This is a genomic window from Bacillus sp. MYb78, assembly GCF_002975115.1.
Lineage (GTDB): Bacteria > Bacillota > Bacilli > Bacillales > Bacillaceae_G > Bacillus_A > Bacillus_A cereus.
The window spans coordinates 1-52,065 of record NZ_PCOB01000028.1 but is presented as its reverse complement, the minus strand read 5'-3'; the positions used below and the strand labels follow the sequence as shown (position 1 = coordinate 52,065).

Sequence of the window (52,065 nt, the reverse complement as noted above, 5' to 3'; positions counted from 1 at the left end):
AGTTGCTTTGAACGAAAGTTCATTTTATTTTTGTTCTTAAGTTGATGGGCATGTGTTTTCACCCTCAACATGAAAATCTAGTGCCGTACCTTCGACAATCCCTAAAGTTCTGCGTAACTCTACTGGAATTACTACACGACCTAGCTCGTCCACTTTTCTTGCAACGCCTGTGTTTTTCATATTTTTATCACCCTTATTATTTTTTTCAGACAACCTCATTGCTAAATTCATGTAAAATAAACATATAATTGGAAAGGAGGTAAAACTATGGCTTATGAATCTACCAAAGAACTAATTCTTCAAATCATTAATGAAAATAGGGATTTATTACATCCAGATTCTCAAAAACACTTGAATATGAAATTTTTATTGTCAGACGAAAGACTCCAACATCTTTCATCTGACACCATGCTTAAAGTTGTGGACCAATTGGTTGAATCCGGTGAAATTCGTTGTGTAGTAAAGAGAAACCCTGAAGATCCAACTGAAATTATTAACTTTGCAGTTAAAGAAATTTATTGATCATAACTCTCCATAGTGGGCGCTACGGAGAGTTATTTTTTCCATCTCTCCACAAACTCACCTAAATGAAGCATCGCTTTTCCCATTGCATCAATATAATTATTAATCGTCATTTTTATTAGTTCGCAATCTCCTTTCACTAATTCTTCATATTCTTCAAACGTATTTGCACACTGATAATTAAAAACTCTCAATTCATTTAAACAATCTGTAATTGCTGGAAGCGCCCGGATATGAATGGTTTCCGTACTAAATTCTTCTTTGTTAAGATGTACCAAATTTACCACTCTTTTATTTTCTACTTTGACCTTCAACAAAGTATTGAATGCTGGTTCATTTATCTTCTTTAAACCTAGTTCTTCTCTTAAGTCATTTAATGATTTCTTACCTTCTAACAAATCATCATGGAACTGTTCAGCTTTTAAAATTGTTTTGTTTTTCATATATTACTCCCCCTTGTTAACTAGCTTTTTGTTGTTTGCTTCTTTCTAATTCTTGTTTCATTGATTCAAATTTTATTAACCATGCTTGCCAACGCTTATCGTTTTCCGCTTGCTGTCGCTTTGCCACTTCACAATTACAACCGTTCGTTTCAATTACACCCGGATAAGTTTCTTTACGAATAATTCCTGTATCATGACATAATGCGCACATATTTTTCCCTCCTTTTATGCTTCTATAAATCTTTGTAAACGTTGCTTCGCTATCTCTCTTCTATAACTAGCGGCTTCATTTTTTACAGTTAGACTTGTTTCAACCATTCGGTCATATGAACGTTTTCCAACTTGATTTTTCAACTCTTTTGGTTCCAAATTACTCGTATATAAAGTAGGAAGTTCTTTTCTATACCGACCATCAATAATATTGAACAATTTTTCTTCTACCCATTCCGTAGTTTTTTCCGCTCCAATATCATCTAATATAAGTAAGTCGCATTCTAAAAGTGCTCTCATAATTTGTGTTTCATTTTCTTTGTTTTCGCTGTTAAATGTCCTGCGAATGCGTTGCAATAATTCTGGAACACTTTGAAATACTACGATGTATCCTTTTTTAGAAAGTTCATTTACAATTGCGGCTGCTAGGTGTGTTTTTCCATTACCAGGATCTCCCCAAAGCATTAACGATTCCCCGTCCCATTCTTTAAACGTCTTTACGTATTTCACTGCAACTTTATAAGCCGTCTCTGATCCATTTCTATCTAGAAATGATTCAAATGTACTTTTTGAGAACCTTTCTCCTAAATTACTGATACTGAACAACTTTTCTATTTCTCGTTTCTTAGCAAAGTTTTGAGCTTCACGTATTTTTGCTTCTTCACGTTCTACAACACACTCACATGTAGGAAGTATTTTGTTTTTAATACGTAACTGCGGAACTTCTACAGTGATTGCGGCTATATATTTATTACAGTGTTCACATGTATACCCTTCTGTTTCTTCACTACAAGCCGATGTATTCACTATCCGAGTCATTACTCTTCCAATTGATTCCGACACGTTTTTTCACTCCTTTAGTTCGTTGATATTCCGTTTCTAAAGCATCAACATCTTTTAAAGTCTTCACGTTATTGTTAATCCACTGTTTTAAAATGCCCTCAGCATAATTCCATTTTTTTTGTTGCTTCAATGCACGTTCCATAGCTGCTTGCACAAGTTCTTCGTTCATATTGTTTATCCATTGCGAAATATTTTCGGCTATGAATGAATTTAAAATACCGAAATTATTTTCGTAGAAAGAGAAGATACTTATACTACTTTTTATATTAGTATTTTGTTTATTAGTACTTAGTTCTTTAGTACTTAGTAGCGTTGGATTTTCCATAAATGGAACTTCCATTTGTGATTTTTCCACTTGTGGATTTTCCATATGTGGATTCTCCACTTGTGGAACTTCATAAATAATTGTCTCCCAGTTAGTTATCTTTCCCTTTTCGTTTTTTACAGGAAACCTTCTAACATAACCGAATTTTTTTAGTTCTTTCATTCCTACTCTTAAACTATCAATTCCATCTTTCGCATGAGTAGATATTTCCTCCATGTAAAACACCCAATCATCTGGTAACGATAAAATGTAAGCCAATATCCCTTTTGCTTTCCAACTTAAACGTTCATCTCGAAGACCTGTATTATTAATGGTTGTGTAATTTTTACTTTTACTAACTCGAAATGTTGCCATTTATTTACCTCCTTGTACAAACCGCCACATATGCTTGTCCACTTTTGATAATTCGTTGAATTTCATAATGCGGATAACCAGCCTTGAAATACTGTTCAATCATTTGCTTTAATTCATCCCTGCTCTTTGCTAAGTTCCAAAACTTATTAGGTAATAGCACTTGATATTCAGTTAGACGCATCTACTATTTCCCTACTTTTCGTGATATACTTATAACAACTGTTTTTTCTTAAAGGACCCACTGCCATGGGTCTTTTTATTTTGTTTTACGTCACTCCAAGCCCACTGTTTTATTGGTTCATAAGTAATGTAAAGTAACAATGCGCTGCACGCGATAAACATTGCGAATATAACTAACGATGTTGTATCTTCCACTAAATCTCCTCCTTTTGTGTTTCAAGCCAAGCTTCTAAATCCTTTTGTAGGAAAAGTAATTTGCGCCCTTCCCTAATCACTGGAAACTGTGGATGACTTGCTAATTCATACATTCTACAAACAGCGATATTGAGATATTCTGCTGCTTCTTTCACCCTCATTACTTTGTTTGGTTGTGATTGTTGTTGGAACTGCGCTAAAGCAGCTTGTATCTCCTCTCGAACAACTTCGCGGATTGATTCTTTAATGATTTGATCTAATCCCATTTCTTTTTTCTCCTTCCAAAATCATATTAACGATGGATAATCATACTAACCTTGGTCGTCATGCTTTTATGTATGATATCTCTTCATTGAAATCTTTCTGTAAAATGTTGCAATAACTGTTTACTGCAAACGCTGATTTTACGTCTCTCCAAGCTGCTGCGAAAAGTTTCTTTCCACCATCATGAACAACTTAATTCCCTTCCATAAAAACAAACTCATTTACTGGATGTTGCAAAACTTGTAATTGGCTCATTTTTTTCACCCCCTTTAGTTTCATCCAATGAAACCTCATGTTCAAAATTTTTTTCCTGTTCATTAAATAGAATGTCGGTTTCTTTACCTAAAACATTTGATATTTTTACAGCTACATCATAATAAACTCTTAGATTATAATTTATAATTTTATAGCAGTAAGACTTTGATATACCAATCATATTAGCTAATTCATGATATTTAAGACCAGAATCTTCAAAAGCTTTTTGAAGTGCCGTTAGTTGTTTTTGATTTTGCATCTGATCACTCCCTTCTGATGCTTACAAACTCATTATAAGTTTCATAACGTGAAACTTCAAGTATTTTTAACAAAAAAATTTCAGAGAAGGAAACTTTTTTTATTCTTTACGTTTCTTGCTAGGAAACTTTATAATGTAATTAACGTAATTTACGATATATCGTAAAAAGGGGAGTATTTAAATATGGAAATGAAGGATAGAATTAAACAAATTCGAATAGATAACAAAATGAATCAAGAACAATTCGGGAAAGAAGTGGATTTAACTAAAGGGACTGTTTCAAAGTTTGAAAATGGAAAAGCATTCCCAAGTCGTGAAACTATAGAAAAGATAGCGAAGAGATTTAATGTACCTGTAAATTATTTGTACGGAGAAAATAAAGATGACCACTCTAGTGATGATAAATATAAAAAATTCAAAGAAATCATGGAATGGCTAGAACCGCTGCCAAAGGATAAAGAAGATATGGCGTTAGAACAAATGTTAGCTATCGCTCAAGCTCTTAGCAAACACCATAATAAAACAGAAAAATAGCCCCTTAATTAGGAATGGCTATTTTTTTAATTTCTGCTATATATTCTTCTAATTGATCTGGTGCATATTCTTTCACAGTATCTAAAAATAGGATTACAATTTCCTCTTTCGTCATCCTTAATTCTCCCCTTACATCCTGTTATATATATTAACCGTCTTAAAGTGGAAAGTTTTTGTCGTTTCAGTCAAAATGTTTCCATTCCCTATAAAGCAGAAATGACACTATCAATTTGATAGTGTCATTTCTAATATTATATTAATTACCCGCCTCCTGGGCCTGGATCAATCATATATAAAGTTGTTTTTTGTTCTTTAGCACTTTGCACCTTATCTTTTTCTGTCACCTGAAAAGCTGTGATAGAAAGACAAGCTACAGTAGCAATAGTGAAAACTATTTTCAAAAGCTTATTTTTCAAGCGTTTCACCACCCTTTTTGTATAATTCAATTATAACATTTCAATGTTGTCTTTGGTAGGAATATATAGAAATAATCACCTGATTTAGAAAAACTTTCTATAGACATTTCTAGGTATTTCTTCCCTTCTTCTCCTCCGACCGCAAGCCCCATATAGTACAATTGAAAACTACTAAGATATCCATTTGTATTTTGTAAAGCTTGTAAAATTTTAATCGCTTTTTGATTTTCACCTAGCTTTACATATAAGAATGCTTTTTCAGCATCATCTAGATTTTCTGGGTTAATGGTATGTAAATCTTTTTCATGATATATTCTTAAAAATAATAGTGTATTAAGTACTTTTTCTCTTCTTACTTCTAATTTTTTATTCACTGGAACACCAATTATATTTAATGATTTCTCCATGTACTCTTTAGCATTTTGATAATCAGAGAAAACATAACTTTCTCCAATTTTGCAATATGCTACTGCCTTTGTGCTGACATAGCAATTACTTTGATCATTTATAATTTCAAAACATAATTCACGTGATTCGTCTAAATTATTTTCGTGAAGTGCAACGAAAACTTCCATCTCTTTTATTCTTAATAAAAGAGAATCTCTTAATGTATGACATTTAATTCCCAAGATGTCCGGTAATAATTGCTGAATATGTTCATTAACCATCTTATAATTACCTAAATCAAAAAAAGAGTAAATTGTATTTAAAACAGATATTATTACCAGCTCGTTATCTGAGTATTTTTGATTTTTTCTCATTTTATCAACTTTCTCAAAGAAGCTCTTAGGAGTAGTTGTATTTTCACTTCTTTCTCTTAATGTTTTATATAATGGAACCAAATTTAAATTTATCCTTACAGTTTTTGAATTACCTTTTTTCTTTTCTTCTTCGCTTTTATTTTTATTAGTTTTAAAACTCATTATTCGTTGAATTACTAGGTCTTGAAGATCATATTCTCCAAACATATCTAACACTTCTAATGCTAATTTCAAATTTTTATGTGATAGTGTAGGTATACACTCTTTGATGCATTCCCTTCTAAAATCAACATTTTTAGGCTTATATAGCTTCAGCGCATCAACCAAGTGCATAAAATCAAATTTACCTTGCTTCTTAAAATAACTATTTACTGTTGTATGCGTTACTTTAAAACGTGTTGCCAATTTACGATTTGTATAACCATTTGATTTTAGACACTCCTGCATGTCATTTAAATCCAATAAAACTTGCACAATCCTTGTCCTCCTTATGGACAAAAAAGACAACTTTACCCTAGATGTCTTATATTTACAGGAAAACGTGCCATTATATCTAGGTTATGTGTTATAATTATGTTTGAGACTTATGACAAGTGTTTTCCCTAGCGCGTTTAGGGAGGACGGTGTAAGGGTGTTGCGAGCACCACTTGCACAGTCGTAGGTCTTTTTCACGTCCGTTTATTTTATTATTTTCATAATATCACATTTTTCCCAAAATTCAGTCGTGTAGTTATCTGATTCTTATTGAGAAAGTTTTAAAATCGTTATATATCAACGTTTCTCAAGGGAGCCTAACGGCTCTTTTTTCTACAATAAAAAAAGAGCCGTTAAGCTCCACCTATGTACTATATGCCTGTTCCTGGGTCTAATTCTTCCTTCCAGCCACCAGAATCACTTACTTTGTGCCCGCCTGGGTCATTTGTGAATTCTTTCATAATCTTTCTTCCTCCTTTATCTAATCCTATAAATATTTTACTATTTTTTCACAATGGATGACAATCATATCCTATAACTGAATTTGCTCATATATGGTAAAAAGTATCCATCGCTGATATGTACAACTATGTAATTTTTATAGCAGAAAAATTACAACTAGACTTATATATACAAAAAAGCACTCATAATGAGCGCTTTTTTACAAATTATAACCTATCCATTTTTGTCCTAATGATGTATTAATTAAATACCATGCTTGTTTTACTGTAACGTTTTGATTAGCAACATAACCTACTGGTTGAGAGCCCGGATCATTGCGTATAGCCACTTTTCCTGATACATATAAACGTCCCGCGCCTGCATCAAAATCACGCCATAGTGAAGATTCCCATTGATTGAATCCCATCCATTTTTCCCCTAAAGATGTATTAACAATAAACCATGGTTGCTTTATTGTTACATATTGATTAGCTACATATCCTACTATTGTTGGATCACTTGGACTATTGAATAGTGGCTTTTTACCATAAATATAGTTTTGTAGTACTCCGACATAAGATATAATTCTTGCATCAGAATTCCCTGCTGCCATAGCTGGTGTAGAACCAATAGCCGTAAATGCTAATGCTATTGCGAAAAATACTGCTAATAACTTTTTCATCTTTCTTCCTCCCCTTGAATCGCTTTATAATTCCATTAATTACATTACAGAATTTTCCGTATATTGTAAAGATAAAATTAGTATTATCTTACAATCTTATCCTATAACTGAATTTGTTCATATATGGTAAAATATATCCATCGCTGATATGTCCAACTATGTAATTTTTATAGCAGCAAAATTACAACTAGACTTATATATACAAATAAAAAAGCACTCATAATGAGCGCCTTTTACATGTTATAACCAATCCATTTTTGTCCTAATGATGTATTAATTAAATACCATGCTTGTTTTACTGTGACATGTTGATTTGCTACATAACCTACTACACGAGGGTCACTTGGTTCATTATGTAATCCCACTCTATGTTCACTAATAAAAAGCTTCGCATGAGCCGCATCGAATCTACTCCACAGCAAGACTCCATTATCTTCATTATATCCTACCCACTTAGGCCCTAAAGATGTATCAATTAAAAACCATGCTTGTTTTACTGTAACATATTGCCAAGCAACATAACCTACTGGGTTTGGATCACTTGGACTATTTAATAAAGGTTTTTTTGAAAACACATAATTAGTTATATTGAATTCATTATTATAATAAACTTGTGCATTCCCGTCTCCCGCTGCCATAGCTGGTGTAGTACCAATAACTGTAAATGCCAATACTAGTGCAAAAAATACTGTAAATAACTTTTTCATCTTTCTTCCCCCTTGAATTGATTTATAATTCCATCAAGTATATTACCGAATTTTCCGTATATTGTAAAGATAAAATTAGTATTATCTTACAATCATATCCTATAACTGAATTTGCTTATATATGGTAAAATGTATCCATCGCTGATATGTCCAACTATGTAATTTTCATAGCAGCAAAATTACAACTAGACTTATACAACATGATTCAAAACAAATGAAGGAGTGTTTTAAGTGAAAGGACATATTCGAAAAAGAGGAAATAAATACTGTATCGTTATTGATATCGGTCCTGATCCAGAGACAGGAAAAAGAAGACAGAAATGGTTTTCTGGATATAAGACAAAAAAAGAAGCACAGGCTGATGTGGCAAAGAAAATTACAGAGTTGAATGAAGGAACTTTTATAGAACCATCTAAAGTTACGTTAAAGGATTATCTAAATCATTGGCTAGAAATTAAAAGTATGAGCATTGAAAAGAGTACCTTTGCTGTCTATAAGGCAGTTATCAACCAACATGTTATACCTAGTATAGGAATGGTTGCGCTCCATAAATTAAATGTTATACACATTCAAAAATGTTATAAGACTGCGATAGATAAAGGGATTGCAAACAATTCTATTCTGCTTATGCATAGAATTTTAAAGAGCGCTTTAAACCTAGCCGTAAAACAAAATATTATTTCTCGAAATCCAGCAGAGTTTGCTGAGATACCTAAAAAAGAAAAAACCCCTATCCAAACTTGGACAGAGGAAGAAGTAAAAAAGTTTTTAGCTCATTCACAAGAATCACGATATCACATTGGGTATCTACTTGCAATAACTACAGGTATGCGTCTGGGAGAAGTTCTAGGTTTACGATGGCAGGACATTGATTTTGAAAAACATACTGTTACAATAAATCAAACATCTGGTCATGATAATAAAATCAAAAAAACTGCAAAAACAAATTCATCAAAACGCACAATTCCTGTACCTAATGAAACAATAGCAGCCTTAAAAAAACATAAAATTTTAATCAATAAAGAGAAATTAAGGTTTGGTTCTGCTTATCTAGATCAAGATTTAATAAATTGTAATGAGTTTGGAAGAATAATAAAAAGAGCACATTTCAGAAAAAGTTTCATTAGGATGACACACAAAGTAGGTATAAAAGAAATTAAATTCCATGATTTAAGACATACACACGCAACTCTACTATTGAAACAAGGAGTTAACCCTAAAATCATCAGTGAGCGATTAGGTCATACAGATATTTCAATGACATTAAGTGTCTATTCTCATGTTTTACCGAATATGCAGGAAGAAGCAGTTAAAAACTTCGGTAAAAGTATCTTTGGATAACCTATGTTTGCAAAATGTTTGCATTTTATCAAAAAAAGTCAAACAAACGTTGTCATATCAAGGTTTGTTTGACCTATCATCTTATATTCTTGATAAAATCTCCGAATTCCTATTGAAATATTTAATAATGGAGCGTTCTCACCACCGCGGGTTATGCATTCGAATCGATATACATAGGAGAAAAAATCTTGTGTTTTTTCATCTTTTATCGGCCCAGACATCGCCTCACAAATATTTTGTGATCTAAGAGGGGAAAAATAGATTTCTTCTTCATTTGTATTTTCTAAATATATAGGACGCTCACAAAAAATATGTGAGATTAAAGCGGGCACCCACTTAGAATACGTTTCATTATCATGTAGTACTGGCAAATTAGAAATCAAATCGGATTGCCATTCATATTTTGGTGGTTCTACTAATCTATTTGGTTTCCAATCATGAATAATCTCATACCAACTTTGAAAAATATAATCGAGCTGCTCTTGTCTAATAGGTTCTTTCGATACAATCCATGGTGTATTTTCATTTAATACGTACGGGTTATGCTGAATAAACAATATATCCGAAAACATATCATACAATCTTTCATTCAAACGTTTCAACTTACTCGTTAATAAAAATGTCTTATAATGTATCTCTACGATGTCCAGCCATTCAATAGGAAAGTATATAAATGATACCTTTTCATTTAAAAGGGGTTCTACTATATTTTCAAATGTTAGCAGCCTTAATTTTTTCATAAAATGATTCCTTCCTTTCTTCAGTTGTCTTGATTATTAAAAAGCTAGAACAATAGTTACTTAATCTAATCCATTTAAACCAAGTATTTAAAAGAAACGTAAAAACTGTTTATTTACATAAATTATTATCAAACCGACTCTTTTAAAAATTCAAAGTAATTATCATGTATAACACCTCTATTATATTTGTATTTCAATACATTCGAATTATACATTACATCTAATGCATTGTACTTATCATTTACAATAACTTTACAAAAAAACCAAAAAAGAACACCTTAATTCGGTGCCCTTTTTACAAATATCAACCTTTATGTAATTGAACATATAGATAACAGTAATCCCCCAAATGAAATTGCTCCTAGTAAACCTACTACAACTCCTGTTAAACAAATACAATCAGCAAGACAAATAGAAGACTGCGATAATGGAACAAATGACCTACTTGTACTCGAACCATATTGTTTTATTTTCTCATAATTCTCATCTAACATTAGATGTAAACATGTTACACCATCCTCAATAGTATGTAGAGGTTCTTTTTCTAATCGCTCCAATAATTTACTATCAAAAGCAACTGATAGAGGATACTGCTTATCTAATTTCATATTTTGATAAATTAGTTGCAAACGAGATAATATATTGTTTTTCTTCTTTTCAGATGTTACTGTACATTTCATTTTATTAAATTCATTTAATAACAGTGTCAATTCATCTCTTTTTCCGTATAAATCTTTAGCTATTTTTCTCTTTAGTTTATACGAATGGATAATAGATTTTAGTTCAATCATATTCATACACTTCCTAATTACATATTATTTACCCGATTATTTTATAGATAAACAGTACTTTTTAATCTTATTTAAATTACACTCAAGCATCTTCATTTACTATCGATTAACATTACATTAACCTTACAAAGTTGTAATAAATTCATTAGCTAGAAGAAATCAATCCCTAAACTAGACAGATATTTGATGATAAAACCATAAGAAAAGAGCAATGATTAGATTTTAAATCTAGTCATTGCTTTATCCATCACCTCTTGATTACATCTATATATCTTATTGTTACTCTTTCACTTGAATGATTGAATATATCCATTAATAATGGCTATATTCTTTGTCGGCAAGTACATATATAAAACTAATGTTTTTTAATTGATAAAGTGAAGCTTTAATTAGCCTTCACCAATCGGGCTTTTATGGGTAGTCCGCCACTTTGCTCTCGCTGAATTTTTTTAGGGTCTTACTGCCCGGCAAATAGCAGGATAAATGCAATCAATATTCATACGTTATAATAGTACCAGTAGTATCAGTAGTACCACTAAAACCATCAAAACAGTTAGAGCAACCACCACAGCCGCCACAACCTCCACAACCTCCGCAACCAAAACAACCGAAGCAACCAATACAACGGAATCCACCACAACGAAATCCGCCACAACGACCTCCACCACAACCACCACAACGACCACAACCGCCACAGCGACGAGCAGCATCTTCAATATAGTAATATGGATATTGATTTTGCTGGTCCCAATAGACAATATTTCCAGATTGGTAATCATTAAGACTTAACGCTTGTAGTTCTTGTTGAAACTGATTCATTTTCATAACCTCCGTTTATAAAATACAACCTCATTGATGCTTCCCTATATTTCTGTTCGTTACATCTAAGTAAAAATAGCGCTATAAACTAAGTTCAATACGTACACCAACAAAGTATGACTTATCACTAAATGATGCACCTTGTTCATATACCTATTTTTGCTATGGGCTCATTTTTATAAAGTGAAACTTTAATCAGTGGGGGGGAGTTCTTCCCCCGCTGATTATTAGCCCTCACCAATCAGGCTTTTACGAACAGCCCGTTAATGCGGGATAAATAAAAATTAAAAAATATGAATTCTAGCGTCATATCTTCATACCTACTAAATTCAATTAATTTCTCAATAATTATGTTGCCATATCCTATATATTTGCGTCTGCCGCTTAGATTTTTCTGTAATGTAAATGCGTTTCGCTATAACATCTCCTAGTGACCGGTTTATATGACGGATAAGAAATTCCTACAAAGAAAAAAGCCCTTATTAGGGCTTTTCATTCTATTTCTCCAGCAAAACTCTCTATGAAATTCCTAATAGAAAAAGACACACTTAGATTGATGCGTCTTTTTGTGATGCCTCTTTTGTGAAATCATATAAAGCAATTGCGCCTAAAAGAACAAGTATACCTTGAGGAACATCTAGTAAAATAGTTTTCCAAATTTCCGGAATTACCCATTTAATATCTGCTGCTGTTTCAAGATATGTTTGGAAATAGCTGATTGTAAAATTAATTATCCCTAAAAATACAAACAACGATAAACCAAATCGAATTAATTTCTTATTTGTAAACATATAACACCTCTCAAAATTCATTGGATATTCCTGCTTTTACTTCTTTATATTTCCATATCCCTATATTTGATTTTAACACAAAAAGAACTCAAAAAAACACAATATGCAAATATGCATATTGTGTTAACAGCACTTCATGGTAATTTAGAAATTCCTGCAAAGAAAAAACAACTCCGTTCAGCTAACAGTGCGGGTTTCTTTTCTTATCTAACTTCATACCTCCAAGCTTTACGTTCAAGGTAAAATTTCATCTCATTACGTTGTGTATCTGAAGTTAGCTTAGTAACATATCCGTTTTATTGTAAAATAAATGTGACAGTAGTTTATCCATTTAATGCGTAGACAACTAAACTAACTTATCGATATGTCATTTCGCTATAACTGCAGTACTATCAACTTTGTACAAATTTGACAAAAAAAATATATAGATAGATATTATCCATACCTATCTATAACATTACTTCTATTCCTTATCCAATTACGTCTTTTACGTCTTTATCCACTGGCCACTTTTCTAATGTATAAGCCATTTCCCAAAATGAATATTCATATTGACTGCTAATAATAAAATGCTGTTTCATACGTTTGCGGTCTGCCTCTGTTACATTTTCAGCGATAGTATCTAAACGTGTAATTTGTTCTTCAACTAGCGTACGGAACCAATCAGATCCATAAGCAGAAATCCATTCGTTATAAATTGGCTCTTCCGGCTGGCACTCTTTTAAGTGTTCGCCAATTTCATAATACAACCAATAGCAAGGTAAAATTGCTGCAATGATATCTCCTAAATGCCCTTCATACGCAGCACGATACATATGTGAAGTATACGCATATGCAGTTGGCGCAGGAATAAAATTATCTTTTTCTTCTTTTGTTATCCCTAGCTTTTTAGCAAAATTCTCATGTAAAGATAACTCGGCCTCATATGTATTTTGAGCATGATGTGCCATACGAGCTGTCGTCTCTAATTCAAGAGCTTTTGCAGCTCCTAAAGTTTGTACTCTAGCAAAATGACTCAAATAATATGAATCTTGAAGCACATAATAGCGAAAACTAGCTAAATCTAATGTTCCTTCACCAAGTTTTTTTACAAAAGGATGGTTAAAACTCGCTTCCCAAATTGAATCTACTTCTTTACGTAATGATTGTGAAAAAGTCATTTAAATCCCTCCAATAATGTATAAAATATAAGTATTTATCCACAATTATTAAAGCTGTAAAATAAAAAAACTTTCTTTACAGGCGTAAAGAAAGTGAAATTGACAGTATTTATTTACTCATTAAATAGCAACGTCGTTCCCACTTCCCTACGCTGGCATTAACCAGATCAGGTACTAAGAGTCTCAAAATCACATTTGATCTCAGCCTATAAAAGGCCCCCCTAGTGGATAAATATTTTGTTTTTATAATGTATTCATCATAGCATACTTCGTGAAACTGTCAAAAGAATTAGTTATATAATCTCCTTAAAACCCTTCTTCATTTCTAACTTTTAATGATGTTTCAATAATCATATCTAATAGTTTGCTATAACTAATTCCCGCTGCTTCTGCACTTTTGGGCAATAGGCTTGATTGTGTCATCCCTGGTAATGTATTAATTTCCATTACATATGGAATTCCGTCCTTCACCATCATATCAACTCTTGCATAAACACTACATTTTAATGCTTTATAACAAGCCAGTGAAGCTTTATTTACACGTTCATTAATTTCTGCTGGAAGTTCGATAACTTCCTCAACTGTACTAGTATCATCATATTTTGCATTGTAATCAAAAAACTCGGCTGCATGTCGAATTGAAACTATAGGTAACTGTTTTCCATCCAGAATAGAACATGTAATTTCATCACCTTTTATATACTTCTCAATTACTACTTCAGAATCCCATTCGAATACAGTTTCTAGCATTGAGATCAATTCATTTTTATTGTAAACGATTTTCACCCCGACACTCGATCCGCCGGAGTTTGGTTTTACCACTAATGGAAATCCTAACTTATCTAACTCATCAAGATTTAGATCCTCCATTTTTGTAAGTTCAATCCAATCTGGTGTTTCTACACCTTCATAACGTAAAATCTTTTTCGAAATATTTTTATCCATACATATACTACTAGATAACATATTACTTCCGCTATAAGGAATCCCTAAACTCTCCAGTGTTCCTTGAACTGTCCCATCTTCTCCGTATTTTCCGTGTAATGCGAGCAATGCAAAGTCAATGTCTTTCGCTTTTTCAATTAAATCCATTTTTTCATTTAATGTAATTGGGACTATTTCATACTTATTTTTATCTAAATGAGCAATCATTTCATTCCCGGTCATAATTGAAACTTGTTTTTCAGACGATACCCCGCCCATAATAACACCGATTTTCATTTTCTCAACTCCAATTTTCATTTTTTAATGTATCACCAATTATTTTAATTCCCCGAACTATTTCTTCTTCTTTCAAGCGCGAAAACCCTAATCGGAAAGTGTTCGCTCCTTCTCCATCAGAGTAAAAAACATCTCCAGGTGAAAACGTAACGCCTTTCTCATAACACTTTTGTAAAAGTGTGCGGGCGTTCATATGCTCTTCTAGCTCTATAAATAAATGCAGTCCACCATCTCCAGTCATTCTTTTGAAAGGAATGTACTGGTTACATGCCCCGACAGCTAACTCATATTTTTTCTTATAAACAGATCTTGCCTTTTTTAAATATTTTTCAAAATATCCCTCATGTAAATATTGAAACAGAACAGCTTGATCTAGCGTAGATGTGTGAATCGTTCTTGCTCTTTTTACGCTTTCTAAATAATGAATCAGCTCTTTATCTGCAATAATCCACCCTACACGTAAACCAGGGAAAAGTACCTTTGAAAAGCTACTAATATAAATCACATTATTGCCAGCACCAGCAAAAGTTAATAATGGAGCTAAATGTGAACCTGAATAACGTAATTCTTCATTAAATCCGTCCTCTATAATAGGAACGTTGTATTTTGAGAATAACCTCATCAATTCCGTTCTTTTCTCTGAACTCGTAACAATACCGGTTGGATTATGATAAGAAGGAATTAAATAAGCAAAATCAAAATCTTTTTCACGCAAACTTTTTTCAACTTCATTCGTATCAATACCATCCTCATGCATATCAATCCCATGAACTTCAAGTCCATGTAAACGGAAAAGCTTAAGTGCAGCATGGTGAGTTGGATTCTCACAAATGACACGACCGGATTTTTTTGATAAAGAAGAGAGTACAATATCCAATCCTTCTGTAAATCCATTTGTAATTAGAATATCTTTATTCGAAATGTCTACACCTTTCATTTCCATGTAATGAAGTAAATAATTCATTAACGGTCTATATCCCTTTGCATATCCGTAGTTCAATACGATGTCCCCTTCAATGGACATACGAGTAAGAAAAGCTCTTTTGAAATTTTCAACATCAAATAGCTTCTCATCCGGGGCTATACTATTAAAAACAATCATTCCCTTTTCCCAACGAACACCATGTTTCATTAAATCTAATTCGTCCGCTAATGCGGTCACTGTATTAAGTTTATTTTTCCAATCTATTTCAACAGACGAAGTGTTAGATATATCCACCTTCGCAACAAAGTTCCCTTTTCCTTTAACTGCATAAATGAGTCCTTCTTGCTCTAAATCTGCATAAGCAGCGAGTACAGTGTTTCTACTCACACTTAGTAATTCACTTAGTTCCCTTGTTGATGGGATTTTTTGATCCCCGAGCAAATGCCCTTTCATAATCATCTTTTTCAAATAGTCTTTTAATTGAATATAAACGGGACGATCTTTAACAACTTTAAAATCCTTAAACAATTCCTTACCCCCTGCAATCATTTTTGCATATTTATTTCATTCTCAAAAGGTCCACGACATATGTATTTTTTATAAAGGGCGGTACGGTCTTACAAATCTTTTCGATATAAGTTAATTACATCTTTTAAAGCTGCAGCTGCAGCGCCTCGTGGATTAGAAGCCCCACCAATTGTAGTAACTTGTCCCATCGTATCTGTAAAGAACGTAATTCCTTTTTCGCTCCCATTTACTTTTGCTAACGGATGATCTTTTTCTATTTCGCACGGTTCAACATTTAAATTCACATTGCCACCTTCATCCTTATATATTGATGCTATTAATTTAATAATTTTATGTTGTTCCTTAGCGTTTTGTATTTGCTGTTTTGTAACGTGCTCGATTCCTTTTATATGTATATCAGTAAGTGTTTTCTCTGTTTCCATTAAGCTGTTTGTCAAAAGTAACAATTTACACGCACTATCTGAACCACTTATATCTAATATAGGGTTTGTCTCAGCAATTCCTTTATCTTGTGCTTCTTTCAGTGCTTCTTCAAATGTCATATCTTCCTCATACATTTTCGTAAGAATATAATTAGTTGTTCCATTTAATATTCCTTCTATTTTTTCAATACTGCAACCGGCTAAACTAAATTGTCCGATATCTAGTGTCGGTAGTGCAGCGGCTGTTGCACCGCTATATCGAATTCGGACATTTGCGCCTCTTGCTGCTTCATTTATTTCTCTCCAGTTTGTAACGAGCGCACCTTTAGAAATTGCTACTATATCCATCTGTCTCTCAATGGCTTGTTTCATATATTGTTTCCCTGGATTTCCATCTTTAAGATTTGTAACTGTTGATTCTACCAATACAGTACCACTTATGCTAGTTGTTGCACGTTCCTTCGGATGATACTCTAAATATTTTTCAATTGCAGCGGTACCGCCACCATACATCAATAAATGATGAAGTGATAATCCGGCTTCATTATGTATTGCAATATTTCTCCCTAATACGCCACTTACAACTAATTGAATCCCATATGTTTCATATATATATGAATATTTTTCATTTAATAATTTTATAAACTCTCTGCCTACTGTTCCGTATCCTGATAATACAACTTGAATTTTCATAATATCCCCCCATATTTTTCTACCAAATCCCTCTTTCAATATAATATAAAGCGCTCTCGAATTCCATCGAGAGCGCTTTATTATTACCTATTTCGGTAAACGTGATAGCTTTTCAGCAATTGTTCTATAAAACTCTTGAATGCTAGAAAAACCTAACGAGTCTGAAACACTTAACCCTACCATGTCGAGATGGTCCCAATTCGCTTTCGTTTCGATATGATTCCATTTTCCAACCTGTAATGACTCATTATTATTTACAGTAACATTAGAAGATGGTGCAATCATAGAATTTGTATTTACTACACCATCATTTTGCCACCAAGAAGTATCAACTAGCGGACGGTTTTCTTCATATCTCGCATAAGAACCTAAGAAAAATGCATTTCCCATTAACACTTTATTCATCGTTATATGAGGCAAATGTAAACCTGTTATAGGTGCTGCTTGTGATGCATGTCCACTATAGGATAAATAATACACATCTGGTTGCGTCTTTACCCAATTATTTAACTCCTTTGCACCATCTGTACTTAAATCCCATTGACTTATATCTTTTGTATTTTTCCAAAGTGAACTATTTAGAATACGATTACAATATTGGAAAAAGGACTCTCCAGCATTCTTCTTTATACCCCATTGATCCAATTTAAAATCATATAATGATAAATTATTGTTTCCCCCAAAACTTGCAGCTGTAATGAGTAAATCTTTAACGAACGGCAGTAGAAGACTACCATCCGCAAGTGTTGTACCGTTGTGAGGGGTTGCTAATGTTGTAACACTATGAACATATGATTTTCCGCCTTCAAATAGTGGTGATATTTTGGTGTTTGGGTGATTTTTCACATAATTCTTTTCTTCAAAACTACCTTCTTTTAATAGCTGTACTAATGTTCTAATCGTTTGTCCACCCATGCTATGTCCAACTAAATGAACTTTATTTGTTTCAGTCCAATTCGGTGCAAAACCACTATAAGTTCTGCCAAAACGATTATGTCCATGTTTCTCAGCATGTACGGCACCATAGTCTACTGTCCCACCGTTAATTTGTGCATACAATTCACATGCACGATCCCAGTTACTAGAAACAGGTCCAACAGCAGCGGTATGTACCGTATAACCATTTCGTTTCAAATCTTCCTGTATATCATGAACACCACCCCAATATTTTACGCCCAGCATTTCTTCCCTACCCCATCCAGCAAATCCATTCACCAATATGATAGGATAATTATTTTGTTGCCTTTCTTCAGCGTATGATATTTTCGCTGCGAATGAACATACGGTCACTAATGCGAAAAAACATATTTTTAAAAATAACTTCCCCATACTTTCTCCCCCTAATAAAACGTTTACATTTTTCTTTCCGAAAAATTAACAGAATAATTTAATAACTTAAACATAATGTAAAGTATTTTATATACGTTGTATATATAGAAAACATATACAAATGTTGATAAATATTAATTCAAGTAAATATTTACTTTTTACAATATAACTTGTAAATCTATTTATTTAGATTTATAATTAGATATAGTTTCCTCATGTTAAAAAGATTTAAAAACCATAAGAAAACTAATCTCATTGCTTCAAAAAGGAGGAAAAAACATGCAAATCGGATCAAATATTCATACATTATCTCAACCTACTAAAATAACTCCATCTACTCTTGAGCATAATACTATCTCTTCTACTAAACTTGAAAGTAAGAAAGTAAATGATCCTATCAAGTTTGATATTCGTTCATCTGAAAAAGAAATGAAACAGCCTGAGCATAAATTTAATGAATTAGATTTATGGAAGATGTTAAAGGATAAAGGTGTTCCTTTATGGATCATCCTTGAAATGCTACAAAAGGCTCGTAAAGAAAAAGAAGCCCAAAATAATTCAGTTCAAAATTCAAATGCGATTGAGGAAACAAACGAGACTCGATTAAATGAAGTAATGTAAAGCATAATAATTGATTTGTCTATAAACTAAAAAGAGTTCGAAGCTGATAAACTTTCTATCAACCTCGAACTCTTTTTTAAGATTTTTCGCCAATCGTTACAAATTGAAAAGATACTTCTCCTTCCAAACCTTTAATTAGCTTTTTTACTTTGACATTTTCATTAACCATTGTATTCTCTGTCGACATTTTAGGTCTTTCGTCACCTAGAGATTTCTTTAATTGAAGAAGGTGCATTTTCGTTTCATTTGCTTTTATTTCCTTATATACGCTATTTTTTGCTACAATCACATACGATTGCGTTGGATATTTACGAGTGTTTCCTATCCAAGTGTCACTATCGTATGTAACAGGAATCTCATTTCCTTCTATTTTAATACTTTTCATAGTCTTTTCGTCTTCATTTGTAAACAATAGTGATCCTTCTTTTGGGAATTTTGGTAACGTATCTAAAATATAATTGGAGCCATTACCTCGTTTATGAAAAATTTTTTCTTTAATCAGTGCTAGTGCTGTAGATTCATTTAAAATTAATACATGTCCATTTCCAACTTCACCTTTTTTCACAGAAAACACTTCATTTTCTTTCGTAATTTCCTGATAACGATTAATAATTGGTGAAATATTATTTTCATCTCCAATAATTAATACACCGTTTGCAGGAAATGAGTTATCCTTTTTAGAGCATGAACTAAAGCTTATTAAAAGTATTATAGTTAACATAAAAATAGTTAAAGTTCTTTTCATCACGGTTCCTTTCATAATTCATATCATTTTTTACATGCTTTTCTGTAATTTTATTAGTTGATATCCTTTATTGCTCCATAGTCTTATAAAGCTTTTGTAGGTAACGCCAACGAGTAATAAAGAAATATAAAACTTGTATACATATAAATGAAATTAAAATAAAAATCGAGCTATTTAAAATAGAAAAACTAACTAATTGTTGCAGTGCCGTATACGCTACTACAGTATGAATCACCGCAACAGCAATCGGTAAGAAGAACATTAATAATAACTGTCTCGTTACAACTTTTTTTAACTCTTGTTTACTTAATCCCATTTTCGAAATCATTTTATATTGTTGTTGATCACGGTCCAAATCAGTGTATAATCGGAAATAAATAAAACTAGCAGCAAATGTAAAGAAAACGATTCCGACTAAAACACTTGCCATAAGTAATAAACCATTCTTTTGCTTTGCCTCCAACAAGTTTAATGTTAAAGCTTCAAAGTAGAAATCACTGTCCCTAAGATCTTTATCGAATATACTTTTTAATTGATTTGAGATCTCTTTCGTTCTTATCCAATCATCTACAACAAATCCGTAAGTACGATGTTGAATATCTTCATCCTCTGGATTACTCGTCAGAGGAATTTCATCATACACATGATCTTGAACAGCAATATAAATACTACTAGAATCATGTGGTAAAACTAAATTCTCTACAGTTTTCTTCACACGAAATGTCTTTGTCCAATCTCCTTGAATGACTTCAATATTTTTTTTATAGTCACCATTTTTAAATTCTTGCTTTTGTGACACCCTCCCAGGGATTAGTAAAATTTCATCTTCTTTTTCAATCGTTTCATGTTGGTACCCGAGTGCTCTCGTAAGTTCGTTATATTCACTTAATTTCAATACATTTACGTTACTTTCTGTAAATTTACTTGAAGATGAAGCCATTCGATACGGAATATTTGCATCCAAGAGATGTTTTTTTATAATAGAGAGATGTTTATCTACCAATTTGTTATTTTCAGAGCTTTCATACAGAAATGTATATGGGTTTGTCATCCACACTAAATTTCTATTACCAATAGCAGCTGTTGTACCAATAGCTGTAAATGCAACTGCTGAAATAATAGATACAATAAAAAACATCGTTGCATTATCTTTCATACGGTAAATTAATTCAGAAAACGTTAATATATTTGTTCTTTTTAAAAAGAAAGATTCTCTCCTTTTAGCAAGATGTAATATATAAACGCTACACTGTGTATATAAAAAGTACGTTCCTATAATTACTAGTAAGACACCCATTCCGAGTGTAGTAAAGCTGGAACTTGAAATAAAGCGAAATACTGAGAAATATCCATATCCTATACTAATTAAAGAAAGCAGTGATAATAAAATTGAAGATTTCGGTTCAGGTTTTGGCTTTTCCTCTGCTCGAATAAGTTCCACAAGTTCCGTTACTTTTATCATTTTAAATGTAAATAATGAAACAATTAAAAACAAGAAAAGAAATGTAATAACTGTTAATAATACAGCTCGGACTGGTATATAAAAAGGCAAACCATTATTAATCATTAATACACTTGCGCTTATCAATAAAACTAGTTTAGAAAATATGAGTCCAATGAAAATCCCTATACAAATTGAACCAAGTCCAATCAACATATTTTCAATTAATAATAATTTCTTAAACTGTCTCATTGACATACCTTGCATCATTAATATGCCAAATTCTTTCTTACGAGTTTTTAAAAATGAACTAACTGAATATAGAATAAAGAAAAATGAAAATACAAAAATCAAACCTTGCGAAATTGTAAATCCCATCGTACCATATGCACTCATTGTTGCACTTGTTGATTTTAATTCCCCTTGTAAATCAGGATGAAATAATAAAAGAGCATATGTAAAGAAAACCATAATAGAAAATGTACTACTTAAAAAATGGGCAGCATATGTACGCTTATTACGAAAAATATTATTAAATGCGAACTGACGAAAAGTCATGCCTTTTCCCTCCTAACAAAGAAAGAACATCCATAATCTTTTGATAAAAGGCTTGTCTGCTTTCACCACAATAAATTTCGTTATAAAGTTGACCATCTTTAATAAATACTACTCTACTGCAAAAGCTCGCTGCATACGGATCATGTGTAACTAACATCATCGTTGCTTTTTCTTCTTTATTTAGAGTATCAAGCATCTCCATTACATCATTTGAAGATTTAGAGTCCAAGTTCCCTGTTGGTTCATCTGCAAGTAATAATTGCGGCTTATGAACGATCGCACGAGCGATTGCTGTTCTTTGAGCTTGTCCCCCTGATATTTCAAACGTTCTTTTATTCAAGATATCTGTAATATTTAACTTTTCTGCAATCTCTTCCAATCGCTTGTTCATTTCTTGCACGGAAACACCATCTAAAGTCATCGGCAATACGATGTTTTCTTTTACAGTAAGTGTGCTAAGAAGATTAAATGATTGAAATACAAATCCTAATTGTTTCCTGCGGAATAACGCTAATTCTTCTGATGATAATTGAAAAGGATTTGTACCATTTATTAAAATTTCTCCCGATGATGGAGAATCAATAGTAGATACCATATTTAATAACGTTGTTTTTCCACTACCTGACGGGCCCATAATTCCTACAAATTCACCTTCTTGAATTGATAAATCAATATCTACTAATGCTTTATAAGGTACTTTCCCTTTATATACTTTACTAATACTATTTGCCTGCAAAATTTCCATTTATATTCTCCCTTCATTTCCACTGCTCACTATAGAGTGTAAATGAATTGTCTTACAGCTCATATTGATTCATCTTTCATTTATCTTACACGCTTGTAAGATTTCTAAAAAAACTGATAACAAATCTATTTTCAATCTATAAACAAAGCATATCTACCTTATAATATTTGCATATTGGTTTGAATTACAATGCTATTTTCTAATCTTTATTTTATTAATATAAAAAGACCGATTTTTTATCGGTCTTTTTACTTTCAAATATTATATTTTAACTGTTGTATGTAGTTGAAGCATATTTGAGTTACCCATTAAATACTATTTCACTTTATAATAACCTCTGCAAAAAAATGAGCGCTTCGGTTTCATTGCAATCAAAAACGAATTGTAAATATCTGAGGCGGAAATGAATGTGTTTATCCAACATATAAATAATAAAATTGATTTAATATTTCCTGATACAAAGAACGACATCATAGCAGGAACTACTGATAATACAATAATAGGCAAGCTCATAAAGACCCAAAATCTCTTTTTGGATAAGACTGCATTTGTATTTAGCCAAAAAAATCTTTTACTAAATGTTAAGCTAATATCCCCTTTTTTACTTATTACTAAAATGTGTATACATTCGTGAATGATGAAGACTAAGATACCTATTATGATAAGATAAAATATATTAATATGAGTGAAACCTGTTTCAAAGAAATAAGGTATTAGAAAAATAATTATCTGGAGTATATATACAAACTTCATATAATGTTTTCGGTACCAATTATTCTGTATAAAAGGAGTCCATTCTGAATAAACCATACTTATTTGTGGTAAGTGACGAAACCAAATTATAATATGTGTTCCCCTCCCTCATTTAAACTAATTCCTGACTTAAAGATTTAATCTACTAGTACTCAACCGTAAGTTTTATATGTAACTCTTTAATAGACTTACCAGCAATTTTTGTTGACTAAGACTAAATGCTTCTTTATACCGCCCACTTTTCTTTTCCCTTCCATTTTTTAAGTAATTGATTTGTAGAATGATTTGAGTAAGAAATTTGTATTATCATTGATACATAAATTCGACAAAATATTCCAATCCCCTTTTCATAAATGATTTTCAACTCGATATCCCACGTACAGCTTGATCTTCCTATTTTGTTGAAAAGCAATTCCATCAAGAAATCGTACCTTTCATATGTTAGCAGGTATAAAGTGAAACATTAATCAGTGGGGGTTTTGTTCATCACCCACTGATTATCAGCCATCACTATTCGGGGGCTTACTGCCCGACAAATAGCGGGATAAAATGAATATAAAAAAGCTTAGAGTTTTAGCTCTAAGCTTTTAATGATCTCGTTTTAATTCCTTTTACAGAGAAATATTTTTTATCCATTCAGATTTACTCAATACATAATGATTATATAGTTGATTTTCTATCTTCTGTTCACTCAAATAAGTAAACCCGCATTTTTTAATAACTTTATTTGATGGTGCATTGTTAATTAAAGCAATTGCGTTGAGGACAATTAAATTTGTTTCTTTAAACAAATAGTCAATTAAACCTTTAGTCGCTTTTGTAGCATAGCCATGATTTTGATGTTCATTTGAGATAGCATACATTATCTCTCTGTTTGGTGAAGGGAGTTCTTCTTTCATGCCTGTGCAGCACCATCCAATGCATTCATTTGTAGCTTCCTTAAATATTCCTAGCTTTAACATATGATTATCTATGTTGTTGGTAGTTTTCACTGTCTCAAGAAATGCTTTGTTTGCTGGTATTTCGTAATTTGCAATCCAATCCATCCTTTGTTCTTTTGTTGATTTCCAGTCTGGTAAAAACTTTTCCGGTTGATTTGCTATTTTATAAATACTCTCTGCATCTTTGACCATAAACTCTTGCAAGTATATATCTCCACAATCTATTCTAAATAACTTAGTTGAACTCTCTTCTCCCATGTTAATCCCCCTTACTTACGTTATAGCGCCTTTATCTGCTTCGTAAGTTCTATAAATCGTTCATCAAGTTCTTTATATTCTTTGTCGTTAGAAGTTAAAAAGCTTAATTTACCTAATACTTCTTGTCTCTCTGTTTCTAACGTTAAACGTAGCTCTTCAATCTCATCTCTTGTTTTAGTAGGTTCTTCTAGCTGCTTTTGTATCGTATTGTTTGAAAACACGAGTTTTATGTTAGTGGTTTTCTCCAGAAAATATCGATCGTGAGATACAATTACTAATGTTCCGTTATACTCAGCTAATGTATTTTCAAGTTGTTCACGTGAAGGTAGATCCAAGTGATTCGTCGGTTCGTCTAAAATGAGTACATCTTTTTCATCTAAAATATAAGCCATTAGCTTACATTTTACTCTTTCTCCCATACTCATATGCTCAATCGGCTCTTTCCATTGAGACGCTTGGAATCCTAAATGTTTCATTAAATTTTGGACTTTTCCCCTTTCTTCAAACGTCTCTTTAAAAAATAAATTTTCCGGTGTTTTATCAAGCGGTAAATCAAAAACTTCTTGTGTTAAATTGCCGATGTTTGCAGAAGGTGAAATCCATATTTCTCCTTCTGCAGTTTCGTTTCCCATAATCATCTTCAGTAATGTTGTTTTCCCACTACCGTTTGGTCCAACAATCGCAACTTTCTCACCGTGCTGAATTGTAAAATTAACGTTTTCAAATAATACTTTCCCATGAAAGTCTTTTTTTAATTGCTTCACTTCTAAAAAGCGTTTTCCTACTTTTTTGTTCGCTTGAATAGAAAACTCAACTGAATATTCTTCTTTCACACGTTCTACTTTCGTTTTCTCCAGCTCTTTTTCGAGTCGTTTTCGTTTTGACTTCACTTGTGCATCCATTCGCTTCGCTTTTACACGATAGAATTCTTTCACACCTTCTTGTTTTGTAGACTGCGCGTGTGCCTTTTGTGACCATGAACTCAATTCTTTTATATGTGTTTCTACTTGTTCTATCTTTTTTTGCTGCTTTTCATATTCACGCTGCTGCGACTTCCTTCTTTGCTCACGTACTTTCATGTAGCTCGTATAATTACCACTATGCTCAATTAATTTTTTGTCCTCAATTGACCATATTTTTGTTGCGACAACATCTAAAAAATATCGGTCATGCGATACAACAATAACAGTACCTTTCATCTTTTTTATTTGTTTAATGAGAAATCCCGTACTGATCTCATCTAAATGATTTGTCGGTTCGTCTAATATTAAGACATTAGGATTTTCGGCAAATCCTTTTGCTAATCGAATTTTCAGCTTTTCACCACCACTTAAAGTATGAAAATCGTTCGTTGGCACGCCCCATTTCGCAAGAAGTTCTGCTTCTTGCGAAATCACATCATTACTAATAAAAGATTCTATTTCTTGCTCAACATATGCGGTTGTCATATTCATTTGCTGCCATTCAACAATCCCTTTTGAAGGCTCAATCTTTCCATTTATTAATTGAAGTAACGTTGATTTACCAGCACCATTTTTACCAATTAATCCGATAACATCCCCTTGTTTCACTGCTACATTCATTTTTTCTAACAAAGTATTTTCCATTATTTCAACGTAAACATCATTTAATTTTAAAATTTCTTTCATATTACCGATCCCTTTCATTAAGGGAGAACAAAAAAATCCTCCCAAAGTAATTTTGGCAGGATTAGTCGTTACATTATTTATACCCAAATAAGCTATTACGCAAATCAAATAGCAATACCGTTGTTTGGAATTGGGCAGACTAATCCTAATTTTTATAAATTGAAATTTATTTCATTTCAACATTTAAAAATAAGATTAGTTAATCATCGTCCACCCATCATTCCTTTCCGTCATTAATAACCATATTGTACCATACTAGTACTGTATGAGTAAATGCAATTATTTGTGCTGTTAAAAAGATCGCTTTCTTTTAGGCTTATTTATCATTTCTTAGCTTCATATTGAACAAGCACAAATTACATTGATTGTAATACGTCCTTTAGATTTCCCCAGTAGTAAACTTCTAAGCACTCTCTCTTATATAAAGTGAAACTTTAATCAGTGGGGGTTTTCTTCATCCCCCACTGATTATTAGTTGAACCAATCGGACTTTTATGGGCAGTTGATCCCCCACCTAATTTCTTTGCTTTCGCTGAATTTTGAGCTGGGGGGCTTACTGCCCATTAAAGCGGGATAAATTTTATATAAAAACAAAATGTTATTCGTTACCCAATAACCACTTATTGTTTTTCGATAAATTTTTATTGATTATTCCCTTGTGATAAGCTATTATATCTTTACAGAAAATAATAATGTAAGGATTGAATTTATGGACAGGACATTAAAAATCACAAAGTTAAATATGTTTTTAAGGATTTTTCTCATCCCGATTATAGTAGGGATTATTGTTGGTATACTAACTAAATTGGGGCAAAGTATACTTCCTGGACACTGGAATTCATTAGCTAATCTAGGAAGCGTTTGGTTAGTTCCATCCTTTTTTGTGGCTAGCTTTAGTTATTCTAAGCGTTCAGCTATACTTTCTGGTATCCTTGCACTACTCGGTATGGTATTAGGCTACTATGGTTATGCAATAGTTATTAAAAATGTAGCTCACTCTATTTATTTTATATCTGTATGGATTGTATGTGCATGTATAGGAGGAACTATCTTTGGAATTGCAGGTTTTCTATGGAAAGATACTACAAATCCACTTCATAAATTCGGAAGCGCACTTTTAAGTGGAGTTTTTGTAACGGATGGACTTCACATTCTTTTAAATTTTGAACACTATAGTCACATGTTACCTGTTGGATATACCGAAGTCATAGTCGGGATTATCTTGATTCTTGTATTAGAACGCTCTAATGCTAATCGAATTTCTTCTTTCTTAATGATGGTTCCTATCACTATTTTAGGATTAATTGGATATAAATTATTAAGTTTGTTTGTTTAATTACAATACTGTATCATGAAAAAATAAAAGACTAATTCTATTATAATCCACAAAAAATATCACGAATTTGAACATTATACTTATTCATGTTAATACACTCATTCATAGGATGGATACATACAGCTACCTCTTTCAAAGGGGTAGCTTTTTTCTTACAAAATCTATTTATCAATTTATTATTAAATCCTTCTAATTTAACACCCGTATTTATTAACGTGTCATTATACATATTAAGATGACCTTTTACTATTTCATATAATTGCTATAAAATAAGGCTAAAAAACTTATCTCCAAAGTTCTTTAGCCTAGATCAATTATCTACACATTAAAAAATTTAATTCGTACAACGGTACCTTTACCAACTTCTGAATGAATCTCTACACTATGCCCTAATTGTTTTGTAATTTCATATACAAGATATAGCCCCATTCCTGTTGATTCTTTAAAATCTCTACCGTTTTCTCCTGTAAAGAAAGGTTTGAATACTCTTGGTAAATCTTGCTTCGGTATACCTACGCCATTATCAGCAATTTCAAGTATAACGGTATTATCTTCCTTACAAGCTTTCACTTTAATCTTTTCTCTACTACCTGATGAATACTTAATCGCATTCGATAGTATTTGTCCGATTAAAAATTGTAACCATTTCACATCACTTTCTACAGTAATGTCCTTATCAATTTCAAGCTCTGGATATACAAAATTCCGGATAAAGAATCGTTTATGTTCATGTACCGAATCATTCACTATTTTATGTAGTTGTACCCTTTCTACATAAAAGTCTTGTGTAAACGCTTCTAAACGTGCGACATACAGAGCCATTTCTAATCCCTTTTTTAATCGATCAGTTTCCTCATTTATACTTTCAAAACGTGAATCTACTTCATCCTGTGTAATTAATTCTATTACAGATAAAGGTGTTTTCATTTGATGGATCCACTGATTCATAAAGGTTAAATGGTCATTATTTTTTCTCTCTTGCATTTGCAGCTGATTTTGATAATGTCTATATTGCACCTCAAGTAGTTCTTGAAGAGCAGCCGATACAGCTGCAAAATCAGATTTTTGAACAGATTCATCCAAAGATTGCATCGGGTTTGCTAGGCGCTCATAAAAAGAACGATGTGTAAAATAACGAAACACTAAATAACTTCCCATAAAGAAAATACCTAGAAACATTGCATATAACGCCGTTGTAATATGATTATGCCCATCAAACCAATATACGAGAAATATAGCTAGTAGTTGAATTATGGTAAAGCAAATAAGTGGTATATGATCACGTATAAACAACCTTATCATTTTTCTATACCAGTATCCCAAGTAATATGCAATCTATATCCAACACTACGAATCGTTTCAATCGCACCTTCTATATGTAACGTTTGTAACTTTTTACGCACACGTGTTGTATTTACACTTAATGTATTATCATCAACATAAGATTCACTATCCCATAATTTATTAAGTAACACTTCTCTACTCACAACACGCGGATAATTTTTCATTAATGTCTCTAATAAAATAGCTTCGTTTCTCGTTATATCAATCTCGTCATTTCTAAGTTTCAATACAAGTCTTTCAGGATATAAACAAAGACCTTGTTGCTCAATCATTCGCTCTTCTAGTTTCGGTGCATAATCTCCATATGCACGTCTTAAATGACTACGAATTTTCGCCACTACAACTTCATAATGAAAAGGCTTCGGAATAAAATCATCGCCACCGTTTTCTAACGCCATAACTTGATCCATCGTGCCTTCACGGGCCGAAATGAATAGTATCGGACATGTTGAAACTCCGCGAATTTGACGACACCAAAAGTACCCATCAAAACTCGGTAAATTAATATCTAATAAAACTAACTCTGGTTGTTCTTCTAAAAAAATGTTTAATACATTTTGAAAGTCCGATACAATAACTCCTTGATAACCATATTTCGCAACATGTGTCGATAATAGTTCTGCAATTTTCATATCGTCTTCTACAATCATAATTTTGACCATTATTGAACTCCTTTTTAATCCGCAATCTCAAATATACTTATATAGAATAAATACTACCTCTTTTCACAAAATCCGTAAATTAAAAAAGGATGCTTTTATACAAAAGTATCCTTTTTCGTCCCTTATCTATTTAATATGAAATTTACTAAAAATAAATCCTAGTTTCTCCACATAATCCATTCCTAGTTCCATACGCGCTGTTTTCAGCGGATCCACAACTTGGCAAACTTTTAAATTACCTGCTGCCGATAATAAAAGCGTTGCATCAGCTTTAGACATTGCTAATTCTTCATGTAAAAATGTCACCATATTACGTACAGCACGATTTGCTGCATCATCTAACAATTTCTCTGAAGCAATCGTCATCATTTTTTCTTTTTGAATAGCCATTGGTAATGGCCATTGTTTTCCTTTTATAATTTGAACTGTTACCGTTACCTCACCAGCAACCTCTACACCACTAACACCAATTTCACCATCACCCATCGCTGCGTGTAAATCACCTAACGCTAATAGTGCTCCTGGGACATTAACTGGTAGTAGTAATGTTGTTCCTTCTTTAATCTCTTTATAGTCCATATTCCCGCCGTGATCATGCGGTGTGCCACATGAAATGCTCTCTTCTTTCGGTGCAGTACCAATTACCCCAATCATTGGATTAATCGGGATTTGTAGTTCACTTGAAAACAAAACATGTTCATTATGTATTGGGACAATTTTCACTGTATTTTCATTTAACTCATCCCCTATTACACCAAGGTTTGCACCTGTAGTTAAAACGCCCTGCTCTGCAATTTTAATCTTTTCAATCGTTACGGCTAATATATCGCCAGGTTCTGCTCCTTTAACATATACAGGTCCAGTGGCTGGATTAATTCGGTTCCAATCTAATTCTTGAAACACAACATCTTCAGAATCGATTTGATTTTCAAAGCAATCATATGTTTCAAATACAAGACTGCTCCCAATTTCTACTTCCATACACGGCTTATTTTCTGGTGACATTGAGTAAATGATATGGTCTTTATGAATTCGATACATAATACCTCTCCCTTTTATATTTATCTACTAATACTAATTAGCTTTTTTTATACAAGCTCCTCTTAAAATTAAATGTTATTTTTAAGTAAAAAAGCACGCAGATTGTTTTATAACATACACTCTTTACTATAACAGAAAGGTGGTATCACTATGCCCCTTATTCCATACAACGAAAGTGATGTTGATTTACTAGCTCGATTAATTCGTGCTGAAGCTGAAGGCGAAGGTCGCCAAGGTGAGGAGTTAGTTGGATGCGTTGTAGTAAACCGTGTATTTTGTGATTGCTTAGATTTTAAACAACTCCGTACCGTACGAGACGCTGTATATCAAAGCCCCGGCGGATTTGAAGCAGTACAATATGGATATTTTTATCAACGCGCTCGTGAATCAGAAAAAGAAATCGCACGAAAAGTTTTACAAGGTCAATGGCGCTGGCCTGCACGATGGGCTCTTTGGTATTTCCGTCCAGTTGGAGCTTGTCCACCTGAATGGTATAATCAGCCATTTGTAGGACAGTTTAAAAGCCATTGTTTTTATGAACCAAGTGGTGATGAATGTCCGAAAATGTATTCACGATAGTAAAATTTGCAACGCAAGTACTTAGAAATTTTGGTACTTACGTTGCTTTTAACTGTGTTTTAGAAATCTAATAGTGTGATGAATTTTTCTATGCCTACTACATGTATTAATAATGGTATACGAGGACCATTTGATTGATTCATAATGAGCTTATATATAATAGTGAATAATTGTTTTTGATTTTCTTTCATTATTTTTTTATTTTCATGATGACAAATCGTATATAATTGCTCCATTAAGTTAGAGTAATCTTTAATAGAACGAAGTATTTTACAAACTTCTACTAGCCATTCTTTCTGCCTTTCATCTAATGTGTAGTAAAACTCAGCATTTTTCTCCTGATTTACCGCGATTAATTTTTCAGATTGAAAGTTTCTTATCCAATACTCTGCGCGATTACTTATCACTCTCATTTCATCTAATGCATAACTCCTATCTATTTTCTTTAATATCCCCTGTAAAATAGTTGAATCAAAATTTAATAATGGTAACGTTCCTGCCACTTGATTAAACCTCGGATATTCTTTAAACACGCTATCAACTATAGATAGTTTAATTGCATCAAATAAATCTTCATTTTTGAGCATTTTATTTTCATAACTATCTTTCAATCGTTCATATTCTGTATAATTGCGAATCACATCTTCATACAACCCAATATGAAAAGCAGCGCCTGGTTTGTATTTTGCAAACATAAAGAGAATTACTTCTGGTATATACACTTTCAATAAATCGCTTGGTGTAATACTATTCCCTGAAGAACTAGACATTTTTTCATGATTCCCTTTAATACCAATGAAATCGTAAGCAACGTAATGAGGCGCTTCACAATTGAATATTTTCCTTGCAATTTCTTTTGATACATTATAACTACCCGTTTCTGATGAATGATCTCTACCGCCCGGTTCAAAAACAACATCCTCTATCATCCATCTCATCGGCCAATCGATTTTCCAATTCAATTTCATTTTATTTGTATTTAATACGGATAACTCTTTTTCATTTCCGCATTCACATTCATACCGGACTATTTTTAATACTTCATTAAAATGTGTAATAGTTGTTGTATCTTTTCCGCACCTCTCACAATATAATGTAGCTGGATAAAAGCTCTCTCGCTCTTTTTCACTACACTCTCCAGTTTTAAAATCCATTAAAATATCATATATTTCTTTTCGTTTATACAAAGCCTCTAAAATATTTTCATTATACCTTCCACTTCTATATTCATCATGTTGATAAATAAATTCTACTTCAATTCCAAATGCTTGAAGCGATTTTTCAAACTCTTTTTCAAAATGCTCCGCATACGAGTTATGACATCCATACGGATCTGGAATATCACAGTATGGCATACCCATATACTTTGCAAAAGATGGATCAATATTTTTTGGAACTTTTCTAAACCTATCATAATCATCCCACGAAAATATAAAACGAGTCTTTTTCCCTAAATCTTGAAGTGCTCTTACTACGAAATAAGTCGTTACGATTTCACGAAAGTTCCCAATATGAACAGAACCTGACGGACTAATTCCAGATGCACAAACAAACGTTTCTTTATTTGGATGTTTCCTAATTAATTCATGTGCTACTTCATACGCCCAATGCATATATTACTCACCTCAATTATTTTTTGTTTCTCATTTCCAGTTTTATGCAACAAAAAAACTCCCACCCCCAAGATTATTCATCTTGAGGACGAGAGTTGTTAGCTTCGCGGTACCACCTCAGTTTGTTAATATGTCACCATATTAACCTCTTCAGGTACGGCAAAATATGCTTATACCCTATCTCTATAACGGGAGAACCCGTCGCACCATCCCTAAATAAATTAGTTCCTTGCGCAGCTCCAAGTCTTTTTTCATTAAGATGTATACCGCTCTTTCTCAGCTACCAGAGCTCTCTGTACGTATTCTTTCTTAACTACTCTTCTCTTCTATGCCTTAAATATTAGTTTTTTAATATGATAATTTATAACACTTTTATTGTCAAACTTTTCCGAATCGAAATCGTAAAATTATCTAAAAAAATTCTTTATCGCTTCTAATTGAATTTTGTGGCTACACTCATCACAACAATATGCTCCTTTTGGTTTCTCTTTAAATCGCTTATATTTTTCACTACCTTCGTAAACACGAAATATATTCTTACAAGAAAAGCAAACAATCTCATAAAACATCATATGCATTTTCCTCTCCGTGTTTATAAACCTTTTAATCACTTGAGAAGATTAGTTTTCTAGAGCACAAATCATAATATCCTCTGACTAAAAGGTTTACCTCTATTCTTATCGAATTATATTAATATCTTATAACGCGAGGTGAACATCTTGTTCAGTAATATAGACTTAGTTTTAAATGCTAAAGCAAGTTTAGCTGAAGGACCATGTTGGAATGAAAAAAAGCAACTTTTATATTGGGTTGATATTATGGAGAAAAAATTATGCATATATAATCCTACTACCAATACAAACCGAGTAATCGCTCTCAATCAACAAATTGGCTGTGTTGTTCCATATTTAGAGGATGTACTACTCTTAGCTATGGAAAACGGCTTTTATTCTATTAATGTAAATACAGAAAAACTGATACATATTTTTGACCCTGAACCACATTTAATAGAAAATCGTTTCAATGATGGAAAATGTGATCCAGCTGGTCGTTTCTGGGCAGGTACTACAGATACATACGGTATGAATGCTGCAGGTTCCTTATATTGTTTACATAATAATTTGAGTGTAGAGAAAAAAGTTTCACATGTAAATACTTCAAACGGAATCGCTTGGTCACCTGATCATACATACCTTTACTTTATAGATACACCTACTAAAAAAGTGGTTCGCTATCAATATAATATACGTACTGGAGAAATTCATAATCCAAGTGATGTAATCATTTTCTCTGAAAATGATGGTCTACCTGATGGTATGACAATTGACGAAGAAGGTTGTTTATGGATTGCACATTGGGGAGGTTCAAAAATAACTAGATGGAATCCCTCTACTGGAGAACAAATATTAAGTATTCCAATTCCTGCGTTATATGTAACATCATGTACATTTGGTGGGCCTAACTTAACTGATTTATATGTTACAACAGCCAGAACAAGAATGACGGATGACGAATTAAAAGAGTATCCACATGCTGGTGGTATTTTTCGAATTCAAACAAATGTTAAAGGCTGTCCCACCTATTCATTTTGTAATAAAAATATTGGAGCTGAAACAATGTGAACCGTATCGATTACATAAGACAAGAAGAAAAGAAATATCACGACCTTTGCTATGAACAATATAAACTGTTTGAAGCTGGCTCTTGGCTTTTCAAACCAGTTAAAACGGTTATGGACTTGATGAACCACTTTGACGGACAAAACAACTTGCAAGTACTTGACCTTGGCTCTGGCGTTGGGAGAAATAGCATTCCAATTGCAAAAAAAATAAAAAATACTAGCGGCACTGTTACATGTGTTGATTTACTTAATTCCGCTTTAACAAAACTACAAATTTATAGCAAAGAACATGATGTATTCGAGGTTATAAAAACAGAAGAAGCAGCAATTGAAAACTATTATATTGACTCTAACGCTTATGATTATATCGTTGCAGTATCAAGTTTAGAACATGTCAGATCAGAAGAAGATTTTAAAAATGTACTCCACTCTATGAAAAGAGGTACAAAAAACGGCGGTATTAATTGTTTAATTATTAACTCTAACATACAAGAAATTGATCCAATAACGAATGAAGAATTAGAAGCTTTAATTGAAATTAATCTTTCAACCGAAGAAATGATAAGTACTTTAAAAAGCATTTATAAAGAATGGAAAGAACTAAAAGTTGAAATAAAAGAATTAGCTTATGATATTGTTCGAAATGAAAGACACATTCAATTAAAAACAAGTGCCATTACGTTTGTCGTTCAGAAATAACACTATAAAAGGTAAGGATATTTCCTCATATATTCATAGGAACACCCTTACCTTTTATTTTCATAAAATTATTTTGTTATTAGTTTTCGCATCATCTAAAACATGATTTTCATTCGAAATACTACTCAGCTATTAATTGAATACATTAACTGGAAGAAATATTCAGGTTCATGAGTCTCATTCAATTTATACCATGAATGAAGTGTATCCGGCGCAAATACATCTAATTTTTTCAGTACTTCCATTGCAAATTCTAGCGGGGCTACACCCGATGCAGTAATAAGATTTTCACTGGATGCTACAGGTCCCATTTCATAAAAATTTTCTCCATTATAATTAGGACAAACCATTTTCATATAATCTAAACTATTACTTGTATGCTTTCTAGAATTTAAGTAACCGTAATTTGCAAGACCTATAGTTGCACCGCAAATTGCCGCTACAATTGTACCAAGTTTTAAAGCTTCACCAACTGTTTTCAAAATAGGTTTATGTATTTCTTCACTCCAAGTATTCCCTCCAGGTAAAATTAATAAATCGTTATTCTCAAGGATACATTCATCTAGGGAAATATCTGGCTTTATATTCAAGCCCCCCATTGAAATAATCGTTTCTTTATTTATTCCAACTGTTACTACTTTAAAAGGCGCTACATCTTTTTTGAAATATCTCCCTGTATTAAGTTCAGCAATTAAATGTCCGTATTCCCAATCAGACATCGTGTCAAATACATATAGATAGGCTTTTCTTGTTTGCATTCAATAACACTCCATTCATATACTACAGTTTTAATTACAAAAATTTCTCTTTTCAGTTTAACATTTTATTCAATATTTATGGTTTAAAATCCCAAATAAAAGAGCACTTGTTTCCGCAAGTGCTCTTTTTGGGGATTTTGAGATATCCTATTAAAGAAAGTTAAGGTTACTTAAAGTTAATAGGTACTTCTATTATATGCTTGTCCTTTTTATTTGTGCATAATCAATATATAAACATCTTTAATAATTCTTAATAACTTTTAATTATAGTTCTCTCTTATATTTTATCGTTAAAAAATTGATTGAAGGTTTATTTGCCATGTTCTTATTTGGTTCATCAATTTCCGAAACTTGTACTAATCCATATTGATTAAAATCTCGTTTTATAGATTCAGAATCATAGAAGAACATTTTTACGCCTTCCATTATTTCATAATAATCTTTATCCAACTGTTTTCCTTTTCCGTACATGGGAGCTTTTTTAGAAACAGTTGTAAAAACCATATATCCGCCTGGTTTTAACTGATTATAACAATCTTCAATAAATTTCTCTCTTTCCTGTTCATTCAACAAATGAAGAAGTGCATGACTAAATATCCCATCATACAGTTTATTTTCAAAAGGCATTTCATTTACTGAACCGTGATACATACTAACATCTTCTAGTCCGTTTTCTCTTGCTAAATCGATCGCTGTTTTCGAAATTTCAATACCTGTTACATTTATACCATTATCGATAAAAACCTTTGCATTTCTTCCATATCCAATACCCGGAACTAATATATTCTTAACGTTCTTTTCAAGAAAAAAATCTTTTGTCAAAATTGCATATTCTGTAGGTTCAAATCCCCACATCGTTTGTTTTTCGATAAAACTTGATTCCCAAAATTCCATTATGTATCTATCTCCTTATTTTCAATCCATTTTTAGTATCACATTAAAAACTTATAAATTTTAACGCTGCGTCTACCTATGCCAAATTAGTTTTTTACCACATTCACTATAAGTCCATTGAATATAGCACAATTATAAGCCTATATCTATTATAATGATTGGTTTAAAATCCACCCTATTTTATTAATCCTTACGTTTGTAGAAAAATAAAAAAGCCAATACTTCCGTTATAGTATTGGCTTTTTCTCACGAGAAATTATCTTTTTATATTGTACCGATCTAATACTTTTTCTAACATTTCTAAAGTTATTGGTTGTGCTTCTTTTATTAATTGATAACCAATACGACCATTCGGTTCCGCTGTAACTTGCTGTAAACTCTTTACATCATGAATCCCTTTTTCTCTTAATTGCATATAAAGTTGTTGTTCCGACATTTTTGCCTGCATCAAATTCTCTTTTACAATCTCTCCGTTTTCAACAATTATAATGCTACTTCCATTTAAAAATTGTTCCACCTTCCTTGATTTCAATTCAAAGAAATGAATGATAAGTAATATGCTTGCAAATATGATAGCCGCGAATATAGATGGGACTACTTTTCTACTTAATACAGGTTCTACAATAATACGGCCAATTGATACAACTATAATGATTTCAGCTCTTGTCATTTGGCTCACAGATGTACTACCTGTCATTTTCAAAACAATTATTCCAGTAAAAGTTAATATAATACTTTCCAAAATTATATTCATAACTACCCAATCCTTTAATGGTGTATTTTACTATCATTCCCATCAAAGGTGTGTTTTACTTACCTATTAAGTTGTTAAATCCTTCAGACCATGATGGAAATAAAGGTGTCCATCCATACTCTTTACGTGCCTTATTATTGGAAGCTCCTCTTTCCCAACTATTTTTCCCATCTTGAACTTTAGGCTTAGGTGCCCCTATCGCTGCTGCATATATTGGTAACCATTCTTTACTAGTTGCTGGATAATTATCTACAATATTTACGATTCCTGAAGGCCAATTAAGGGCTAGCATAGTAGCTCTTGCAGCATCTTCAACATGTATAAACGAGCTTATCCCATCTGATGCGATAATTTCATTATTACGAACTTGATTTGCTATTAATCCGTTTTCCGCATACCACGTTCCTGGTCCGTATAATGTGCCGTAACGAAGTATAACCGATTCAGGTAACTCAGTAACAGCTTTTTCTAATTTCAATATGCCATTAACAGTGACTTGCCGAGGCATAGAAGCAGTAATATGTAGTGAGTTTTTTTCAGTCGCAAATGTATCCCCTGGTTCATACGCCCATGAAATACTTTGAGCGATTATTTTCTGTACCCCTACATTTTTAGCGGCATCGACAAGGTTACGAGTGCCTTTTGTTCTAATTTTTGCATTATCCTCAAAATCCCATAAAGATAATGACGTTAATTGATGAATAACTACATCGGGATTTGTTTCTTCTAATACAGAAAATACAGCCTTTCTATTAAATACATCAGCTATTACTGGTATAGCACCAACCTTTTTCATTGCTTCTACTTGCGAAGTATTACGGATCATCGCAAAAACTATATGCCCATTTTTTATTAACATTGGCAATAAAGAACGTCCTATTACACCAGTTGCACCTGCTACAAATATTTTCATATATGTTCCTCCTCATTTAGTAATCATAAATGTGACGAAACATTTGTGAGGTATGTGACAAATATTTGCTCATTTTTTTCGTTATTCATATGAAACATATACTTTTAATGGTTTAATTATCCCTAAACTCAATTCATCAAAGCATTGTATGAGTGAAGTATAATGTATTTCATGTTGAAAGATCTCTTCTATAAATGGTGTTTTTCCTATTTCTTTAAAAAACCAATCTGCATGTTTTTGATAATGGTATCCGTCACTTGATCCAATGATTTGCAATTCTTTCTGATAAAAGTTAGCAATTAATGTTAGTTCTTCAATATTACCATCAGACAGTATACATATTTCACCATTAGTTTTAAGAGTTTTTTGCAAAGTATGGAACCCACTATTTGTAGCAGAACATTCAAAACCATAATTATATGTTTCTATTATTTTCTCTTCTGAATCATATATGTTTTTCGCACCAAAATTCTTTGCAAAATCTCTTCTATTTTTATTAGGCTCAACAACATCCACGTGCTCAACGCCTACATAGTATTTTAAGAAATAACAAGCGAGTAAACCAATAACTCCCATTCCAGTTATAAGTACTTTTTCATCCTGTCGCGGGTTTAGTTTCAATACTCCTTTAGCGGCATCACACGAAAGAATAGATAATAAAGCAACTTTAGGTTGTATAGAACTAGGCACTCGAATTACTTTATGCGCCTTAACTATCCCTATCGTTTCATGTCCATAAAAAGAAACTACTTTATCACCTACGTTTACATGTGTTACTTTATTACCAACTTCAATCACTTCACCATAACTTTCATATCCAGTTTTTCTTGGATAAAAAGGATGCGGATCTGTAACATCGGATCCATTATACTGTGGTAACTCGGCCCCAATGCTTATCGCTCCTGCGATTGTTTTAACGATAATTTCATCGTCCTGTATGTCCTTAATTTCATTTGTTTCCCACTCAAGTTGTTTAGGCCCTTTTACAATTAACTTATATTGTTCCATTTATATCCTCTCTTTTTATAAAGATGTTATAAGTAATATTGTTATCCATCTATATTTCGACTAAATTTATTTACCTAATAGATAATAAATTACCCTTGCCCAAGTTTATACCTTTAATGCTCCTGTACATTTCTGTTCAGCGTCTAATACTTTAAAATTACTATTCTGATAACATTTTAAGAAAAGTTGTTGCCGCCCAAATGAAATACGCAAGTTGTGTCACGATATACATCGTAATTTCAAAACCTGTAAGCTTTCTTTCCCTTTTTATTTTCTTTAAATATCTATAAAAACAAAATGAACATAAAATCAGTAAAACAATAGACATTTGATATAGATTTTCCACTAAAAGAACTGCCATTTATTTCATCACCTTTCCAATAAAGTGAAACTTTAATCAGTGGGGGTTTTGTTCATCCTTCACTGATTATCAGCCCTCACCAGTCGGGATTTAACGGGATAAAAAATATATAGTTCAAGCATATCATTTTAACGGAACGAATTACCACAATTTTCAAATTGAATAAACTTCCTAAGTAAAAGAAGTAACTTTTTGGAAATGTTTCAATACAATATTATGTAATTCAATACTCACTATATAATATTAGATTAGGTTTTCTTTTACTGTACATGCTTAGGAGGAAGTTTTACATGCAATTGATTCATAACATACAAAAAACGTTTAATAACCTATGTAACTACGATACGGTCAATTTAATACACGCTATTCAATCATTAAATATTTCACTTCATAAAATATCTCCTTTTATTACTTCACCAGTTAATCTTGAATACGGAAGGAACGTTATCTATCAGTCTGAATTTGTAGAGATTTTAGTATTAAAATTCCCCAGCAAAGCAAAGACTTTTGTGCACGATCACGGAATATCTGTAGGATGTATACTAATAGTCAATGGTACGCTACAAAATATAACGTACGAAAATAATAGCGAGCGGATTGAAGAGTTTACAGAGGGAAATATTTTCACAGTAAAAAAAGATACTGTGCATAAAATGTATAACGCTACAGATTCAACAGCAATAACATTTCACGTATATTCCCCACCATTAAAAGATGTACAAATATATGAGTAGCCTTTAAAAGGAGGAAATATGCAAAATTTGAAGGATTACTATATAAAGAGCTTACAAGATGGTCGTAACGTTTGGCTCTATGGACAAAAAGTAGATGTAACTACAGACAAACATTTTGCAGGTACATTAAGTACCATTTCTAATTTATTTACATTGTTTGATGACCCCATACGAAGAGATTCTATTGGATATGTGAGCCCAAAAACGAAAGGATTTGTTCATACTGCATTTTTAGTTCCGAATTCCTATAATGAATTATTAATGAGAAGAACTGCATTTGAAACGTGGAGTTATGCTACAGACGGTGTAATGAGTAGATTATCTGATTATGCAAGATCGAGACTTACTGGCTGGTACGTATCAAGATATTTTTATAAAAAATTCGATGCACAGTTTCCAGATAAAATTACATCTTATTATGAAAAAGCGAGAGATAATCACTTGTTCTTAAGTGTAGTTCAACGTGACCCACAAATAAATCGTTCTACAGAATCAATATTGAATGCAAAAAATTTAGGGTTACTAAGAGTTACGAAGGAAACTTCTGATGGAATTTATTTAAATGGTGCAAAAATGGTAGGTACTGCTTCTCCTTATTCAAATGATTTATTAATCTATCCATTAGCAAAACTGACTGATACTCAAAAAGATTTAGCTCACTTTCTCATTGTGGCAGCCAATTCCCCTGGATTACATATGGTTTGTAGAGAACCATTTGCGAATGCAAACTCAAGTACAGTTGATTCCCCTCTTAGCTCACAGTACGATGAAATGGATGCGCTATTAATCTTTGATAATGTATTTGTACCATGGGAACGTGTCTTACTGTATAACAACCCTGAAGCATTATGGAAATTAAAGTCAGATATAGCTTCTAGTAGTTTAGCTTATCATCAAGCAATTGTACGATTAGTAGTAAAACTAGAATTTATAACTGCAATTGCTTGTGAAATTGCTGAAGCGATCGGTGCTACTACTTATTTGCATGTTCAAGAGAAGCTTGGGGAATTAATTATGCAAATCGAAACAATTCGCGCACTTTTAATTGCTGCTGAAGTTGAAGGTACTACAAATGAAACGAAAACTTATTTGCCGAATTTTAAATATATCGAAACTGCAAGGAATCTTGGTTCCAAATATTATCCCCGTGCAATAGAAATTTTACAATTAATTGGAGCAGGTGGGTTCATTCAAATTCCTTCGAGCTCAAATGACTTCCTGAGTCCTATAGCTGATTTATTGAAAAAGTACTTTAAAGGAACTAATATAGATGCCGAACAACGCACAAAATTATTTAAGTTAGCCTGGGATATCATCGGAAGCCCCTTAGGATCTAGACACGAATTGTATGAAAGATTTTATGCTGGAGATCCAATACGAAATACAGCTATGCAATATGTAAATTATGATAAAAATCACTTTAAAAAGATGATAAGTAAATATTTACATTGATGAAAAAGAGCACTCTTTGCTAAGAGTGCTCTTAAAAAATATATAATTATCCAATTACATATATAATTGCTCCGGCCACAACTGCTATTTTTCTCCGTAATGGTTTCATCTTATTCACTTTTATTTTTATAATTCAGCTTTATTACTTCTGGTATATACTTCCTATCATATTTTCTCGTATAGATTTCTCCATCAGGAGTAACTAATTGTAAAACAATCTCACCACAAACCCCATCTAGTATTTCAAATTCACCTTGTGCATTTGAAATACTGTGTTCCTTACTTTCAATTGAATCTTCATATATTTTCACATTAAATATAGGTTCGTTATTTTGATCTACGATAATACCTCTTGAATACTTAGCAACTGCTATGCATTGATCCTCTTTTTTATAATATGTAATCACAACAATTGCACCTGCCACTATAGCGCTACATACAAACAAGAGAATGATTTTGCGCCTCACAACGAACCTCCTAATTCAAATTATTCTTTTCTAAACTGAAAATTAAACTGTCTTAATTGCTTGATTTCCTCAATTACTTTACGAATACCTTCTTCAATCTTATCTTCTTTTACATTCGAAACATTTAACTTTAACAGTTTTTCTTTAGGAAAATTCCTCATATAATTCTTATCAATAGTATCGACACTTATTTGCATGTCACCTAATTTTTGTATAAGTGTGTCTGTAACTGTGTTTTTCTGCATTTCTAAACAAGTGTGTATTCCAAATGTGTTTTGTCTATTATATGTAAATAATGATGGATTTTCATTTTGCACTTTTTCTAATGTTTTTGCTAGTTTTATTGATCTATTGTAGTAGGAAGAATTAATTTTACTTTTATGACGTTCAAACATACCGCTCTTTATATAAATTTCTAAAGCCGCTTGAGAAATCATCGGACTATCAATATCTAGTATCTTTTTGTATGTATAGAACGCATTTGCAATGGATGGTGGGATGACCGCAACTCCAACCCGTAAACCAGGAAAAATAATCTTCGAATAACTTTTCAAATATATGACATGACTACAATTATCCAAGCTATATAACGGATCTGCTTTTGAATCAGTTTCTAAATCTGCTAAATAATCATCTTCCACTATAAATACATTGTATTTCTTAGCCAATAGTGCGATTTTTTCTTTCTCATCTTTAGAATAAGAAGTTCCAAGCGGATGATGATATCTCGGTATCGTATAAAAGAATTTTATTTTTCCATTTTGAAATATTTGCTCCAATTCATTCAAATCGATACCTTCATTCGTACGTTTAATACCGATTACAGGAACTTTATTTATTTCTAGATAATCAATATATAGATGATATGTTGGCTGTTCAATTAATACAGTTTCATTTCCATTCGGAAATGGTATAGAAGTTAATATAGCAAGCGCCTGCTGAACACCTGATGTTATAAAAATATTTTCTTCTTTTGTAAAGACTTGATAATTTGCTAGTTGTTTTTGAATAACTGGTATTAAAGATGGTAACCCTTTCGGCGTTCCATATACAAATAAATCATTTTTATACGTATCAATAGCCTTATTAATACAATGTTGAAAATCTAAATATGGAAAAACATCTGGATCTGGTGCTGAGGAAGCAAAATCAATTATCTCATTATTTTCTATAGTATTCTCTGATTTTTTAACAACGTAGTATCCACTTTGAGGGACAGAATATATAATGTGACGCTTTTCTAATTCATGAAGAGCACGTATAACTGTTGCCTTATTACATTCATATTGCGTAACGAGTGACCGTATAGACGGTAATTTCTTTCCTTCTCTTATTTCTTCATTTTGAATCATATTTTCTATGTCGTTTAAAATATTTAAATACTTATACATCTTACACCTCCTTCAGTAATTCTACATTTAATTATATCGATTTTTCATTCATATAGCATTCATTCCTCAATTAGTTAATTTTCCGATCATCTATATCGTAAATCCCAATAGCATATGAATCATTTTCAATCCATTTCTTTACTGCTTCTGTTTTAAGTACCCCTTCAACTTCTTTTTCTATTTTCTGTCCAAGTTCTCTCGCCCCTACTTCATCATCGCTAATCTTAGTTTTTATATCAATGGTAACAGGTTGATTCTTTTTATAATTTATTTGCTGAATACCAAACCCTTCATATCCATTTTTTCTGAATACGCCATCAAATATCTGTCCAAAAACTAACTCCCATCTATGTTCTGCATTTACAATCTCCTTGTTTCTTTGAGATACATTTACTTTATAGGACATAACGCCTTGAATTTGCAATCTTTTATTAATTTCTTTTTTTATTTCGTTAGCATTTTCGCTATCAGCAATCTCTAAATCTAATATTCTTTCTTTTACATCTCTTATAGTAGCACTAAAAAAATATTCCTCCTTTACCGCGGCTGTAGCAATATTCATCACTATAGATTCTTCACTTTTAGCATCTTCAATGTCATTCTCACAGGCACATAATAAAGCAAGTGGAAATAAAAATACTAGTAACTTCTTTCCCTTTCTCATGTAGCACCCCTCCATATATTTTCATTTACGATAAACTTTTTACTTTGACATATAAATACCTTCTTTAATTATTAAATTTAACATTTTTTCACATTTCCCCCACTTAACAAGGGAATTACAATTAATAAATAGAATATCTCCATGAATAAATAAAAAGTGAGGGATATATAATGCAACGTGTAAATACGATTGATATTAGTAATGTACTACAATTGGAAAAAACTCTTTCGACTTTATTAAATAAAATGATTTCTTCAAAGCTAGACCTTGAAAATTGGTTAAAAGAGCAGTCAAAAGTTATTTGGGACATCGAAGAACAATTAAGATCACATTACATCGCCTTTCAATGTAATACGGATGATGAAGAAATAAAGGATACTTTTGAACATGATCAACAATTTGTAAAGCCACTTTTAAAGCGGTACCAAAATTTATTGGATAATAAATATTTAGAGTCACCTTTTCGAATGGAATTAGATTCTAACTTGTATGGTTTATTAGATACAAAAATAAAAAATGCTCAAAAGTTATTTTGTGAGGAAAATATCGAATTAGAAATAAAGGAAGACAAATTAATCACAGAGTACTTTGAAATCACTGGAGGATTAAGTGGAATTTGGGACGGAGAAGAAAAAACGATAACAGAATTACAATCCTATTTACAAGATTCGAATCGTGACACCCGTAAAAAGGCAAAAACCATTATTTCTGAACAATTTTTATCTGTTGAAAAAGAACTCCAAAACATATTAAATCAATTAATTGAAATTCGCCATCAAAAAGCAAAAAATATTCAACTAGAGAATTATCGCGATTATATGTTCAAAAAATACGAGCGTTTTGATTATTCAGCGAAAGATTGCTATGAACTAGCTGAATCCATACGTAAGTATGTTGTGCCTCTTAAAGATAAAATATTGCTAGAGAAAAAAGATAAACTGCAAATTGATACGCTTCGCCCGTGGGATGTATCAGCTGTAACTCCAGATCAAAAAGTACTTAAACCTATTGCAAATGAAAATGATTTAATTGAAAAGAGCACTCATATCTTTAATAAACTAGATGTTGAATTTTCAGCACTTTTAAACCGAATGTATAAACACAATTGTCTTGATTTAACAAGCCGCAAAGGAAAAGCAGCTGGTGGCTTTTGTGAGTACTTACCAGCTTCACAATTATCTTATATTTTTATGAACTTAAATTATACACAAGATGATATTGTCACTTTTATACATGAAATGGGTCATAGTATTCATAACGAACTCATAAAACCATTAAAATTACGACAGTATATAGAAATTCCAGCTGAAACAGCTGAGCTAGCCAGTATGACAATGGAGTTATTCTCGCTTAATTATTGGGATACCTTCTATACAGACAAAAAAGATTTAAAACAAGCAAAAATTAACTTCTTTAAAGATGTTATTTCATATTTACCTATTATGCTTATTGTCGATCAATTTCAACACTGGCTGTATGAAAATCCAAGTCATACTTCTGAAGAAAGAAATGAAAAATACTTACAACTTCAAAAACATTATCAGTCTAGCGTCATACATATTGATGGCTACGAAAACTGGATAGCAACGAGTTGGCTACCTGTACTCCATATTTTTGAAGTACCATTTTATTATATTGAATATGCGATCGCTCAACTTGGTGCATTACAAATGTATAAACAATATAAAGAGGATCCTAAGCAAGCGCTAGAAAATTACAAAAAGGCATTATCACTAGGAAGCTCGCAATCTATAAAAGAAGTGTATGATGCAGCCGGTATTCGTTTTGATTTTTCTGGTGAAACAATTAAAGAACTAATGCTATTTGTAGAAAAAGAATTAGAATTACTTGAGCAATTATAAGAAGAAAGCTGCACCTATATTTTGGGTGTAGCTTTCTTCTTTATTTTATTAATCAGCTCTATGTACTGAGTATCTCCATATCCGATTGTTGGAAAAAGATAAAACAACTTTATTAATAATTCACGAGTTGATAAATCTTTATTTTTAGAGATGAATTTCATTACTGCATTATCTTCTGTTAACATTTCTAAAAATAAGTCTATAGCCTGATACATTACAGGTGGTACCTTATGAGAGGTCTTTTTATGGTTTACTAATACTTCATTGTATATAGAAGAATAATTCCCCAATTCAAGTTCAATTTGATTTACTTTAAATTCATCCTCTCTAAAGCTATTTAAGTATACCTTCCCTTCATAAGCAGACTGTTCAAGATGAGAAAGTATGGTAAGTAGGTTCATTTGGCAAAACATATCTTCACCAAACCATAGAACAATACATTTATACTTTTTCGTAAAAAGGTTTTCTAACGGATCTATAACCTTTTTTATATAACTTTCTACTGAACTGTTATGTCCTTTCGCTCTTGTTTTAATAAACTCTTCATTAAAAACTTGAGTAGTAGCCGAGTTCACACACATTGCCTCATTAAATGGGGCATAATCAGAATCACCCATTAGCTTTTCGTTTTTAAATTCTTCATACATAACTTGACCATTTAATATGTTAAGTACCTCTTTATCAAATAGCTCACTCTTCCTATCTCGTAACTGTTCAACCTCTATTTTTCTAGAAATATTCATTTTAAACGCCCCTTCTTTATTTAAATTTAGTTTAACAAATGATTGAATAGGCATTTTGTTAAGTTGGTATTCTCTTGGATTCATTCCAAAAACATTTTTAAAACTTCTACTATAAGCCTCTTGGGAAGAGTAATCGTAATCCAATGCGACCTCAATTATCTTCCTACCATTCTTTAAATCTTCCGTAGATAAATACAACCTTCTAAGAAGAATATAACGTCTAATACTGAAACCCGTTACTTGATGAAATTTAAAAGAGCAATAATAAGGAGAATACCCCATGTAACGAGATAATTCATCTAATGAAAATCTCTTTTTTAAATTGCTCTCAATCCAATTAATCATCTGCTGTATATGTTCATTCATTTCCTTCACTCCTTATTTAAAAGTATAGGAGAAGTGCGTTTCTTTCTTTTGATATTTCTTGTGTTTTATAACATGAGCCTTTCTCTAAAGTCTTTATAATCTATATATAAGTATTAATTTTATATTTTTTCATCTATCTTATTTTGTCATACCTTCTATTCATTTTTCAATTTAGCGTTAATGAGTATGTTGGCAACACCTTACTAATTATTAAAGGTCAATTTACATCATATTTCATTTTAAAGGATTTCAAAAATTAAACACGAATTTTATAAAATAAAATTCTATTAATTCCCAAGTTAAAAAATTAAGGTTTGGAAAGGACGTTTCAATGAACAAGCTAGAAAAAGAAATACTTCAATTCATAAATGAACAGTATCCGTTGAATTTTATTAACATTAAGCCAATAACAAATGAGATGTATGAATGTCTTACAGAACAAGGTACATACTTCAGTAGAATTACAAACTACAAAACATATGAAGAACAGATAGAAGAAGTTATATATACGAATTTTTTATATCAAAATGGTTTAGGTGTTCCACCAATAATCCCTTCATTACAAGGGAATTTTGTAGAAAAATTCACATTAGACAAGGAGATTTTTGCTGTATTATATAAAGCTGCTCCTGGTATACATTTACCAAGGTCTGAATGGAATTCTAATATATTTAAAAAACTTGGTAAACAAATTGGAAAATTACATCGTATATCTAAAAGCTTTGAAAAGATTAAACCAGTAAAACATATAAACGATTGGTATGAAAATGAAGAATATAATTTTCTTAAATATATCCCTAAAGAAGAAAATACAATAAGAGAAATTGCATCTGACGTTTTAACTTCCATAAAAGAGCTACCAAAATCCCCTTCAAATTACGGCTTAATACACGGAGATTTATGGTTAGAAAACATTTTAGTCGAAAATAATTCAAACTTAACAATGATAGATTTTCAAGACTGCGAAAAACATTTTTACATATTCGATTTAGCCGTTCCTATTTATAGTGCGATAGAATATTCATTTGCTGGAAATGGGAATATCGTTGACTATGAGTATTCTATTACAAAAGCACTATTTGAAGGCTACCAAGAGGAAAATGAGCTATCAAAAGAGATGAAAGACAAGTTTCCGTTATTTATTAAATTAAAGGAGATTTTTGAATATAGCTTAATGCATATGTATTGGGATAAAGAAGAATTAACGGAGGAACAAGTACGGATTATGAACCTTTATAGGATGAAGATTGAAAATAAGAATACCTATATCAATATTTAAGAATGCTGTTGTTTAACTGCAAGGAAACTTTGGTTAAACAACAGCATTTATTAATTAGCTGACAACCTTTTTTATGACTTATAAATACTGATTCAATAATCTTTTCAAATACACTTCATTTTGCGGTGATACTTTTTCAGAAAATCTAGCTACCATAATAATAGGAGCCCATTGAAAAACTTCATCTCTTGATATGCCGGTACGACTGCAATATATATGTAAATACATCTCAGCTAATTCTACCGAAGATTGTGAGTACAACAAGTATGTTCGAAATACATCTGCGCGAATATCACCTGAACTAGCATCTACCCAATCTATAACTTTCACTTTCTCTTCCTTATTCAAAATCAAATTAAATGGATGAAAATCTCCATGACATAGCCTAAAATCAAATGTAATAAAATCTAATTTTTGTAATATATCCTTCTTTTTGCGTTCATCCAATTTATGCACAGATTTAATTTGACGCTCTAACCTCTCCCTCATTAACTCCATTTCATCTGTATTCACATGTATAGCATGGATCTTTTTTTGCTCATTAACACAAAGGCTGATATAACGCTCTGCCTCATTTAAATTATTAAGCAGAAGATCACCAATGTTGTCCCCTTTTACATGTTCCATAATAATTGCCTGTCTATTTTGTATCTTTTTCACTTCAAATACGTTTGGAACTGGCAACCCGCATGAATACGCATATTTTTGTTTTTTTGCTTCATTCATAGACTCTGTATCTGGGAGGTAATCTTTAAATAATTTTACAACCTTATCATCAGTTAAATAAATTTCTGCTGTATTCCCTTTTGCAATTGGATTACCTAAAACCACTTTATTTCCCCCCTTAACATAAATTAGAATAACACCTTATACTTCTCTTTAAATTCACTATAATCCTAGCTAAAACCTTCTTCACGAATATACAAAAAACTTACCGCTTTCCATCCTTAAATAGAAAGCGGTAAGTTTAATTGTTTAGGAATATCCGAATGAAACTCTGATGTATGCACAATTGAAAATGTATATCCTTGCTCAATAAATGATACTTCATTACGTTTACATTCAAATGATACACTATTTTTCTTAAAATTATTTTGGATTCGTTGTAAAAATGCGACGTCTGGTGTTCCGAAAGAAACGTATACTTTCGGTGATAGAGCTTTCATCGCGATTGGAATCCAAGGTCGCTGCCACCAAGTCGCGACGATATATGCAGTGCCACCTATAACAAAGTTAAAAATATCCCCATCTTCCATCGTTTTCATATTTAGATTTGATTTTAACCATTCCGTAAAAACAGGTACACTTTTAACAGGAAGACCAATTTCCCTTACGTATAAAATGTTTAAAGGTGAGTGTGGTACTAATACATCCTCTTTAACATAACTATGTGCGATAATTTCGAGTAGATTTCCATCTCCGTCTTTAAAGTATAAATTGAATAGACCATTCTCTTCACCAATTACATTTCCATTTTACAATGAGTAATCCAGAGTCCTTTAACCATTTTGCTGTTTCATGGAATTTTGAATATGGGATTTCAAAAGCAAAATGTGCAGGTGCGATTGGTTCATACACTTCTTGAAAACTAATTGTTGTATAAGGTGTTACTTCAAATTGAATGAAGGATGCTGTTTCTTTTTTTATTGGAAAAGATAATATGTCCTTATAAACTTGTTTTACCCCTTCTATGGAAACCGTCTGTAGTTTTATATCTGATATATGTGTAATCACTTTACATTCCCCCTCATTTCTTATTATCTATTCGTATTGTATTACACTTATAAATAGATAAAATCAAACGGAAGGATGGATTTTTCATATAGAAACTACAACTTTAGTATGAATATGTTAGCTTCTTTTATTGCTAGTACACTAACGTTTCAAAACAAATATCCTCCATATTTCGTTTTTTAATTAACACTTTACTTATTTCTATTTTTTCAAATTTCCCCTGCATTATTTCCATATAAAAAAGCTGCCTTTCCTTAAATGAAAAGCAACTTTTACGATAAAATACATTAAGGTTTTACAGCAATAATCATAAATCTTTTTGAATTAGTACGAATCCCTTTTTCAGAACTATACGTATCAATGAACTTTTGTAAAATAGTAAAATCCTCTTCCTGTTCTCCGAATCTAGGAATAATAGGGGTATGTTTTAATAAGAAAATGAGATCTTCAGACCTACTGTAATAATCGGTAACATCATATTCACGTACTTGCACGAGATCAAATCCTGCACTAATAAGTTCATTCATATACTTTTCTTTTAAAGTACCATCCCGTTCACCTAAGCATTGTCCTCTACCAAATGCTTCTTTCAGGTTTAATTTATCATTCTCACTTACTTGTTGTGTTAAGAAAAAGGCACCCTTTTTCATTACTTTCGCTAACTCAGATGCCAGAAACGGGGCATGACAACTTGAAGCAATATCAAAATGTGCATGTGGAAATGTTAAAGCTTCAGAACCCATTTGAAGAAACTCAACATTTTGTACACCTGATTTTTTCAAGTTAGAATGTGCCGTTGCAATCATGCCGTTAGAATTATCAATTCCAATCAACAATTTAGCTGATGATGCTATGTTAAGTACATTTTCTCCTCCGCCTGTACCAACATCAAGTAAAATATGTGATGGTTTACACCTTTCTTTTACCTCACTATAAAAGTCCCATGTATCTCCTACAGTTTCACATTTTATTTTGCTAAAATCCCATCCATTTAATCTTCCTACTTTATCATAGAAGCTTTTATACTCTAATTCGTTCATCTTATTACTTCCCCTTTGTAAAAATAAATTAAATATGTATAATAACCTACGACACTCCTTAATTATATATTATAAAATACAAATTATTAAAACAATATTTCCCTTCACACCACAATAAGTTTACATAACATTTTTATGGTTTATCTTTATCTATATATTCTAAATGCCCTCTTCCCCAACTACACATACTATCCAAAACAGTACTGACTGTTTTTCCATGTTCAGTTAAGCTATATTCTACTTTAGGTGGTATTTCTTGATAAATTTCGCGTTTTATTAGTTGATCTTGCTCTAATTCACGTAATTGCTTCGCTAACGTCCCTTGAGATATATCTGGTATCAATCGCTTTAATTCACCATGTAAATGTCAAGATAAACATGTACATTTTCGCTTGTTTAAGCATGTACAAAATC

56 protein-coding genes, 5 pseudogenes, 1 riboswitch and 1 other annotated feature are annotated in these 52,065 nt (G+C 32.0%); of the genes and pseudogenes, 12 read left to right on the top strand and 49 right to left on the bottom strand.

The window, feature by feature from the left end; all coding sequences use genetic code 11:
- Window positions 1-54: 54 nt before the first annotated feature.
- A pseudogene (locus CQ064_RS29880) lies at window positions 55-180 on the bottom strand (AbrB/MazE/SpoVT family DNA-binding domain-containing protein); the annotation flags it as partial.
- Between the two features lie 87 nt (window positions 181-267).
- Here CQ064_RS29880 and CQ064_RS29875 point away from each other — a divergent pair.
- Window positions 268-522 (top strand): hypothetical protein, encoded by a 255-nt coding sequence (locus CQ064_RS29875; protein WP_000312979.1) that lies wholly within the window; start codon window positions 268-270, stop codon window positions 520-522.
- Window positions 523-554: 32 nt separating this feature from the next.
- On the opposite strand, the gene CQ064_RS29870 is transcribed toward CQ064_RS29875, so the two are convergent.
- The 9 genes and pseudogenes from CQ064_RS29870 to CQ064_RS29830 all read right to left on the bottom strand — a co-directional run bounded on the left by CQ064_RS29870 (window position 555) and on the right by CQ064_RS29830 (window position 3,850).
- A complete protein-coding gene (locus CQ064_RS29870) occupies window positions 555-965 on the bottom strand; it encodes a hypothetical protein (RefSeq protein WP_000792379.1) in 411 nt (136 codons plus the stop codon).
- A gap of 16 nt (window positions 966-981) precedes the next feature.
- Entirely contained in the window at window positions 982-1,176 is a 195-nt protein-coding gene (locus CQ064_RS29865) for a hypothetical protein (protein ID WP_000332458.1), read from the bottom strand.
- 14 nt (window positions 1,177-1,190) lie between these two features.
- The gene (locus tag CQ064_RS29860) at window positions 1,191-1,994 is read right to left on the bottom strand and encodes an ATP-binding protein (protein ID WP_014482038.1); all 804 of its coding nucleotides are present in this window, start codon (window positions 1,992-1,994) and stop codon (window positions 1,191-1,193) included.
- Window positions 1,963-2,697 (bottom strand): DnaD domain-containing protein, encoded by a 735-nt coding sequence (locus tag CQ064_RS29855; protein WP_000190250.1) that lies wholly within the window; start codon window positions 2,695-2,697, stop codon window positions 1,963-1,965. The genes CQ064_RS29860 and CQ064_RS29855 overlap by 32 nt, the downstream gene beginning before the upstream one ends.
- A 4-nt stretch (window positions 2,698-2,701) precedes the next feature.
- A complete protein-coding gene (locus CQ064_RS33780; protein WP_001241129.1) occupies window positions 2,702-2,878 on the bottom strand; it encodes a hypothetical protein in 177 nt (58 codons plus the stop codon).
- A 29-nt stretch (window positions 2,879-2,907) separates the two neighbouring features.
- Window positions 2,908-3,072 carry a hypothetical protein gene (locus CQ064_RS33775; protein ID WP_000390298.1) on the bottom strand — a complete coding sequence of 55 codons (165 nt, stop codon included), beginning with the start codon at window positions 3,070-3,072 and terminating at the stop codon, window positions 2,908-2,910.
- The gene (locus CQ064_RS29840; protein ID WP_000522023.1) at window positions 3,072-3,338 is read right to left on the bottom strand and encodes a helix-turn-helix domain-containing protein; all 267 of its coding nucleotides are present in this window, start codon (window positions 3,336-3,338) and stop codon (window positions 3,072-3,074) included. The genes CQ064_RS33775 and CQ064_RS29840 overlap by 1 nt, the downstream gene beginning before the upstream one ends.
- A gap of 58 nt (window positions 3,339-3,396) precedes the next feature.
- A pseudogene (locus CQ064_RS34235) lies at window positions 3,397-3,498 on the bottom strand (ORF6C domain-containing protein); the annotation flags it as partial.
- 55 nt (window positions 3,499-3,553) lie between these two features.
- Window positions 3,554-3,850: a helix-turn-helix domain-containing protein gene (locus CQ064_RS29830; protein ID WP_001180927.1), complete on the bottom strand. Its 297-nt coding sequence runs from the start codon at window positions 3,848-3,850 to the stop codon at window positions 3,554-3,556.
- 183 nt (window positions 3,851-4,033) lie between these two features.
- On the opposite strand from CQ064_RS29830, the gene CQ064_RS29825 reads away from it, so the two are divergent.
- Window positions 4,034-4,384: a helix-turn-helix transcriptional regulator gene (locus CQ064_RS29825; protein WP_000425257.1), complete on the top strand. Its 351-nt coding sequence runs from the start codon at window positions 4,034-4,036 to the stop codon at window positions 4,382-4,384.
- Between the two features lie 260 nt (window positions 4,385-4,644).
- Here CQ064_RS29825 and CQ064_RS29820 read toward each other — a convergent pair whose 3' ends face one another.
- From CQ064_RS29820 to CQ064_RS29805, 4 genes are all read right to left on the bottom strand, one after another.
- The gene (locus CQ064_RS29820) at window positions 4,645-4,800 is read right to left on the bottom strand and encodes a hypothetical protein (protein ID WP_000791664.1); all 156 of its coding nucleotides are present in this window, start codon (window positions 4,798-4,800) and stop codon (window positions 4,645-4,647) included.
- A gap of 26 nt (window positions 4,801-4,826) precedes the next feature.
- The gene (locus CQ064_RS29815; RefSeq protein WP_001197708.1) at window positions 4,827-6,035 is read right to left on the bottom strand and encodes an AimR family lysis-lysogeny pheromone receptor; all 1,209 of its coding nucleotides are present in this window, start codon (window positions 6,033-6,035) and stop codon (window positions 4,827-4,829) included.
- A 661-nt stretch (window positions 6,036-6,696) separates the two neighbouring features.
- Window positions 6,697-7,158 carry a hypothetical protein gene (locus tag CQ064_RS29810; RefSeq protein WP_000734558.1) on the bottom strand — a complete coding sequence of 154 codons (462 nt, stop codon included), beginning with the start codon at window positions 7,156-7,158 and terminating at the stop codon, window positions 6,697-6,699.
- A 233-nt stretch (window positions 7,159-7,391) separates the two neighbouring features.
- Window positions 7,392-7,865, bottom strand: a complete 474-nt coding sequence (locus tag CQ064_RS29805) for a hypothetical protein (RefSeq protein ID WP_000732892.1) — start codon at window positions 7,863-7,865, stop codon at window positions 7,392-7,394.
- A 231-nt stretch (window positions 7,866-8,096) separates the two neighbouring features.
- Between CQ064_RS29805 and CQ064_RS29800 the strand changes: the two genes are divergently transcribed.
- Window positions 8,097-9,206 (top strand): site-specific integrase, encoded by a 1,110-nt coding sequence (locus CQ064_RS29800; RefSeq protein ID WP_000675858.1) that lies wholly within the window; start codon window positions 8,097-8,099, stop codon window positions 9,204-9,206.
- 38 nt (window positions 9,207-9,244) lie between these two features.
- Here the strand turns inward: CQ064_RS29800 and CQ064_RS29795 are convergent, their stop codons facing one another.
- From CQ064_RS29795 to CQ064_RS29755, 10 genes and pseudogenes are all read right to left on the bottom strand, one after another.
- Window positions 9,245-9,946 (bottom strand): pPIWI_RE module domain-containing protein, encoded by a 702-nt coding sequence (locus CQ064_RS29795; RefSeq protein WP_000736205.1) that lies wholly within the window; start codon window positions 9,944-9,946, stop codon window positions 9,245-9,247.
- A gap of 311 nt (window positions 9,947-10,257) precedes the next feature.
- Complete coding sequence (locus tag CQ064_RS29790) at window positions 10,258-10,743, bottom strand: hypothetical protein (protein ID WP_003270601.1); 486 nt, start codon at window positions 10,741-10,743, stop codon at window positions 10,258-10,260.
- 209 nt (window positions 10,744-10,952) lie between these two features.
- Window positions 10,953-11,084, bottom strand: a pseudogene (locus CQ064_RS33950) (site-specific integrase); the annotation flags it as partial.
- Between the two features lie 142 nt (window positions 11,085-11,226).
- Entirely contained in the window at window positions 11,227-11,556 is a 330-nt protein-coding gene (locus CQ064_RS29785; protein ID WP_001071355.1) for a heterocycloanthracin/sonorensin family bacteriocin, read from the bottom strand.
- 548 nt (window positions 11,557-12,104) lie between these two features.
- Entirely contained in the window at window positions 12,105-12,368 is a 264-nt protein-coding gene (locus tag CQ064_RS29780) for a DUF3937 domain-containing protein (protein WP_002082716.1), read from the bottom strand.
- A 449-nt stretch (window positions 12,369-12,817) separates the two neighbouring features.
- Entirely contained in the window at window positions 12,818-13,507 is a 690-nt protein-coding gene (tenA, locus tag CQ064_RS29775; protein WP_000144507.1) for a thiaminase II, read from the bottom strand.
- Between the two features lie 127 nt (window positions 13,508-13,634).
- Window positions 13,635-13,740: riboswitch (TPP riboswitch) on the bottom strand.
- A gap of 73 nt (window positions 13,741-13,813) precedes the next feature.
- The gene (locus tag CQ064_RS29770) at window positions 13,814-14,728 is read right to left on the bottom strand and encodes a D-alanine--D-alanine ligase (protein WP_003270605.1); all 915 of its coding nucleotides are present in this window, start codon (window positions 14,726-14,728) and stop codon (window positions 13,814-13,816) included.
- Window positions 14,729-14,732: 4 nt separating this feature from the next.
- Window positions 14,733-16,181, bottom strand: a complete 1,449-nt coding sequence (gene pdxR / locus CQ064_RS29765; protein ID WP_000471611.1) for a MocR-like pyridoxine biosynthesis transcription factor PdxR — start codon at window positions 16,179-16,181, stop codon at window positions 14,733-14,735.
- Window positions 16,182-16,270: 89 nt separating this feature from the next.
- Window positions 16,271-17,296, bottom strand: a complete 1,026-nt coding sequence (locus CQ064_RS29760; RefSeq protein WP_000701755.1) for a homoserine dehydrogenase — start codon at window positions 17,294-17,296, stop codon at window positions 16,271-16,273.
- 87 nt (window positions 17,297-17,383) lie between these two features.
- Window positions 17,384-18,625 (bottom strand): esterase/lipase family protein, encoded by a 1,242-nt coding sequence (locus CQ064_RS29755; protein ID WP_000517061.1) that lies wholly within the window; start codon window positions 18,623-18,625, stop codon window positions 17,384-17,386.
- A 279-nt stretch (window positions 18,626-18,904) separates the two neighbouring features.
- Here CQ064_RS29755 and CQ064_RS29750 point away from each other — a divergent pair, with 279 nt between their 5' ends.
- Window positions 18,905-19,246, top strand: a complete 342-nt coding sequence (locus CQ064_RS29750) for a DUF3914 domain-containing protein (RefSeq protein WP_001165517.1) — start codon at window positions 18,905-18,907, stop codon at window positions 19,244-19,246.
- 76 nt (window positions 19,247-19,322) lie between these two features.
- On the opposite strand, the gene CQ064_RS29745 is transcribed toward CQ064_RS29750, so the two are convergent.
- The 6 genes from CQ064_RS29745 to abc-f all read right to left on the bottom strand — a co-directional run bounded on the left by CQ064_RS29745 (window position 19,323) and on the right by abc-f (window position 26,336).
- On the bottom strand, window positions 19,323-19,991 hold the full coding sequence (locus tag CQ064_RS29745; RefSeq protein ID WP_000831683.1) for a lipoprotein BA_5634 family protein: 669 nt from the start codon (window positions 19,989-19,991) through the stop codon (window positions 19,323-19,325).
- 67 nt (window positions 19,992-20,058) lie between these two features.
- On the bottom strand, window positions 20,059-21,990 hold the full coding sequence (locus CQ064_RS29740; RefSeq protein WP_000144179.1) for an ABC transporter permease: 1,932 nt from the start codon (window positions 21,988-21,990) through the stop codon (window positions 20,059-20,061).
- Window positions 21,965-22,735, bottom strand: a complete 771-nt coding sequence (locus CQ064_RS29735) for an ABC transporter ATP-binding protein (RefSeq protein ID WP_000404443.1) — start codon at window positions 22,733-22,735, stop codon at window positions 21,965-21,967. The genes CQ064_RS29740 and CQ064_RS29735 overlap by 26 nt, the downstream gene beginning before the upstream one ends.
- Window positions 22,736-23,050: 315 nt before the next feature.
- Window positions 23,051-23,545 (bottom strand): DUF3267 domain-containing protein, encoded by a 495-nt coding sequence (locus CQ064_RS29730; RefSeq protein WP_003270612.1) that lies wholly within the window; start codon window positions 23,543-23,545, stop codon window positions 23,051-23,053.
- Between the two features lie 554 nt (window positions 23,546-24,099).
- On the bottom strand, window positions 24,100-24,687 hold the full coding sequence (locus CQ064_RS29720; RefSeq protein ID WP_000503549.1) for a GNAT family N-acetyltransferase: 588 nt from the start codon (window positions 24,685-24,687) through the stop codon (window positions 24,100-24,102).
- A gap of 20 nt (window positions 24,688-24,707) precedes the next feature.
- Complete coding sequence (abc-f, locus tag CQ064_RS29715; RefSeq protein ID WP_014482037.1) at window positions 24,708-26,336, bottom strand: ribosomal protection-like ABC-F family protein; 1,629 nt, start codon at window positions 26,334-26,336, stop codon at window positions 24,708-24,710.
- A 709-nt stretch (window positions 26,337-27,045) separates the two neighbouring features.
- Between abc-f and CQ064_RS29705 the strand changes: the two genes are divergently transcribed.
- Entirely contained in the window at window positions 27,046-27,672 is a 627-nt protein-coding gene (locus CQ064_RS29705) for a DUF6518 family protein (RefSeq protein ID WP_000376270.1), read from the top strand.
- Between the two features lie 318 nt (window positions 27,673-27,990).
- Here the strand turns inward: CQ064_RS29705 and CQ064_RS29695 are convergent, their stop codons facing one another.
- The 3 genes from CQ064_RS29695 to CQ064_RS29685 form a co-directional block, all read right to left on the bottom strand.
- Window positions 27,991-28,974 (bottom strand): sensor histidine kinase, encoded by a 984-nt coding sequence (locus CQ064_RS29695; RefSeq protein ID WP_015055137.1) that lies wholly within the window; start codon window positions 28,972-28,974, stop codon window positions 27,991-27,993.
- Complete coding sequence (locus tag CQ064_RS29690; protein WP_000238996.1) at window positions 28,971-29,678, bottom strand: response regulator transcription factor; 708 nt, start codon at window positions 29,676-29,678, stop codon at window positions 28,971-28,973. The genes CQ064_RS29695 and CQ064_RS29690 overlap by 4 nt, the downstream gene beginning before the upstream one ends.
- A gap of 126 nt (window positions 29,679-29,804) precedes the next feature.
- The gene (locus CQ064_RS29685) at window positions 29,805-30,719 is read right to left on the bottom strand and encodes an acetamidase/formamidase family protein (RefSeq protein ID WP_000285662.1); all 915 of its coding nucleotides are present in this window, start codon (window positions 30,717-30,719) and stop codon (window positions 29,805-29,807) included.
- A 150-nt stretch (window positions 30,720-30,869) separates the two neighbouring features.
- On the opposite strand from CQ064_RS29685, the gene CQ064_RS29680 reads away from it, so the two are divergent.
- A complete protein-coding gene (locus CQ064_RS29680) occupies window positions 30,870-31,298 on the top strand; it encodes a cell wall hydrolase (RefSeq protein WP_001128402.1) in 429 nt (142 codons plus the stop codon).
- A gap of 59 nt (window positions 31,299-31,357) precedes the next feature.
- Here CQ064_RS29680 and lysS read toward each other — a convergent pair whose 3' ends face one another.
- Entirely contained in the window at window positions 31,358-32,911 is a 1,554-nt protein-coding gene (gene lysS, locus CQ064_RS29675) for a lysine--tRNA ligase (RefSeq protein WP_000558614.1), read from the bottom strand.
- Between the two features lie 81 nt (window positions 32,912-32,992).
- Window positions 32,993-33,249: a binding site (T-box leader), on the bottom strand.
- Between the two features lie 69 nt (window positions 33,250-33,318).
- Window positions 33,319-33,489, bottom strand: coding sequence for a DUF2197 domain-containing protein (locus CQ064_RS29670; RefSeq protein WP_000551042.1), 171 nt, complete (start codon window positions 33,487-33,489; stop codon window positions 33,319-33,321).
- 141 nt (window positions 33,490-33,630) lie between these two features.
- Between CQ064_RS29670 and CQ064_RS29665 the strand changes: the two genes are divergently transcribed.
- Window positions 33,631-34,533 carry an SMP-30/gluconolactonase/LRE family protein gene (locus CQ064_RS29665; protein WP_000492413.1) on the top strand — a complete coding sequence of 301 codons (903 nt, stop codon included), beginning with the start codon at window positions 33,631-33,633 and terminating at the stop codon, window positions 34,531-34,533.
- The gene (locus CQ064_RS29660; protein ID WP_001079455.1) at window positions 34,530-35,231 is read left to right on the top strand and encodes a class I SAM-dependent methyltransferase; all 702 of its coding nucleotides are present in this window, start codon (window positions 34,530-34,532) and stop codon (window positions 35,229-35,231) included. Before CQ064_RS29665 ends, CQ064_RS29660 begins: the two co-directional genes overlap by 4 nt.
- Before the next feature lie 125 nt (window positions 35,232-35,356).
- Here CQ064_RS29660 and CQ064_RS29655 read toward each other — a convergent pair whose 3' ends face one another.
- The 6 genes from CQ064_RS29655 to CQ064_RS29630 form a co-directional block, all read right to left on the bottom strand.
- On the bottom strand, window positions 35,357-35,989 hold the full coding sequence (locus CQ064_RS29655; RefSeq protein WP_001194776.1) for a type 1 glutamine amidotransferase family protein: 633 nt from the start codon (window positions 35,987-35,989) through the stop codon (window positions 35,357-35,359).
- Window positions 35,990-36,253: 264 nt separating this feature from the next.
- Window positions 36,254-36,883, bottom strand: a complete 630-nt coding sequence (locus tag CQ064_RS29650) for a class I SAM-dependent methyltransferase (protein ID WP_000397626.1) — start codon at window positions 36,881-36,883, stop codon at window positions 36,254-36,256.
- A gap of 256 nt (window positions 36,884-37,139) precedes the next feature.
- Window positions 37,140-37,637: a DUF421 domain-containing protein gene (locus CQ064_RS29645; RefSeq protein WP_001021415.1), complete on the bottom strand. Its 498-nt coding sequence runs from the start codon at window positions 37,635-37,637 to the stop codon at window positions 37,140-37,142.
- Window positions 37,638-37,692: 55 nt separating this feature from the next.
- Window positions 37,693-38,550: an NAD-dependent epimerase/dehydratase family protein gene (locus tag CQ064_RS29640; protein ID WP_000689429.1), complete on the bottom strand. Its 858-nt coding sequence runs from the start codon at window positions 38,548-38,550 to the stop codon at window positions 37,693-37,695.
- A gap of 81 nt (window positions 38,551-38,631) precedes the next feature.
- Entirely contained in the window at window positions 38,632-39,558 is a 927-nt protein-coding gene (locus CQ064_RS29635) for a zinc-dependent alcohol dehydrogenase (protein ID WP_000438843.1), read from the bottom strand.
- Between the two features lie 160 nt (window positions 39,559-39,718).
- Window positions 39,719-39,919 carry a hypothetical protein gene (locus CQ064_RS29630; RefSeq protein WP_000279697.1) on the bottom strand — a complete coding sequence of 67 codons (201 nt, stop codon included), beginning with the start codon at window positions 39,917-39,919 and terminating at the stop codon, window positions 39,719-39,721.
- Between the two features lie 290 nt (window positions 39,920-40,209).
- Here CQ064_RS29630 and CQ064_RS29625 point away from each other — a divergent pair, with 290 nt between their 5' ends.
- Both CQ064_RS29625 and CQ064_RS29620 read left to right on the top strand, forming a co-directional pair.
- Complete coding sequence (locus tag CQ064_RS29625; protein WP_001176002.1) at window positions 40,210-40,653, top strand: cysteine dioxygenase; 444 nt, start codon at window positions 40,210-40,212, stop codon at window positions 40,651-40,653.
- An 18-nt stretch (window positions 40,654-40,671) separates the two neighbouring features.
- On the top strand, window positions 40,672-42,105 hold the full coding sequence (locus tag CQ064_RS29620; protein WP_001180381.1) for a 4-hydroxyphenylacetate 3-hydroxylase family protein: 1,434 nt from the start codon (window positions 40,672-40,674) through the stop codon (window positions 42,103-42,105).
- A 110-nt stretch (window positions 42,106-42,215) separates the two neighbouring features.
- Here CQ064_RS29620 and CQ064_RS29615 read toward each other — a convergent pair whose 3' ends face one another.
- The 3 genes from CQ064_RS29615 to CQ064_RS29605 all read right to left on the bottom strand — a co-directional run bounded on the left by CQ064_RS29615 (window position 42,216) and on the right by CQ064_RS29605 (window position 44,627).
- Window positions 42,216-42,572, bottom strand: a complete 357-nt coding sequence (locus CQ064_RS29615; protein WP_001253115.1) for a hypothetical protein — start codon at window positions 42,570-42,572, stop codon at window positions 42,216-42,218.
- A gap of 20 nt (window positions 42,573-42,592) precedes the next feature.
- On the bottom strand, window positions 42,593-43,963 hold the full coding sequence (locus CQ064_RS29610) for an aminotransferase-like domain-containing protein (RefSeq protein WP_000280148.1): 1,371 nt from the start codon (window positions 43,961-43,963) through the stop codon (window positions 42,593-42,595).
- Window positions 43,964-44,033: 70 nt separating this feature from the next.
- A complete protein-coding gene (locus CQ064_RS29605; RefSeq protein WP_001225388.1) occupies window positions 44,034-44,627 on the bottom strand; it encodes a DUF4030 domain-containing protein in 594 nt (197 codons plus the stop codon).
- Between the two features lie 170 nt (window positions 44,628-44,797).
- On the opposite strand from CQ064_RS29605, the gene CQ064_RS29600 reads away from it, so the two are divergent.
- Window positions 44,798-46,489, top strand: coding sequence for a M3 family oligoendopeptidase (locus CQ064_RS29600; RefSeq protein WP_001190023.1), 1,692 nt, complete (start codon window positions 44,798-44,800; stop codon window positions 46,487-46,489).
- A gap of 14 nt (window positions 46,490-46,503) precedes the next feature.
- Here CQ064_RS29600 and CQ064_RS29595 read toward each other — a convergent pair whose 3' ends face one another.
- Window positions 46,504-47,598, bottom strand: coding sequence for a helix-turn-helix domain-containing protein (locus CQ064_RS29595; protein WP_001002108.1), 1,095 nt, complete (start codon window positions 47,596-47,598; stop codon window positions 46,504-46,506).
- Window positions 47,599-47,929: 331 nt separating this feature from the next.
- Between CQ064_RS29595 and CQ064_RS29590 the strand changes: the two genes are divergently transcribed.
- Window positions 47,930-48,877: a phosphotransferase enzyme family protein gene (locus CQ064_RS29590; protein ID WP_001037121.1), complete on the top strand. Its 948-nt coding sequence runs from the start codon at window positions 47,930-47,932 to the stop codon at window positions 48,875-48,877.
- Window positions 48,878-48,955: 78 nt separating this feature from the next.
- On the opposite strand, the gene CQ064_RS29585 is transcribed toward CQ064_RS29590, so the two are convergent.
- The 4 genes and pseudogenes from CQ064_RS29585 to CQ064_RS29570 form a co-directional block, all read right to left on the bottom strand.
- Window positions 48,956-49,708 (bottom strand): aminoglycoside phosphotransferase family protein, encoded by a 753-nt coding sequence (locus tag CQ064_RS29585; protein WP_000242837.1) that lies wholly within the window; start codon window positions 49,706-49,708, stop codon window positions 48,956-48,958.
- A gap of 116 nt (window positions 49,709-49,824) precedes the next feature.
- A pseudogene (locus CQ064_RS29580) lies at window positions 49,825-50,611 on the bottom strand (VOC family protein).
- A gap of 287 nt (window positions 50,612-50,898) precedes the next feature.
- Window positions 50,899-51,651 (bottom strand): class I SAM-dependent methyltransferase, encoded by a 753-nt coding sequence (locus CQ064_RS29575; protein ID WP_001003871.1) that lies wholly within the window; start codon window positions 51,649-51,651, stop codon window positions 50,899-50,901.
- Between the two features lie 133 nt (window positions 51,652-51,784).
- Window positions 51,785-52,009 (bottom strand): annotated as a pseudogene (locus tag CQ064_RS29570) (winged helix-turn-helix transcriptional regulator); the annotation flags it as partial.
- Between the last annotated feature and the right edge of the window lie 56 nt (window positions 52,010-52,065).

Excerpts from the sequence above, each read along its gene's own strand:
- CQ064_RS29745 (WP_000831683.1), bottom strand. The coding sequence starts at position 19,991 with ATGAAAAGAACTTTAACTATTTTTATGTTAACTATAATACTTTTAATA.
- CQ064_RS29680 (WP_001128402.1), top strand. The coding sequence starts at position 30,870 with ATGCCCCTTATTCCATACAACGAAAGTGATGTTGATTTACTAGCTCGA.
- CQ064_RS29810 (WP_000734558.1), bottom strand. The coding sequence starts at position 7,158 with ATGAAAAAGTTATTAGCAGTATTTTTCGCAATAGCATTAGCATTTACG.
- CQ064_RS29760 (WP_000701755.1), bottom strand. The coding sequence starts at position 17,296 with ATGAAAATTCAAGTTGTATTATCAGGATACGGAACAGTAGGCAGAGAG.
- CQ064_RS29790 (WP_003270601.1), bottom strand. The coding sequence starts at position 10,743 with ATGAATATGATTGAACTAAAATCTATTATCCATTCGTATAAACTAAAG.
- CQ064_RS33780 (WP_001241129.1), bottom strand. The coding sequence starts at position 2,878 with ATGCGTCTAACTGAATATCAAGTGCTATTACCTAATAAGTTTTGGAAC.
- CQ064_RS29805 (WP_000732892.1), bottom strand. The coding sequence starts at position 7,865 with ATGAAAAAGTTATTTACAGTATTTTTTGCACTAGTATTGGCATTTACA.
- CQ064_RS29770 (WP_003270605.1), bottom strand. The coding sequence starts at position 14,728 with ATGAAAATCGGTGTTATTATGGGCGGGGTATCGTCTGAAAAACAAGTT.
- CQ064_RS29610 (WP_000280148.1), bottom strand. The coding sequence starts at position 43,963 with ATGTATAAGTATTTAAATATTTTAAACGACATAGAAAATATGATTCAA.
- CQ064_RS29620 (WP_001180381.1), top strand. The coding sequence starts at position 40,672 with ATGCAAAATTTGAAGGATTACTATATAAAGAGCTTACAAGATGGTCGT.
- lysS (WP_000558614.1), bottom strand. The coding sequence starts at position 32,911 with ATGCATTGGGCGTATGAAGTAGCACATGAATTAATTAGGAAACATCCA.
- CQ064_RS29605 (WP_001225388.1), bottom strand. The coding sequence starts at position 44,627 with ATGAGAAAGGGAAAGAAGTTACTAGTATTTTTATTTCCACTTGCTTTA.
- CQ064_RS29735 (WP_000404443.1), bottom strand. The coding sequence starts at position 22,735 with ATGGAAATTTTGCAGGCAAATAGTATTAGTAAAGTATATAAAGGGAAA.
- CQ064_RS29855 (WP_000190250.1), bottom strand. The coding sequence starts at position 2,697 with ATGGCAACATTTCGAGTTAGTAAAAGTAAAAATTACACAACCATTAAT.
- tenA (WP_000144507.1), bottom strand. The coding sequence starts at position 13,507 with ATGACTTTTTCACAATCATTACGTAAAGAAGTAGATTCAATTTGGGAA.
- CQ064_RS29830 (WP_001180927.1), bottom strand. The coding sequence starts at position 3,850 with ATGCAAAATCAAAAACAACTAACGGCACTTCAAAAAGCTTTTGAAGAT.
- CQ064_RS29755 (WP_000517061.1), bottom strand. The coding sequence starts at position 18,625 with ATGGGGAAGTTATTTTTAAAAATATGTTTTTTCGCATTAGTGACCGTA.
- CQ064_RS29685 (WP_000285662.1), bottom strand. The coding sequence starts at position 30,719 with ATGTATCGAATTCATAAAGACCATATCATTTACTCAATGTCACCAGAA.
- CQ064_RS29780 (WP_002082716.1), bottom strand. The coding sequence starts at position 12,368 with ATGAATTTTGAGAGGTGTTATATGTTTACAAATAAGAAATTAATTCGA.
- CQ064_RS29870 (WP_000792379.1), bottom strand. The coding sequence starts at position 965 with ATGAAAAACAAAACAATTTTAAAAGCTGAACAGTTCCATGATGATTTG.
- CQ064_RS29730 (WP_003270612.1), bottom strand. The coding sequence starts at position 23,545 with ATGGTTTATTCAGAATGGACTCCTTTTATACAGAATAATTGGTACCGA.
- CQ064_RS29575 (WP_001003871.1), bottom strand. The coding sequence starts at position 51,651 with ATGAACGAATTAGAGTATAAAAGCTTCTATGATAAAGTAGGAAGATTA.
- CQ064_RS29650 (WP_000397626.1), bottom strand. The coding sequence starts at position 36,883 with ATGGAATTTTGGGAATCAAGTTTTATCGAAAAACAAACGATGTGGGGA.
- CQ064_RS29840 (WP_000522023.1), bottom strand. The coding sequence starts at position 3,338 with ATGGGATTAGATCAAATCATTAAAGAATCAATCCGCGAAGTTGTTCGA.
- CQ064_RS29695 (WP_015055137.1), bottom strand. The coding sequence starts at position 28,974 with ATGATAAGGTTGTTTATACGTGATCATATACCACTTATTTGCTTTACC.
- CQ064_RS29785 (WP_001071355.1), bottom strand. The coding sequence starts at position 11,556 with ATGAATCAGTTTCAACAAGAACTACAAGCGTTAAGTCTTAATGATTAC.
- CQ064_RS29645 (WP_001021415.1), bottom strand. The coding sequence starts at position 37,637 with ATGAATATAATTTTGGAAAGTATTATATTAACTTTTACTGGAATAATT.
- CQ064_RS29860 (WP_014482038.1), bottom strand. The coding sequence starts at position 1,994 with ATGACTCGGATAGTGAATACATCGGCTTGTAGTGAAGAAACAGAAGGG.
- abc-f (WP_014482037.1), bottom strand. The coding sequence starts at position 26,336 with ATGAAAGAAATTTTAAAATTAAATGATGTTTACGTTGAAATAATGGAA.
- CQ064_RS29670 (WP_000551042.1), bottom strand. The coding sequence starts at position 33,489 with ATGCATATGATGTTTTATGAGATTGTTTGCTTTTCTTGTAAGAATATA.
- CQ064_RS29740 (WP_000144179.1), bottom strand. The coding sequence starts at position 21,990 with ATGACTTTTCGTCAGTTCGCATTTAATAATATTTTTCGTAATAAGCGT.
- CQ064_RS29865 (WP_000332458.1), bottom strand. The coding sequence starts at position 1,176 with ATGTGCGCATTATGTCATGATACAGGAATTATTCGTAAAGAAACTTAT.
- CQ064_RS29690 (WP_000238996.1), bottom strand. The coding sequence starts at position 29,678 with ATGGTCAAAATTATGATTGTAGAAGACGATATGAAAATTGCAGAACTA.
- CQ064_RS29875 (WP_000312979.1), top strand. The coding sequence starts at position 268 with ATGGCTTATGAATCTACCAAAGAACTAATTCTTCAAATCATTAATGAA.
- CQ064_RS29630 (WP_000279697.1), bottom strand. The coding sequence starts at position 39,919 with ATGGCAGTTCTTTTAGTGGAAAATCTATATCAAATGTCTATTGTTTTA.
- CQ064_RS29625 (WP_001176002.1), top strand. The coding sequence starts at position 40,210 with ATGCAATTGATTCATAACATACAAAAAACGTTTAATAACCTATGTAAC.
- CQ064_RS29720 (WP_000503549.1), bottom strand. The coding sequence starts at position 24,687 with ATGGGAGAAGAGAGTTCAACTAAGTTATTTAGAATAGATTGTGGAGAT.
- CQ064_RS29795 (WP_000736205.1), bottom strand. The coding sequence starts at position 9,946 with ATGAAAAAATTAAGGCTGCTAACATTTGAAAATATAGTAGAACCCCTT.
- CQ064_RS29655 (WP_001194776.1), bottom strand. The coding sequence starts at position 35,989 with ATGCAAACAAGAAAAGCCTATCTATATGTATTTGACACGATGTCTGAT.
- CQ064_RS29750 (WP_001165517.1), top strand. The coding sequence starts at position 18,905 with ATGCAAATCGGATCAAATATTCATACATTATCTCAACCTACTAAAATA.
- CQ064_RS29590 (WP_001037121.1), top strand. The coding sequence starts at position 47,930 with ATGAACAAGCTAGAAAAAGAAATACTTCAATTCATAAATGAACAGTAT.
- CQ064_RS29825 (WP_000425257.1), top strand. The coding sequence starts at position 4,034 with ATGGAAATGAAGGATAGAATTAAACAAATTCGAATAGATAACAAAATG.
- CQ064_RS29635 (WP_000438843.1), bottom strand. The coding sequence starts at position 39,558 with ATGGAACAATATAAGTTAATTGTAAAAGGGCCTAAACAACTTGAGTGG.
- CQ064_RS29595 (WP_001002108.1), bottom strand. The coding sequence starts at position 47,598 with ATGAATGAACATATACAGCAGATGATTAATTGGATTGAGAGCAATTTA.
- CQ064_RS29640 (WP_000689429.1), bottom strand. The coding sequence starts at position 38,550 with ATGAAAATATTTGTAGCAGGTGCAACTGGTGTAATAGGACGTTCTTTA.
- CQ064_RS29600 (WP_001190023.1), top strand. The coding sequence starts at position 44,798 with ATGCAACGTGTAAATACGATTGATATTAGTAATGTACTACAATTGGAA.
- CQ064_RS29705 (WP_000376270.1), top strand. The coding sequence starts at position 27,046 with ATGGACAGGACATTAAAAATCACAAAGTTAAATATGTTTTTAAGGATT.